This is a genomic window from Streptomyces sp. NPDC001606 (genome assembly GCF_053596835.1).
On sequence record NZ_JBSFHC010000019.1, the window covers coordinates 106,897 to 161,690 of the forward strand.

A 54,794-nucleotide genomic window follows, 5' to 3' on the forward strand; every position below is an offset into this window, starting at 1 on the left:
TGACCCACGCCCAGACCCGCATCACCTGGACGATACGACCGGTGCTCTTCCTGCCACTCACACACAGGCAGGTGGCCGAACTGCCAGCGTGCGCGTACGACTTCAAGCCCCGCCCGACAGACTGAGTTACAACTTTCTCTACTGGTTCAAGGCGGCTCGCTCCGCTCCCCGCGCGCGGCCCGGCCCCCGGCCGGGCCTGCGCTCCTGTCTCCGCCCCACTCCAGCCCGGCCGGCGCCCGTGCCGCGCGCATAGCAGCGAGCCGAAGACCACAAGGCGAGTGCCACCAGGAGCGGCTACGGTCAGAACGATGCCTCCGGCGGGGGATCGGCCGGCACCGGGATGGAGGGGGCGCCGTCGCCGACTGCGGGTCCGTTGTGGCGTGCGTGGGGAGCTCCCATCCCGTACGCCATCGACCCAGGCAGAGCCGAGCAGACGCGGCCCCTGGCGTCCAGGTCGTTCGTACAGTGGCGCGCTCCACCTGGACGCCAGGAACCACGCCTGCTCCACGGTGTGTGGGTCGACGGCGTACGGGATGGGAGCTGGGGAAGGCGGTGGGCTCCCGCCCACAGCGATCTCAATGTTCGGAGGGGGACTCCTGCGCCTCATCTGCGAACAGGGAAATCTGTCCGCGCATCACCGGAGACCGAGAAGGGCGCGCGTAGTCAGAGATGGGACCAAGCGTTCGCAGAACGGTCGCGTCATATAGCCAGCTGAGATTCCCTTCCTTTTCTAGTCGGCCGCTTACCTGCAACGCCAAGTCTTCCTCATGCGCCCTGACCGCCTCATGATATTCCTCTTCATCCGAGAGTCGGACGCGGACCTTTTTTGCTGGTCCCGATGCGAGCGCCTCGATACCAAAGACACCAGGACTTCCAGCCTGCTTCTTGGCAAGCAGGTGCACTCGTCCGATCATCGCCGTAACTCGGGAGGAGTCATCTGACGCTAGTTTCATAGCTGCTTTATTTAGTGGAAGTACATCCGAACCTTGCAGCTCAAATCGAGAATCCAGGTCAACAGGAGCGGGCATGGTGGGATCCCACTCCACGCTAATATCTGCACCGTCCGAATTCTCGGCAATTCCAAGAAGGGCATTTGTCATCTCGTACGAAATGCCATGAACGACGCCCGCTTCGAAACCAGAGAGCGACCCGCTCGAACGATAGTGGTCGAGTGCTTCAATGGTGGCCTGCACTGCGCGGACGACGGCTTGACTGACATCCCGAACACTCGCAAGTCCCAGTTCGGGTAGTGCGATCGACGGTGCTACCGCAGAGGTCGACAGCGGGACGCCAGCATTGGGGGGCGCGTAAGCAGTGATAATGTAACTGCCTGGCGCACTTTGCCCCATCAGGATCTGATCAAGGTATCGATAAGCGAAGCGGCCATGCCTGTTCACGAAATGGCGGTCAGGACCCATGTAAGACTTGGCACCAGCCAACAACGTCCTGCGAGCCGACTCAACAAGGCGTTCTCCACTCCTCCACTCGATGAAACCGCTAGGCGCAGACGACTCCTTCCGAAATTTGAATTCGTCAGACGCTTCGGCAATAAGTCTCGGATAGAGCGATCGCAACCAAAAGTCGCGATCCTGTGACAGTTGCAGCAGAGCGAGCCGCATCGTCTCCGAGAATTCTGGCGCCTCTACATCGAGTGGGAGCATGAGGCTGAATTCTGTCCAGTCGTCGCTCACCTTTGGGGGAAGATATCGCGAGTAGATTCCCCTCCTACCGCCGACGCGCTTCCAGCCAGCGTCTTCCAGTAGGGCTCCCAATTTTTCCGGGTCCACTCGCGCAGGGAGCGTTACGCTCGACATGTCAGTCATTTAGCGATTCACCCCTGTCGATCTTGTCCAGAATGGTTGCGAGGGCGTGAGCGTCTACTCGATTTCTGGTGGGGATGCGGACCGTAGGCTTCTTGATCGAAGAGTCGGCATGGACGCCCTCCAGTGATACCCAAAAACAAGATCGCCTAGTCCAGAGGCCATCATGTGTAACCTCGGTCCAGTCCGCTTGCCGTGTCGGCGCAGTCATAACGATCAGGATCGCTTTGGGGTACTTCCGGGCCTTCACCAAGTGATCGAAATACTGGCGCTTGGTGAACTGGTAGCTGAAGAACTCACGGGAGGGGTCGGGGACGATCTGCGTGGTGCACTTGAGCTGGGCGAGCACTGCGGACTCTTCGTCCATGTGGTCCCGAGGCGGCCTGATCAACCGAACATCGTAGCCGTACACATCGACGGGAACGATCTCAACGGCGAGGCCGGCCGTGGCTGCTACCGACTTGATGTAGCCCTGCTGAAGCTGCTCCATCATCTGCGTGACGTGACGGCTGTCGACGGCTTCGATGTGGCTGGCCCGCGGCTTCCGCCCGTCCGCAGGTTCGATTGCCCTCACCACCAGGCAGCGCCCCTCCCCCTACGTGGAGGGACCAGGCTAGATCATGGGAGGGCTCCGTAGGTCGGGTTGCCTGATAGTCATGTCTCGAACGGTAGCGCTAGGCACTGACATCGGTCACGTGGCTTGCGACCGCCGCAATGCGGATGGGCGGTCATCAGTCAGTGACCTCGACCGCAGGGGCGCCTCCGCGCTGCCACGGAGGCGGGGCGGTAGGGCTCCGCCGAAAGCACGGTTGAGCACCGCACTCAGCGCTCTCGGGCGGGCGCTGCCAAGGGTTCTTCAGCAGCTGTTAGGCCAAACCCACGGTTGGTGGGGATGCGGTTCCGCTAGTTTCGGGGCGTGACTCTTGAGCTGCCGCATCCGACGGCACCGGTCGTCGTCCATTGCCCTGAGTGCGATAAGCCAGTGATAGCCGGTGCCGCTGGGCGCGTGCTGGAGCCGGATACAGACATGTGGGGGCCCGGCGATCTCGTGACCCTCGCCCAGTGCAGTGAGTGTGGAAGGGCTCTAGTCGTTACTCAAGGTGACGATCTAGAAGGGCGCTGGTCCGATCCCGTACGGGTCTACCCACCTACGGGGGATCAGCTCAGTTTCAGCGTTCCGAGCAAGCTGCGAGACGAGTGTGAAGAGGCCCGCCGCTGCTTCACCGCCAAGGCCTTCACTGCTACGGCTGTCATGGTCCGACGGGTCCTCGAAGGTCTCTGCCTCGACCAAGGAGCGACTGCGAAGCCTCTGATAAACGCGCTTAAACAGCTCTCGGCCGAGGGAAAGCTCGACGGTCGCTTGCTTGAGTGGGCACAGGAGTTGCGAGGCCTCGGTAACCACGGAGCGCACCACACCGGCATGCCGGTGCAGAAGCAGGATGCGCATGATGCCCTGCTGCTCACAGAAGCGATCTTGAACTACGTATACGCCCTCCCGATGCAGTTCGACGCATTCCGGCGGCGCAGGGCGGGTGAGCCCCCGTTGCTCCTGCCACCCCTCGGGGGCATCCCGGTGCAGCAAGCTCCGCCGGCCGCAGCGACGGTCCCCGGCGATGGGCCAGCGCCCGCACCACAAGCGCACCAGATAGAGCGGGAAGCAGCGGGGAACCACGGTGAAAGCGGTCAGACCCGATGAAGCGGCTCTACGGCCATCCGCCGAGGTCAGCGTCCGAACCGGCCTCGAATGATCTCAGCTTCCCAAGCTGAGGGCGAGCCCTGCCTAGGGCATCGGTCACCCCGGTCGAGGTTCTCTCAGCTGGTCGGCGGTGGAACCGCTCGGGGTGGCTTGGGCGTTTGGGCTGTGTGAGTGGGGGGTGTGTTCCTAGGCTGGGTCACCTGTAGCCATGAAGTCTGGGGGGTCAAGTGAGCGCTGAGGTTGTGCAGTTGGTGGAGCAGGCGGGGCCGTATCTGTCGACTGCGGTGAGCGCGTACGGGGTGGCGGTGTTCTCCCGGGCGGAGAGCGCGGCGGTGGATGCCACGGCGAATCTGGGGCGGCGGATGCTGCAAGCGGTGTGGCGTCGGCGTGGCGAGCAGGGCCGGGCGGAGCTGGAGGCCGCGGTCCAGGACGCGGCCGAAGCGCCGGATGATGCAGACGCGGCAGCCGCTGTGCGCCAGCAGATCAAGCGTGCGCTGCGTGAGGATCCCAAGTTGCTGGCCGAGCTGGCCCGTATGCTGCCCGCTTCCGGCGAGACGGTGAACGTGACGGCGTCGGGGGAGCGGTCGATTGCCGCGAAGAGCATCACCACGGCCGTCACCGGGGACAACACGACGATCCGGCCATGACGGATGTGTCCGGGGGCGGCGGTCCGCAGGCGACGGGTCCGCGATCCGTGGCGGTGGGCGGTGGCGTCGGTGTGGCAATCACCGGGGACGGCGCCCAAGTGGTGATGTTGCCGGCCGAGGCGGTGCGCTGGGCCAGGGAGATTGAGGCACCGCCGGGGGCCGGGAATCTGCCCGGGTCCGCGTCCGGGGTGTTCGTCGGACGCCAGGACGAGCTGGCCGAGTTGCGCCGGCTGCTGGCCGCCGAGGGGGAGGCTGCGGTCACCCAGGTCTCCGGGACGCGAGCGATTCATGGGCTGGGCGGGATCGGCAAGAGCACGCTCGCCCTGCACTACGCCCACACCTTCCGGCGCACGTACACGCTGGTGTGGTGGATCAACGCCGCGAGCACCGAGCAGATCGTCACCAGCCTGGCCGCCCTCGCCGTGCGGCTGTGCCCACAGTGGGCCGCCACCGCAGGGGCGCAGGAGCGGGCGGCGTGGGCGATCCTGTGGCTGCAATGGCATCCCGGCTGGCTACTCGTGTTCGACAACGTCGAAGACCCCGCCGACCTGCGCCACTACCTCGGCACGCTCCCGGACGGGCATCACCTGGCCACCAGCCGAACCGCGACCGGCTGGCACACCATCGCCCCCACCATGCCCCTTGGCCTGCTCGACGCCGAGACGGCCGTGGACCTGCTGTGCACCCTCACCCTCGGGCCAGAGCACACCCCCACATCACAGCAGCGCCAGGACGCCGCCGCCCTTGCCGCTGAGCTCGGCTACCTGCCGCTGGCACTGGAACAGGCCGGCGCCTACCTCTTCGAGACCGGCACCTCGCTGGCCGACTACCGGCAGATGCTGGGGCAGGTCATGGACACGGCTGCGGGCGGGATCGATCCCGAGCGCACCATTGCTCGGATCTGGCGCCACACCCTGACCGCCATCGAACGCCGCGACCCGCAGGCCGTCATGCTCCTCGGCGCCATGGCCTGGCTGGCACCCGAGGGCATCCCCCGCGCCCTGCTCGCCCCGCTCTTCCCCGGCCCGCTCGCCCTCGGCGAGGCCCTGGGCGCTCTGCATGCGTACAACATGATCGCCTACAGCGCCGACCGCCAGGACGTCAGCGTCCACCGTCTGGTGCAGACCGTCCTGCGGCACCGACCCGCCACCGACCCCGGCGGCTACCCACCCGGTCGGCGAGACGCCGAACACCTCATCCAGCAGGCCCTGCCCGACGAGGACACCGACACCTCACGGTGGGAGCGGCTTCTTCCCCACGTCGTTGCCGTAGCCGATTCCACACCACCCGCCAGCCCGGCATCGACCGAAACGGCGGGCGCCTATCATTCCGCGGCTCAATACCTGTACCGCCAAGGGCGCGACGCCCACACTATCCTCCTGCGCACCGCCGCCGCGGCCCAGTGGGAGCAGGTCCTGGGCGACGCCCACCCTCACAGCCTGGCCAGCCGCAACAACCTCGCGGGCGCCTATGAGTCGGCGGGGGACCTGGGACGGGCCATCCCGCTGTACGAGGCCACCCTCGCCCAGTGCGAGCAGGTCCTGGGCGGCACCCACCCCGATACCCTGACCAGCCGCAACAACCTCGCCCACGCCTACGAATCAGCGGGGGACCTGGGCCGGGCCATCCCCCTGTTCGAGACTACCCTCGCCCAGTGCGAGCAGGTCCTGGGCGGCACCCACCCCGACACCCTGGCCAGCCGCAACAACCTCGCCGGCGCCTATGAGTCGGCGGGGGACCTGGAGCGGGCCATCCCGCTGTACGAGGCCACCCTCACCCAGCGCGAGCAGGTCTTAGGCGACACCCACCCCGACACCCTGACCAGCCGCAACAACCTCGCCTACGCCTACGAATCAGCGGGGGACCTGGGCCGGGCCATCCCGCTGTACGAGGCCACCCTCACCCAGCGCGAGCAGGTCCTGGGCGACACCCACCCCGACACCCTGGCCAGCCGCAACAACCTCGCCGGCGCCTATGAGTCGGCGGGGGACCTGGAGCGGGCCATCCCGCTGTACGAGGCCACCCTCACCCAGCGCGAGCAGGTCCTGGGCGACACCCACCCCGACACCTTGACCAGCCGCAACAACCTCGCCTACGCCTATGAGTCGGCGGGGGACCTGGGCCGGGCCATCCCGCTGTACGAGGCCACCCTCACCCAGCGCGAGCAGGTCCTGGGCGACACCCACCCCGACACCCTGGCCAGCCGCAACAACCTCGCCCACGCCCACCAGGCAGCCGGGGATCTGGGGCGGGCCATCCGCCTGTACGAGGCCACCCTCGCCCAGTGCGAGCAGGTCTTAGGCGACACCCACCCCCAGACCCTGGCCAGCCGCAACAACCTCGCCAGCGCCTACCAGGCAGCCGGGGATCTGGGGCGGGCCATCCCCCTGTATGAGACCACCCTCACCCAGTGCGAGCAGGTCTTAGGCGACACCCACCCCCAGACCCTGGCCAGCCGCAACAACCTCGCCAGCGCCTACAGAGCTGCCCAGGCTGTGCAGCGGAGAAGTACAGCAACCTCAGCAATTAACCGTGGCCAATGACGCCTTCTAAGGGCCGAACGGTGGCCCCTATAACCTTCGTTAACCGATCTCTGTAGAGCTACGGATCAGAACGCGCCTGACATCCACGGCTGACATCAACGACGCTGGACTGGCGTGTACACCAGCGACTCTGTCCGACCGTCCACCCAGTCGCCGACCGCTGCCGAAGCGGGCCCGAATCGAACTTGTAAAGCGAAGGTCGTCGGTTCGAATCCGACAGGGGGCTCTGGAACAGAAATGCCGTGCGCTTTCGGCATTCAGCAGAGCCGCGCGCGGCGGAGTTCGCGGGCGATCTCCAGGTGCCCGTCCTCGATCGGGTGACCCTCCTCGAGGTTCCACAGGGCGTTGCGCAGGAAGCGGGCGAGGGTCCAGGCACGGGCCCGCGCCCGGTCCAGGGCGAGGGCGTCGCTCAGCGCGTCGAAGCGCCAGCGGGTCTCGGCCGGGTCGAAGCGGTTGGCCAGGGCGGGCCACAGTTCGAAGCCGGGGTCGCCGGCGAGGGGCTTGGGGTCGATGGCGAGCCAGTCGGCGCGGTCGGCGCCGAGGACGTTGCCGTAGTGCAGGTCCCAGTGCAGCAGCCGGTCACCGGGTTCGCCGGCGACCTCGCGCACGGCCGCGGCGCAGTCGGCGATCAGGCGGCGGGTCTCGGGGTCGGGGATGCGGGGGAGGGCCGACCGGGTGCGGTCCGGCAGGGGCGCGGTCAGGTCGCCGAGTCGGCGCAGGCCGGGCGGGGCCGGGACGGAGCTGAGGCGGGCCAGGAGGCTGCCGACGACCCGGGCGGCCTCGCGGGAGTCGGGCAGCCGGGCGAGCGTGCGCGTGGGGTCCAGTCGCTCCAGGAGCAGGGTGTGGGTGTCCGGGTCGTGGTCGAGGAGCCGTACGGCCCCGGCGCCGTTCCAGGTGCGCAGCGCGGTCGGTTCGCCCGCGTTCTCGTCGTCCCGCAGGTGGAGTTTGAGGACGGCGTCGGTGCCGTCGGCGCGGGTGACGGGGAGGACCAGGGCGGAGACGCCGCTCATCGCGGGGCCGGCGAGGTGGAGGTGCCAGCGGGTCAGGAAGGTGGCCGCGAGGTCCGGCAGGGCCGCCAGGAAGGCCCGGCCCGCCGTGCCGTTGTACTTCTCCTGTGCTTCGGCCAGCTCGACCGGGATGTCGATCACGGGGCGGACGATACCGGCGTGCGTGAATCGGGGGATGGGAATCATCCGGGGCCTGAGCCGAGTGCGGGGGTATGTCCGCAGTGCTCCCGGGACCTATGTGTGGCTGGCGATCCTGTTCGTGACGACGTTCGCCCTGCACCGCATGTCGCCGGAGTTCGAGGAGCTGTTCCTGCGTCACCGGTCGACCAACATCCATGAGCTGTCCCGCAACCCCGTGCGGGTGCTGGTGGCGAGCGCGATGTGGATCGACAGCGGGCGCTGGGTGCCGTACGCCTTCCTGTACACGGTGTTCCACGCGCCTGCCGAGCGCTGGCTGGGGACGGCCCGCTGGCTCGCGGTGTGCGCGCTCGCCCATGTGCTGGCCTCACTGATCAGCGAGGGCGCGCTGCTGGTCGCGATCCAGGAGGGGCTCGCCCCGCGCTCGGCGGTGGACACCCTGGACATCGGGGTCAGTTACGCGCTGGCCGGGGTCATCGCGGTGCTCGGCTACCGGCTCGCGGTGCCCTGGCGGTACCCGTATCTGCTGGTGGTGCTGGTCGTCTTCGGGCTGCCGCTGACCGAGGGGCCGACCTTCACCGACTTCGGCCACTTCCTGGCCGCACTGATCGGTCTGGGCTGTTATCCGCTGGTCAGAGGGCGCGGAAAAACATGGAATCCGAAGGAGACACTGGCCGGTCCGAGGGGTTAGCGTCCGGCCATGAGCAGCTCGGCGAGCAGGGGCGTGGGCGGGGTCATGGGCGGTGTCGTCAACGGTGGGATCTCCTTCTGGTACGCGGACGACGGTCTGCCCGCCGTGCGGGAGCCGTTGTCCGGGGACGCGTCGGCCGACGTCGTCATCGTGGGCGGCGGATACACCGGCCTGTGGACCGCGTACTACCTGAAGCGGGCCGCGCCCTTCCTGCGGATCACCGTGCTGGAGCAGAAGTTCTGCGGGTACGGCGCCGCCGGGCGCAACGGCGGCTGGCTGTACAACGGGATCGCGGGCCGCGACCGGTACGCCGTGCTGCACGGCCACGATGCCGCCGTACGGCTGCAAAAGGCGATGAACGACACCGTCGCCGAGGTGATCACGGTCGCCGGAGCGGAGGGCATTGACGCCGACATCCACCGGGGCGGGGTACTGGAGGTGGCGACGACCCCGGCGCAGCTGGCCCGGCTGAAGGCGTTCCACGAGCACGAGCTGTCGTACGGCGAGAAGGACCGGGAGCTGTACGGCGCCCGGGAGACGGCCGAGCGGATCCGGGTCGCGGACGCGGTGGGTGCCAGCTGGACCCCGCACGGCGCCCGGCTGCACCCGGTGAAGCTGGTGAAGGGGCTCGCGGCGGCGGTGGAGCGGCTCGGCGTGGTCATCCACGAGTCGACGCCGGTGACGGAGATCCGGCCGAAGCACGCGGTCACCCCCTACGGCACGGTCCGCGCCCCGTACGTGCTGCGCTGCACCGAGGGCTTCACCGCCTCCCTGAAGGGCCAGCGGCGGACCTGGCTGCCGATGAACTCCTCGATGATCGCCACCGAGCCGCTGACCGAGGAGCAGTGGGCGTCCATCGGCTGGGCGGGCGCGGAGACGCTGGGCGACATGGCGCACGCGTACATGTACGCGCAGCGCACGGCCGACGGGCGGATCGCGCTGGGCGGGCGCGGGGTGCCGTACCGCTTCGGATCGCGCACCGACAACGACGGCCGTACCCAGGAGGCGACGATCGAGGCGCTCCAGGAGATCCTCACCCGCTTCTTCCCCTCGCTGGCCGGGGTGCGGGTGGAGCACGCCTGGTCGGGCGTGCTCGGGGTGCCGCGCGACTGGTGCGCGACCGTCACCCTGGACCGGAGCACGGGCCTGGGCTGGGCGGGCGGTTACGTCGGTTCCGGCGTCGCCACCGCCAACCTGGCCGCGCGCACGCTGCGCGACCTGGTGCTGCGGGACTCCGGGCAGGGCGGCCGGACCGAGCTGACGGATCTGCCGTGGGTCAGCCACCGGGTGCGCAAGTGGGAGCCGGAGCCGCTGCGCTGGCTCGGCGTGCAGGCGATGTACGCCACCTACCGCGCCGCCGACCAGCGCGAACGCCTGCGCCCCGGGACGGGGTCGTCCCGCCTGGCGAAGGTGGCGGACCGGGTGGCCGGGAGGTAGGCGGGAGGGCGGTAGGCGAGCGGGCGGTAGGCGGGCGGCAGGCGGGGGCCGCCGGCTGGTCCGCCGTACCGCTGGTCCGCCGTACCGCCGGATCGTGCCGCGCCGCGTCCACCCGTTAGCCTCCCCGCATGATTCGCAACGCGACCCCCGCCGATGTCCCTGTCATCCACGCGCTGATCCGTGAGCTGGCCGAGTACGAGAAGGCCGCAGAGGAGGCGCGGGCGAGCGAGGAGCAGCTGCGGGAGGCGCTGTTCGGGGAGCGGCCGGCCGCGTTCGCGCACCTGGCGGTGGACGACGCGAGCGGCGAACCGGTCGGCTTCGCGCTGTGGTTCCTGAACTTCTCCACCTGGCGCGGGGTGCACGGCATCTACCTGGAGGACCTGTACGTCCGTCCCGGCGCGCGCGGCGGCGGTCACGGGCGGGCGCTGCTGACCGAGCTGGCGCGGATCTGTGTGGAGCGCGGTTACGAGCGGCTGGAGTGGTCGGTGCTGAACTGGAACCGGCCCGCGATCGGCTTCTACGAGGCGCTCGGCGCCCGCCCGCAGGACGAGTGGACGGTGTACCGGCTCACCGACGGCGCGCTGGCCGCGCTGGGGGCCGCGCCGGTCTCAGCCCACTGACTCCGGTACCGGTGCGTCGGCCGGGGCGCCGTGTTTCGGTGCCCGGCCCGTCACCATCAGGCCCGCGACCAGGCCGGCCAGCAGCATGATGCCGGCCGCCCACCAGATGGCGACCGTGTAGCCGTGGACGATGCCGGCCGGGACGACGGTGGACTTCTGCGCGGGGGAGCGCAGATGGGCGGCGATGTACGCCGTGCTGCTGGTGGTGGCGATGGTGTTGAGCAGTGCCGTACCGATCGAGCCGCCCACCTGCTGGGAGGTGTTGACGGTCGCGGAGGTGACCCCGGAGTCGCGGGGGGCGACCCCGGCGGTGGCGGTGGCGAACACCGGCATGAAGGTCAGGCCCATGCCGAGGCCCATGAGGACGAGGGCGGGCAGGATCTCGGTGGGGTAGGAGGAGTGGACCGTGATCCGGGTGAGCAGCATCATGCCGCTCGCGCCGAGGACCATGCCGGGGGTCATGAGCATGCGCGGCGCCACGTGGGGCAGCAGCCGGGCGGAGATCTGCGTGGAACCGGTGATGATGGCGGCGGTGAGGGGCAGATAGGCGAGACCGGTCTTGACCGGTGAGTAGCCGAGGATGGTCTGCAAGTAGTAGGTCATGAACAGGAACAGCCCGAACATGCCGATCACCGCGAGCATCATGGTCAGGAAGCAGCCGGCGCGGTTGCGGTCCCTGACGATGTGCAGCGGAAGCAGCGGGCTCGGGGCGCGGGCCTGCCACCAGACGAAGACGGCGAGCAGCAGCAGTCCGCTCGCGAACAGGGCGAGGACCAGCGGGTCCGTCCAGCCGCGCGGCTCGGCCTCGCTGAAGCCGTAGACGATCGCCACCAGTCCGCCGCAGCCGAGCAGCGCGCCGGGCACGTCCAGCCGGGCCTCGCGATGGCCGGGCCGGTCGTGCAGCAGCGCGAAGGCGCCGAAGACCGCGAGGACGGCGATGGGCACGTTGACGTACAGGCACCAGCGCCAGTTCAGGTACTGGGTGAGCAGGCCGCCCACGATGAAGCCGATCGCCGAGCCGCTGCCGGCGAGCGCGCCGTAGATACCGAAGGCCTTGCCGCGTTCGAGCGGGTCGGTGAAGGTCGTGGTCAGCAGGGAGAGCGCGGAGGGCGCGAGCAGGGCGGCGAAGACGCCCTGGAGGGCGCGGGCGCCGAACAGCATGCCGGAGCTGGTGGACGCCCCGCCGAGCGCGGAGGCGGCGGCGAAGCCGATCAGCCCGATGACGAAGGTGCGTTTGCGGCCGACGAGGTCGGCGATCCGGCCGCCGAGCAGCAGGAGCCCGCCGAAGGCGAGGGTGTAGGCGGTGATCACCCACTGCCGGTTGCCGTCCGACATGTGCAGGGCGTGCTGGGCGGAGGGCAGCGCGATGTTCATGATCGTCGCATCGAGGACGATCATCAGCTGGGCGAGCGCGATCACCACCAGGCCCCACCAGCGGTGCGGGTCCACGCCCTGTGCGGCGGTGCCGCCCGCTCCGGCCGCCCCGCCTGCTCCGGCTGCTCCGCCCGCTCCGGCCTCACCCGTTCGGCCGATACTCACCCCGACAGAACATCATGAATCGGGAGGTAACGCATCCGGTCGGGCGGAGGCGATGGCCCCGGGCACGGTCAGAGGCGCCGGGCGTTGTCAGTGGCGGGGTGCAGCATGGGGGCATGGCGAGGAGAGCGGTGGATGCGACGGGCGGGGCGGGCGCGGGCAGGCCCAAGGTGAAGAGCGCGCGGCGGCCGGAGGTGCGGCTGCCGTCGCTCGTGCCGTGGGCCGGCGTCGAGTTGTCGCCCGACGGGGACTACGACGGGCTGGAGTTCCAGGACGCCGAGCTGGCCGGGCAGGACGGCGGCGGCGCCCGGTTCATGGACTGCGCGCTCACCGGCTGTGTGCTGGACGAGACCCGGCTGCGCCACGCCCGCATCCTCGACACGGTCCTCACCGGGCCGCGCGGGGTCGGCACGGACCTCGCCGAGGCGACGCTCCGCGATGTCGAGCTGACCGACCCACGCCTCGGCGGCACCCAGCTGCACGGCGCCACCCTGGAGCGGGTCGTGGTCCACGGCGGCAAGATCGACTATCTGAACCTGCGCATGGCCCGGCTCAAAGACGTCGTCTTCGACTCCTGCGTCCTGGTCGAGCCGGACTTCGGCGGTGCCCGTCTGGAGCGGGTCGAGTTCGTGAACTGCGCCCTGAAGGGCGCCGACTTCACCGCCGCGACCCTGGCGGACGTGGATCTGCGCGGCGCCGCTCCGCTGGAGATCACCCGGGGCCTGGACCGGATGTCCGGCGCCGTGATCAGCACGGCCCAGCTGCTGGACCTGGCACCGGCGCTGGCGGTGGCCCTGGGACTCCGGGTCGAGTAAGCGCCCGGCTCGGCGGGGGCTGGGCTACGGCACTCTCGGGAAGCGGGCCTGGAGGGTCCAGATCGCCGGGTTCTCCGCCAGGTCCTCGTGCAGATCGGTGAGGTCGGCGATCAGGTCGTGCAGGAAGTCCCGTGCCTCGCGGCGCAGGTCGGTGTGGGAGAAGCTCAGCGGGGACTCCTCGGCCGGCACCCAGTCCGCGCTGATGTCGACCCAGCCGAAGCGGCGCTCGAAGAGCATCCGGTCGGTGGACTCGGTGAAGTCCAGCTCCGCCCGCTGCGGCCGGGCGGCGCGGGAGCCCATCGGGTCCCGGTCCAGCCGCTCGGCGATGTCGCACAGCGCCCACGCGAAGTCCAGCACCGGCACCCATCCCCAGGCTGTGGACAGCTCCCGGTCCGACTCGGTGTCCGCGAGATAGACGTCCCCGCAGAACAGGTCGTGCCGCAGCGCGTGGACGTCCGCGCGGCGGTAGTCGGTCTGCGGCGGGTCCGGGAACCGGTTGGAGAGGGCATAGCCGATGTCGAGCACGGATGAGATGGTGTCACGCCCCCGTGGTGGACCACGCACCAGTGACCGCCGGACCACGCACCGGAGACCGCCGGGCGACGTACCCGAGATCACTGGATCACACCCCCGAGACCACTGGATCACTCTTCTAAGATCGCTGACGTGTCCAGATCCGTGCGCCGTGTCCCGGCCACCGCCGTCCTGCTCGCCCTCGCCCTCACCGGCACCGCGTGCGACGGCGGAGTGCACGGCACCCCCGGGGGCTCCGGCGTACGCGACCCGTACTTCCCGAGGGCGGGCAACGGCGGCTACGACGTCGGCCACTACGACCTCACCCTCGACTACACCCCGCACGGCCACCACCTCACCGGCACCGCCGTCATCACCGCCCGCGCCACCCAGGACCTGTCCGCCTTCGACCTGGACCTGTCCGGGCTGCACGTCGACTCGGTCACCGTCGAGGGCAGGCCGGCCCGCTTCAACCGGGCCGGACAGGAACTCACCGTCCGCCCGCACGACGACCTCACCCGGGGCGAGACCTTCAGCACCACCGTCCGCTACTCCGGCGTCCCGCACACCCTCACCGACCCCGACGGCTCCAAGGAGGGCTGGCTGCCCACCGCCGACGGCGCCCTCGGCCTCGGCGAACCCGTCGGCTCCATGGCCTGGTTCCCCGGCAATGACCACCCCTCCGACAAGGCGACCTACGACATCACCGTCACCGTGCCCCAAGGCCTCCAGGCCGTCTCCAACGGGGAGTTGGCCGACCAGCGCACCAAGGGCGGCCGCACCTCCTACCACTGGCACACCGCCCAGCCCATGGCGAGCTACGTCGCCACGGTCGCCGTCGGCCACTTCGACATCCGCCGCACCACCGGCCCGCACGGACTGCCCGTCATCACCGCGGTCGATCCCACCCAGGACGAGGACAGCGCCGACGTCCTCGCGAAGATCCCCGAGATCATCAAGTGGGAGGAGTACAACTTCGGGCCGTACCCCTTCTCCTCCGTCGGCGCGATCGTCGACCGCCCCGACGACATCGACTACGCCCTGGAGACCCAGAACCGCCCCGTCTTCCCCGGCGCCCCGGAGACCACCACCCTCGTCCACGAACTCGCCCACCAGTGGTACGGCAACTCCGTCACCCCCGAGTCCTGGCGCGACATGTGGCTCAACGAGGGCTTCGCCACCTACGCGGAGTGGCTGTGGCAGGAGGACCACGGCGGCCCCAGCACCAGGAAGACCTTCCTGGACCTCTACCACGGCGACCGCAAGGACATCTGGGCCTACCCGCCCGCGCGGCCGTCCGGCGCCGCGCACATCTCCGACAGCCCCGTCTACGAACGCGGCGCGATGGTCCTTCAGAAGATCCGGGAGAAGGTCGGCGACGACACCTTCTACGACATCATCCAGGGCTGGGCCGCGGCCCATCGCCACGGCAACGCGAGCACCGCCGACTTCACGGCCTACGTGCAGCGGAAGGCCCCCGGCAAGGACTTCGCGGAGATCTGGAAGGACTGGCTGTACGGGGACGGCAAGCCGGCCCACCCCTGAGGTCGGCCGGCGGCGGGACCGGGATGCCCGCGCCGCCGGCCACAGTGCCTGAGACCGTGGTGTCTCAGGCCACGGTGTCTCAGGTACCTCAGACGTTGACGCCGAAGTCCTGGGCGATGCCGACCAGACCCGAGGCGTAACCCTGGCCGACCGCGCGGAACTTCCACTCCGCGCCGTTGCGGTACAGCTCGCCGAAGATCATGGCCGTCTCGGTGGCGGCGTCCTCCGACAGGTCGTAGCGCGCGATCTCGGCGCCGCCGGCCTGGTTGACGATGCGGATGTAGGCGTTGCGGACCTGGCCGAAGTTCTGGCCGCGGTTCTCGGCGTCGTAGATGGAGACCGGGAAGACGACCTTGTCGATGTCGGCCGGGAGCGCGGCCAGGTTGACGTTGATCGACTCGTCGTCGCCGGAGCCCTCGCCGGTGCGGTTGTCGCCCGTGTGGACGATGGTGTTGTCCGGGGTCTGCTTGTTGTTGAAGAAGACGAAGTGGGCGTCCGAGTAGACCTTGCCCTGCGGGTTGACCGCGATGGCGGAGGCGTCGAGGTCGAAGTCCGTGCCGGTGGTGGTGCGGACGTCCCAGCCGAGGCCCACGGTGACGGCGGTCAGGCCCGGAGCCTCCTTGGAGAGCGAGACGTTGCCACCCTTGGACAGGCTTACAGCCATGTTGGGAGTCCCTTCCTTGATGTTCCCTGCACCTGTGATCTTTCGATCCGTGCGGTCGAAGCTACCGTCACCCGGAAGAACGTCGAGGGGGGTCCCCGTGGTTCCGGATCCCTTTACCTTTTTTACCGAGGCTGTTCTACCGAGGCTGTGGCATACCGGTGACGTAAATCCAGGTGACGTGGGCCCGGCCGGGCCGGGAACATGGAGGGCATGTCCGGTCCCTATCCCGTCCGCGGCTCCGTCTCCCTCCCGGAGGCCGAGCTGATGTGGCGTTTCTCCAGGTCGTCCGGGCCCGGCGGACAGCATGTCAACACCAGCGACTCCCAGGTGGAACTGCGCTTCGACCTGGCCAACACCCAGGCGCTGCCCGAGGTGTGGAAGGAGCGGGCGCTGCGGCGGCTGGCCGGCCGGCTGGTCGACGGAGTGGTCACCGTGCGCGCCTCCGAGCACCGCTCCCAGTGGCGCAACCGGGAGACCGCCGCCGTACGCCTCGCCGCGCTGCTCGCCGAGGCCACCGCGCCCCCGCCCAAGCCCCGCAAGCCGACCCGTATCCCGCGCGGGATCAACGAGCGCCGGCTGCGGGAGAAGAAGCAGCGGGCGGAGACGAAGCGGGCCCGCTCGGGCCGCGACTGGACATAGCGATGTAGCCGGCCGACGGCTCTGTCACATCCGAGGCCCCCGATCCGTCAGCGGGTTGCAGCCCGCAGAGGGTGACGACGGACGAGGACGAGAGGCCGGGCCCGCGCATGACCGAGCACCACAGTGACGACGACTTTCTCGCCGAGCGGTTCGAGGAGCACCGGGGGCATCTGCGGGCCGTGGCGCACCGGATGCTGGGCTCGGCCGCCGAGGCGGAGGACGCCGTGCAGGAGGCCTGGTTCCGGCTGAGCCGCTCCGACACCGCGGCGGTGCAGAACCTCGGGGGCTGGCTGACGACCGTGGTCGGCCGGGTCTGCCTCGACATGCTCCGCTCCCGCCGCTCCCGGGGCGAGCAGCCCCTGGACGTCTGGCATCCGGCGCCCTCCGACGCACCCGACCCGGCGCACGACGCCCTGCTCGCCGACTCGGTGGGTTCCGCCCTGCTGGTCGTCCTGGAGGCGCTGTCGCCCGCCGAGCGGCTGGCGTTCGTGCTGCACGACCTGTTCGGGGTGCCCTTCGAGGAGATCGGTGCGACCCTCGGGCGCAGCCCGGCCGCCGCGCGTCAGCTGGCCAGCCGGGGGCGGCGCCGGGTCCGGGGCGCCGGGGCGCCGGAGACGGACCGGGTACGGCAGCGGGAGGTGGTCGACGCGTTCCTCGCCGCCGCGCGGGAGGGCGACTTCGAGGGGCTGCTGGCGGTGCTCGACCCGGACGTGGTCGCCCGTACCGAGGCCGGCGTCACCGCCGGTGCGACGGCGGTCGCCTCGAACGCGAAGGGCTTCGCGCACCTCGCCCGGATCGCCCGTCCGGCCCTGGTCGACGGCGTCACCGGGCTGGTGGTCCTGGCCGACGGCCGCCCCGAGCGCACGCTCGCGTTCACCATCGTGGCGGGCCGGGTCGCGGTCATCGACGTCGTCACCGACCCGGCCCGGCTGTCCCGGCAGGTGATCGAGGAGGTCTGAGGCGGCGCGGGTGCCTCACAGCTCCAGCACCCCCACCGTCTGCCCGCCGCTCGTCTCCCCGGTCCTGCGGAAGCCCAGCCCGAGGTAGAAGCCCTCGGGGCCGTCCGGGCCGGGGTGCCAGGACACGTACAGCTCGTTGCCGCCCCGGCGGCGGATCTCCGCGGCCACCGACTCCACGGCGAACGCGCCGTAGCCGCGGCCCTGGGCGTCCGCCGAGATGTTCAGCCGCCACAGCCCGGAGCGGCGCACGCTGCCGTCGCCGTACCAGTCGATGTCGAAGAACGCCATCAGAAAGCCGACCGCGCGGTCCCCGTCCAGGATCAGGCGGGGCCAGGCGACGCCGTCCGGGTGGACGTAGGCCTCGGCGAGGGACTGCACGACCGGCGAGACGGCGTGCTCCTGCTCGGGCCGTACGCGGATGCCGACGGCGGTGTCGAAGGTCCGGGGCGTGATCTCTTCCAGGCGGAGTGTCATCCGGGCACGCTAACCACGCGCCCCGCCCGCCGACCACGCAATATCCCCGCCCTCAGTCCAGCTGGCGGTACCTGCTGCGGAAGTACAGCAGGGGGCCGCCTTCCGCGCTGGGCACGTGGGCGGTCAGCACGCGGCCGATGACCAGGGTGTGGTCGCCGGCCGGGACCCGCTGTTCGGTACGGCACTCCAGGGTGGCCAGCGCGCCGCCGACCAGGGGTGCGCCGGTGGCCTCGCCGCGGGTGTAGGGGATGTCCTCGAAGAGGAGCCGGTCGCTGATGCGGCCCTTCATGGCGAAGCGGCCCGCGATGTGCCGCTGGCTCTCGGAGAGGACCGACACCGCCCACTGCGGCTGCTCGGCGAGCAGGTCGTCCATGCGGGACCCGTCGCGCAGGCTGACCATGACCAGCGGGGGGTCGAGGGAGACCGACATGAAGGCGGTGGCGGTCATGCCGACGTCCTCGGTGCCCGGCGCGTGCGGGTCGTCCGGATCGAGCGGCGGTTCCTGCGCGGTGACCAGGACCACGCCCGCGGCCAGCCGGGACATCGCGGCCCGGAACTCGTCGTTGCTCACCCCCTCAGCATGCCCGGAAGCGGCGGAGGTGAGGGGGGAGGGAGTCTTCAGCACGCCGGAGACGCTAGTCCGCGCCGCCGGTGCCGCACATCGGGCCTCCGGCCGAGCCGGGACCTAGGACCACCGGACGACCATGGACGACCAGCGGAGGATCACCGGAGGACCACCGGAGGACCACCGCACGACGACCGGAGGACCACCGCACGACGACCGGACGAAGCGAAACGCTCAGCCTTCGGAAAACGGACGAAACGCATCGGGAAAACGAAGAAAACTCCACTCAATTGTTCATCTTCCGCTGTGACTTGAGTCACAAGAGGCAGGAATTGTTGACCCTGTGTACCGAGTGAGCAGCGCGCTGTGATTCAGTGGCTGGTAAGCCGCGAGAGACAACCCTTGATTCGCTGCGAGGTCTCGGGGGGAGGGCGAGCATGGAGACCGAGTCGGAGCCGTATGTCCGTCTTGCGTCCCTGCGACAGCTGCACCAGGTCATGGCCGACATGAACACGGCCCGCAGCCTGGCGGACACATTGCAGACGGTCGCCGACGGCGCCGTGAACGCCCTCGGGTACGAGATGGCGGCCGTGAACCTGGTGCGCCCCGACGGCGACCTCGTCGTCGCCGCGTTCTCCGGGAACTCCGCCGCCGAGGCCCTCATCACCGGCCGGGTCGGCTCCCGTGCCTCCTGGGACCGGCGGCTGGAGATGGGCGAGCGCTGGGGTGACCTCGTCTTCATACCGCACACCGAGGGCTGGGTCCTGGACGACGACGACGTCCCCCAGTGGTACACCGACGGCCCCGCCCCTCGCTTCGAGGACGAGTGGCACCCCTCCGACCGCCTCTTCGCCCCCATGTACACGCCGGGCGTGCAGGGCGGCTCCTGCGGCGAGCTGCTCGGAGTCATATCCGTCGACCGGCCGCGCAACGGCCGGCTGCCCGGCGCCTGGGGCCGCGAGGCCCTCCAGATGTACGCCTTCCAGGCCGCCATCGCGATCAGCAACGCCCGGCTGCGCTCCAACATGCAGCGCGCGCTGGTCCGCCTGGAGCGCGAGCAGCAGGCGCTGCGCGCGAGCGAGGAATCCTTCCGGCAGGCCTTCGAGTACGCCCCCTCCGGCATGGCCATCGCCGAGATGGGCGGCGACCAGCACGGCCGGATCCTGCGCACCAACGACGCCCTGTGCCGCCTCCTCGGCCGCCCCGCCTCCGCGATGCGCCGCTACTCCTTCTCCGACCTGGTCCACCCCGAGGACATCGGCACCCTGCTGCGGACCTCCGCCGAGGGCGGCCGCGCCGAGCTGCGCCTGGGCCGCCGGGACGGGACGTACGTCTGGGTCTCGCTGCGCAACTCGGTGGTCGCGGACGCCGCCGACGGCCCCCGCTTCCTGCTCACCCATGTCGAGGACATAGAGGAGCGCAAGCGCCGCGAGCTCCAGCTCGCCCACCGCGCCTCCCACGACTCGCTGACCGGCCTGCCGAACTCCGCCGAGCTGCGCTCCCGGCTGTCGGCCCGGCTCTGCCAGCGCCCGGCGCACGCCGGCGCGCTGGACTCCCTGGACGCGGCCTACGGCCATCCCGCCCTGGAGGGGCCCGCCGGGCACGGCTTCGACTTCGGGCCGGGCGCGGAGGCGTACGACGCCTACGACCACCATGTCCACACCGCCTCCCCGGAGGAGGGCCGCGACGACGGCACCAAGGGTCTCGCGGTGCTCTTCTGCGACCTCGACGGCTTCAAGTCGATCAACGACCGGTTCGGTCACAACGCGGGCGACGCCGTCCTCATCGAGGTCGCCCGGCGGCTGTCCCAGGGTGTCCGCGACGGCGACACAGTGGCCCGGCTCGGCGGCGACGAGTTCGTGATCCTCGCCGACGGCCTCGGCCGGGCCGACGCCCAGGACCTCGCCGTACGGCTGCGCAACGAGATCATCCAGCCGATCCGGGCCGAGGGCCGGGCGGTCCGGGTGGGCGCGAGCTTCGGCATCGGCTGGGCGCACTGCGGGATGACGGCGGACGAAGTGTTGAAGTCCGCCGACGAGCGGATGTACGTAGAGAAACGATCTCGTCCCAAACAGCACCGACGCGCCGGGTGAGCCCCAGGTCAAGGCGTTGAAGCGGGCCAAGTCATCCGTTTGGCTCATTCAGAGCGGGTAGGCTCGGCCTTCCAGACCTGTACCACATCCGCTCGCACCCGCTGAGGAGACCAAGGGATGACGCCCGGCGAAAACGGCCCGAGCACGCCCGAGGACGACGACCCGTTCGGCTATCTGTACGCAGACGGCCAGGCCCGGGGAGCCCAGCCGCCGTCCGGCGGTTACGGCTACCCCAACTCGGTCAGCAGGGTGCGTACGGTCGGCGAGCGCCAGTACGGCCAGCAGTCGCCGCCGACCTACGGTCAGGTGCCGCAACAGGGCGCGTACGGCCAGCCGAACGCCCACTACCAGGCGCCCGAGACGCTGCCCGGCGGCGCCCCGACGGCGCGGTCGTCCGCTCCCGCCCCCGCGCGCCGCGGCCCCAACACCAAGGGCCTGCTGATCGGTGCGATCGCGGTGGTCGCCGCGGTGGTCATCGGCATCGGCGTCGCGATGATCAACGGCAACGACGACAAGAAGACGGACAACCAGGCGGGCAGCACGCCGAGCCAGTCCCAGAGCCAGGCACCCAGCCCCTCCAACAGCAGCTCTACGGCGCCGGGGGAGCTGCCGAAGACGGACGCGAGTGCTCTGCAGCTCGGGCCCGGCGTGACGACGGCGTCGGACATCCAGGGTGCGCAGGCCAAGGGCGGAACCTATGTGACGGGTTTCAACCACGTGGGAGCGACGGTCACCTGGACGGTCACCGGCGTCGAGAAGGGGACCTACAAGCTCAACGTGCGCTACGGCATCCCGGGCGTGGACGCTAACGCGACCCTGGTCATCAACAACCAGCCCCAGTCTCGGCCGCTGATGATGAAGAACTTCGGCGGTGGTCCCGCAGGCGATTGGGAGCATGGCTGGAAGACCACCTGGTCGCTGGTGAACCTGAACGCGGGCACGAACACGATCCAGATCGCCTGCCAGGCCGGCAACCAGTGCAACGCCGTCCTGGACCAGATCTACATCACCAAGGCCTGACGCGGCCCGTCCAGCGCGACAGCCGCCGGAGGCGTTGATCCCCGGCGGCTGTCGAACACCGGGAACCTCCGGTTGAGCGCTTCTGGGTGTACCTCAGGAGGCGTATACCTCAACAGAGTTGGCGCTGCCGGGGTTGTTCGAGTAGGTGCCCGGCTTCAGAGTGACCAGCTTCGTGCCGGTGGCGCAGCCGAGGGTGACCTTCCAGAAGACCAAAGTGTAAGAAGTCTGGTTCGAGACAGACCGGGCGATGTGATCGAGAGGGTAACAGCCGGGCTTTTCGGAATAGACCGTCCTGGTCCCGGTCCTGTTCTTCCCCGACCATCCGCAGAACTTGCCCTTAGGGCAGGTGTTGGGATCGGCCGCGGCGGCCGGTGTGGCAAAGGCGACGCCCAGCAACGCGCTGGTGGCGGCGATCGTCGTCAGGCTTTTCTTGAGTGCGTTCACAGGTCCCCGATTCCGAATCGTTCGCTTTTGGTCGATGTGGCGAACAGGTGATCACAGGATCATTCGGCTGTCACGAGGGGGGGATCGTTTCTCGGTCACACTCTCAGGTGGGCATGCATCCGGCAGGGGATGCACAGCCTTCACGCCGCCGTGACCGACGCTCCCGCCAGGAGATTCTCGTACGCCGCACGGTCGAAGTCGCCCGCCGTGGTGGACCGTACGGTGGCTGCCGCGAGGGCGACTGCTCGGGAGAGGCGGGCGGGCCAGGGGAGCCGGTCCACCAGGCCCGACAGCAGGCCGGCCACCGCCGAGTCGCCCGCGCCGGTGGGGTTGCCGGGGATGTGGCAGGGCGGGGTGGCCTGCCAGCGGCCCTCGGGGGTGGCGGCGAGCAGGCCCTTCGCGCCGAGGGAGGCGACCACCGTGTGGGCGCCGCGGCGGCGGGCGTCCTGGGTGGCGCGCAAGGGCTCGTGGGAGCCGGTCAGTTCGGCCAGTTCGTCGGCGTTCGGTTTGATGATGTCCGGGCGGGCGGCCACCCCGCGCCGCAGCGGTTCGCCGCTGGTGTCCAGCAGGACCGGCACGCCGAGCGCGCGGGCCGCGCGGACCAGGTTCGCGTACGCCCCCACCGGCACCCCCGGCGGCAGGCTGCCGCACAGGGCCACCGCCGAGGCGCCGGCCAGCAGTTCCTCGTAGCGGTCCAGGAAGGTGCCCCACTCGGCGGGTGCGATGTGCGGGCCGGGTTCGTTCAACTGGGTGGTGTCGCCGGAGAGATCGTCGACCACGGCGACCGTGCGCCGGGTCGGCCCGGCCACCGGCACCAGCGCGTCCGTCACCCCGGGCGTACCGGACAGCCGCTCGCGCACCACCGCGCCGGTCGCGCCGCCCGCGAATCCGGTCGCGGTCACCTCATGGCCGAGGGCCGCCAGCACCCGGGCCACGTTCAGTCCCTTGCCGCCGGGCCGTTCGAAGACCTCCGTGACCCGGTGCGAGGTGTGCGGCCGCAGCGACCGCACCCGGTAGGTGAGGTCGAGAGCGGTGTTGAGTGTGACCGTGAGGATCACCCGGGCCGACCTCCCTCGAAGTCCCTGCGTCTGGCATCGGTTTCCGGGGTCACGATCATGCCAAAGAGACGGCGGCCGGCCCAGTCACAGGTCGGCCGCCATCAGGCAAAATCGGCGGAGGGAGGCGGGGCGGATCAGGGCAGTCGGGGAGCCACCACCCACTCGCCCCGGCGCATCACGCCCTTGAGCTCGAAGGCCGCGTCGAGCAGCACCAGGTCGGCGTCCTTGCCGGGCTCCAGGGAGCCGATCCGGTCGGACAGCCCGAGCAGCCGCGCGGGGGTGGCGGACAGGGCTTGTACGGCGTCCTCCACCGGCAGCCGGTCGACGGTCACCGCCCGCTTGAACGCCCGGTCCAGGGTCAGGGTCGACCCGGCGATCGAACCGCCGTGCACCAGCCGGGCCACGCCGTCGCGGACCTCGACCTCCAGCGGGCCCAGCAGATAGCGGCCGTCCCCGCTGCCGGCCGCGTCCATCGCGTCCGTGATGAAGGCGACGCGGGAGGCGCCGGCCCGGTGGAAGGCCAGTTCCAGGGCGGCCGGGTGCAGGTGCGTGCCGTCGTTGATCAGCTCGACGGTGACCCGCTCGTCCTCCAGCAGGGCGGCGATCGGGCCCGGCGTGCGGTGGTTCAGGGCGGGCATGGCGTTGAAGAGGTGGGTGGCGACCGTGGCGCCCGCGTCGATGGCCTCGACCGTCTGCTCGTACGTCGCGTCCGTGTGGCCGATCGCCGCGATCACTCCGTGCTCGGCCAGCAGTCGTACCGAGTCGATGCCGCCGGGCAGTTCGGCGGCGAGGGTGACCATCCTGGCCTGGCCGCGCGCGGCGTCGATCAGCTTGCGGACCTCGGCCGGCTCGGGGTCGCGCAGCAGCTCCTCGGAGTGGGCGCCCTTGCGGCAGGGCGAGATGAACGGCCCCTCGAAGTGGATACCGGCGATCTCGCCCTGCTCGGCCAGCTCGCTCAGCAGCCCGGCCTGCCGCGTCAGCAGGTCCATCTCGTCGGTGACGGTGGAGGCGACGAGGGTGGTGGTGCCGTGCGCGCGGTGGGTGCGGACGGCGGTCATGATCTCGTCCGGGCCGCCGGAGAAGGAGGCTCCGCCGCCGCCGTGGTTGTGGATGTCCACGAAGCCGGGCACCAGCCAGTGGCCGGTGACGTCGATGACCTCGGCGTTCTCGGCAGCGGCAGCCGCGATCCGCGTGCCCTGCACGCAGATGCGCCCGTCGTCCACCACCCCGCCGGGCAGCACCACCCGAGCACCTGTGAGAACCAAGCTGGGAGCCATCAGGCGGTTACCTCCGAGGGGTCGGTGGGGTCGGGGTCGGTGGCGATGAGGTCCTGCGCGAGCAGGCCGGCGCCCAGGCAGCCGGCGGCGTCGCCGAGGGCGGCGGGGAGGATGGCGGGCGGCCGCTGGAAGGTGACCCGGCGCCGGACGGCGTCCCGCAGCGGTGCGAACAACGCGTCCCCCGCCTCGGCCAGCCCGCCCCCGATGATCAGCGTGCGCGGGTCCAGCAGGGTGAGCGCGGTGACCAGCCCGTCGGCGAGGGCGTCGACCGCCTCCTGCCAGATCCGGACGGCGTTCGGGTCGCCGGACATGACGGCCTTCGCGCAGTCGGCCGCGTCCGCGTCCGGCCTGCCGCAGGCCTCGGCCCAGGCCGCGCTGACGGCGGAGGCGGAGGCGTACCGTTCCAGACAGCCGTGCTGCCCGCAGGGGCAGGCGGTGCCTCGCGGCCGTACGACGACATGGCCGATCTCGCCCGCGAAGCCGTGCGCTCCGGACTCCACCCGGCCGTCGATGCCGATCGCGCCCGCGATGCCGGTGCCGAGGGCGACGAACAGGAACCGGTCGGTGCCCCGGCCCGCGCCGATCCGGCCCTCGGCGAGTCCGCCGGTGCGCACGTCGTGGCCGAGCACGACGGGCATGCCGAGCCGCTCGGCGAGCAGCGCCCGCAGGGGTACGTCCTTCCAGCCGAGGTTGGCGGCGTAGGCGGCGACGCCCTGCTGCTCGTCCACGATGCCGGGGACCGCTATGCCGGCGGCGCGGGCGGGCTCGCCGTAGTGCTCTGCGCCGTAGGCGCGCAGCTCGGCGGCGAAGCCGAGGATCCCGTCGACCACCGCGTCCGGTCCGCGCTCGCGGCGCGTGGCGCGGCGGGCGCGGTGCAGAAGCGTGCCGTCGTCGCCGACGAGGGCGGCCTTCATCCCGGTACCGCCCACGTCCAGGGCGATGACATGTCTCACCACGGGCCTAGTGTGGCCCTCCCACCCGCGAGAGGTCTAGTCCACTCACGTGGTGTAGACCTTATGTGTCCACATTTTGAACAGTCAGACATTGGGTTGGGGCGTTGAGGTTGCGTCGGCTTACGGCAGGAACGATCGCGGTGGTGTCCGCACTGGGCATGACGGCGGTCCTCGGCGGATGCGGGGCCACCGGCTCCTCCGGCGTGACGCTGAGACTCGTCGCCGCCGACTACGGGGACTCCGCCGCGAACAGCTCCAAGAAGTACTGGGACGGGCTGGTCAAGGAGTACGAGTCCAAGCACCCGAACGTGAAGATCGACGTCAGCGTGTACTCCTGGAACGACGTCGACCGCAAGGTCAAGGAGATGGTCGACGCCGGCCACGCGCCCGACCTCGCGCAGATCGGCGCCTACGCCGACTACGCCGCCGCCGGCAAGCTCTACCCGGCCTCCGACGTGCTCTCCATCCGCACCCAGGCCGACTTCCTCTCCCAGCTCGCCGACGCCGGGCAGTGGAACCACACGCAGTACGGCATCCCCTTCGCCGCCTCCACGCGTGTCCTCTTCTACAACAAGACCCTCTTCGCCAAGGCCGGCATCACCCCGCCCACCACCTGGGACGAGCTGGCCGCCGACGCCAAGGCGCTGAAGGCCAAGGGGGTCAAGTACCCCTACGCGCTGCCCCTCGGCCCCGAGGAGGCCCAGGCCGAGACCATGCAGTGGCTGCTCAGCGGCGGCAGCGCCGGCACCGGCGGCAACGGCTACACCGACGACGTCGGCACCTACACGCTCGACTCCGCGCAGAACGTGCAGACCTTCACCTGGCTCAAGGACGAGCTGGTCGGCCAGGGCCTGACCGGCCCGGTCGCCCCCGGCAAGCTCAACCGCGCGGACGCGTTCGCCGCCTTCGCCGACGGCCAGGTCGGCATGCTCAACGGCCACCCCACGCTGATCCAGCAGGCCGAGAAGAAGGGCGTGAAGTTCGGCATGGTGCCGATGCCGGGCCGGACCGGCAAGTCCCGCGCGGCCATGGGGGTCGCCGACTGGATGATGGCCTTCAAGCAGAACGGCCACGCCACCCAGATAGGTGACTTCCTCAACTTCGTCTACTCCGAGAAGAACGTCCTGGAGTTCTCCCGCGACTACGGCCTGCTGCCGGTCACCGGCTCCGCCTCCAACGCCATGAGCGCGTCGAACTCCCCCTCCGACCAGGCCCTCCACCCCTTCCTGGAGCAGCTGCCGACCTCCGAGCTGTACCCCGTCGGCAAGACCTCCTGGGCGGCGGTCAGCGCCGCCGTGAAGAAGACCATCGGCCAGGCCGTCGCCCCCGGCGGCGACCCCTCCGGCGTCCTCACCCGCCTCCAGGCGGCGGCCACGGCGGCCGACAGCAGCAACGCGAACTGACTGTCGGTACCCGGCGCTACGGTGGCCCCATGGAACTCGGCGACCGCGAACAGGCCATCCTCGCGCTGGAGCGCCGGGGCTTTCCCGGCCCCGGCGCGAAGGAGCGCGCGATCCGGGAAGAGCTGGGCCTCTCCCCGGTCCGCTACTACCAGCTCCTCAACGCCCTCCTGGACGACGCACGCGCCCTCGCCCACGACCCGGTCACGGTGAACCGACTCCGCAGACTCCGGGAATCCCACCGCACGAACCGCTGACCCGGGCGACGGCTCCAGGAGTGACACCGGGCGGTCGTGGATAGGGTCGGGGTATGGACCCCATGCCGATCCCGGACACCCCGGCCGGCCAGGCCGCCCTCGCCGCGTTGCTCGCCAGGCCGGCCACCGCAGTCGTCGGCCTCGACTTCGACGGCACACTGGCCCCCATCGTCGCCGACCCCGAGCAGGCCCGCGCCCACCCCGACGCCGTACCCGCCCTCACCGCCCTCGCCCCCAAGGTCGCCTCGATCGCCGTGATCACCGGCCGCCCCGCCGGGGTCGCGGTCCGCTACGGCGGCTTCGCCGGCGTCCCCGCCCTGGACCACCTCACCGTCCTCGGCCACTACGGCGCCGAACGCTGGGACGCGGCCACCGGCACGGTCACCGCCCCCGCCCCGCACCCCGGCGTGGCCGCGGTCCGCGCCGAGCTGCCGGGCGTCCTGGAATCGGTGGGCGCCTGGCACGGCACCTGGATCGAGGAGAAGGGCCGGGCGGTCGCGGTGCACACCCGCCGCGCCGCCGACCCCCAGGCCGCGTTCGAGGCGCTGCGCGGGCCGCTCACCGACCTCGCCACCCGGCACGGCCTGATCGTCGAGCCCGGCCGGCTGGTCCTGGAGCTGCGCCCGCCCGGCATGGACAAGGGCGTCGCCCTCGCCGATCACCTGCGCGCCACCGGCGCCGAGTCCGTCCTCTACGCGGGCGACGACCTCGGCGACCTCCCCGCCTTCGCGGCGGTGGAGAAACTCCGCTCGGACGGCGTACCCGGCCTGCTGGTGTGCAGCGGCAGCACGGAGGTGACCGAGCTGGCCGAGCGGGCCGACCTGGTGGTCGACGGCCCCGAGGGCGTCGTACGGCTGTTGCGGACGCTGGCCGCGCGCATGCCCTGACGCGTCAGCGCTTCACGGCGTCCAGCGCGTCCAGCTGGTCCAGGAACCAGCGCGTGGGCGGCAGGGCCGTCGCCGCGGCGGCCAGCCGCTCGCTGCGCTCGGCCCGCACCTCGTCCGGCAGGATCAGCGCCTCGCGCAGCGCCCGCGCCGTGCCCAGCACGTCGTACGGGTTCACCACCAGCGCGTCGGTGCCCAGCTCCTCGTACGCCCCCGCCTCCCGGGACAGCACCAGCGCGCACCCCGCGTCGGAGACCACCGGGATCTCCTTGGCGACCAGGTTCATGCCGTCCCGGATGGGGTTGACCAGGGCCACGTCGGCCAGCCGGTACGCGGCCAGGGAGCGCGCGAAGTCGTCCTTGACGTGCAGCACGACCGGGGTCCAGCCCGGCGTGCCGTAACGGGAGTTGAGGTCGTCCGCGACCCGCCGTACCTCGGCCGTGTAGTCCCGGTAGACCGCGAGGTCCTGCCGGGACGGATACGCGAAGGCGACGTGGACGACGCGTTCGCGCCACTCGGGGTGGTCCTCCAGCAGCTGCCCGTACGCCAGCAGCCCGCGCACGATGTTCTTGGACAGCTCGGTGCGGTCGACGCGCACGATGGTGCGGCGGCCGGCGCCGATCTCTTCCCGGAGCGCCGCCATCCGCTCCTCGACGTCCGGTTCGTGCGCCCGCTTGCGCAGGAAGTCCGCGTCCGCGCCGAGCCCGTGCACCCCGATCTCCGTGCCGGCCGGCACCCCGCCCGGCAGCACCGCCCGCGCGCAGGCGGCGAACGCGTCCGCCCAGCGGTGGGTCAGGAACGCCACCCGGTCCGCGCCGAGCATGCCGCGGAGCAGCTGCTCGCGGATGTCGTCCGGCAGCAGCGCGAAGTACTCCGGCGGCGCCCACGGCGTGTGCGAGAAGTGACCGATGCGCAGGTCGGGGCGGAGCGCGCGGAGCATGCCCGGCACCAGGCACAGGTGGTAGTCCTGCACCAGCACCGCCGCGCCCTCGGCCGCCTCCTCGGCCAGCGCCTCGGCGAACGCCCGGTTGTAGGCCTCGTACGACGCCCACTGCCGCCGGAACTCCGCGTCGAAGACGGGCTCCATCGGGGTCTGGTACAGCATGTGGTGGACGAACCAGAGCACCGAGTTGGCGATGCCGTTGTACGCGTCGGCGAACACGACCGGATCGATGTCGAGCATGCGGACCAGCTGCCCGCCGGTCGCGTCCACCGGCAGCCGCCGCCCGTCGTGGGACCGCCGTACCGCCTCGCGGTCCGCGTCGCTCAGCGCGGCGCACACCCACACCGCCTGCGCGCTCGGCCCGATCGCCGACAGCCCGGAGACCAGCCCGCCGCCGCCACGTCTGGCGTCCAGCGAGCCGTCCTCGCGCACCTGATACGAAACGGGGCCGCGATTGGACGCGACCAGCACCTCAGCACCGTGCGTGGAAGACATACGCCTCAACCTAGCCCGGCCCGGAACCGCTCAAACGTACGGCCCGCCCGGTACGGCCGCCGTATACGACGGCCCCGGTCGTTCACGCCACCTTGCGCTCGGCGTACTCCGCGATCTCCACCATCGGCGGCCGCTCCTCGGTGTCCACCGAGTAGGTGCGCGGTTCGAAGCCGTCCGCGCCCCGCTCGAACTGGGTGAGCGAGGGGCGGACCAGATGGCCGCGGGCGAGGCGGAGCTGCGCGGTGCGGTAGATGGCCGCCGCCATCCGGCCGAGCGCCTGCCCGTCCTGGTGCCGGTGCTTGCGCACCCCCAGGTCCACCTGGGCCAGCGCGTCCAGCCCCACCAGGTGCAGCGAGTCCACCAGCATGCCCAGTTCCACGCCGTACCCGACGGGGAAGGGCAGCTGCTCCAGCAGCGAGCGGCGGGCCGCGTACTCGCCGCCCAGCGGCTGCACGAACCCGGCCAGCTGCGGCCAGTGCATGTTGAGCAGCGGGCGGGCCATCAGCTCGGTGACCCGGCCGCCCTGCCCGGTGGCACCGGCGAGCGGACGGTCGTACATGCCCTTGACCAGGTCCACGTCCGGCTCGGTGAGCAGCGGGCCGACCAGCCCGGTGACGAAGTCGGAGGAGAAGTCCCGCAGGTCCGCGTCGATGAAGCAGACGAGGTCCCCGTGGGTGACCAGGAGGGAGCGCCACAGCACCTCGCCCTTGCCGGGGACGGCCGGGATGCGGGGCAGGATCGCGTCGCGGTGCACGACCCGGGCGCCGGCGGCCGCCGCGACCCTGGAGGTGCCGTCGGTGGAGCCGGAGTCCACGACGACGATCTCGTCGACGAGCGGGACCTGTTCGACGAGGTCGTGCCGGATCACGGCGACGATCTCGCCGACCGTCGCCTCCTCGTTGAGCGCGGGCAGGACGACGCTGATCGTCTGGCCGGTGCGCTGCTTGGCGGCCAGTATCCGGTGGAGCGGGCGATCGGCCACGGACCAGGAGCGGGTGGCCAGCCAGCGCTCGACTTCTTCCAGCACGGTCTGCGGCTCCTCACTGTTCGTGATCACACGAGGTGCGCTGTGTGATCCATCTCGCGGTTCGGACGTCTATCTCAACTGTCCTGGCCTTCGGTTACAGTCTTGAACAACGCCGATGACCATCGCATGTCGGGGTGTCAAGCGGCGTTGACAATCGCATACAGCTCATCCAGAGGGGCAGAGGGAAACGGCCCGATGAAGCCCCGGCAACCCTCCAGTCGGTCTCGTTCTCCATATCGAGGCTCCCGGCTAGGGAAGGTGCCAAATCCGTCTCACGGCGAGATGCGCCGTGGGGAAGATGAGGAGAAAGGGCCTCGCCTCACATGGCTGCGCAGACAGTTGAAACCCCCCTCGATTCCGCCGTCGACCTCGGTCCCGCCTCGGCCCTGAGCTGTCGCGAGTGCGGTCACCGCGTTCCGCTCGGCCCGGTCTTCGCCTGCGAGGAGTGTTTCGGCCCGCTGGAGATCGCCTACGACTTCTCCGGTCACGACCCCGAGGAACTGCGCCGGACGATCGAGTCGGGTCCCGCGAACATCTGGCGGTACGCGCCGCTGCTGCCCGTCCCCGCCGACGTGGCCGACAAGCCGAACCTCAACCCGGGCTGGACCAAGCTCGTCAAGGCGGACAACCTCGCCGGTGAGCTGGGCGTGACCGGCGGTCTGTACGTGAAGGACGACTCCGGCAACCCGACGCACTCCTTCAAGGACCGGGTCGTCGCCCAGGCCCTGGAGGCGGCGCGCGCCTTCGGCTTCACCACCCTGTCCTGCTCCTCGACCGGCAACCTGGCCGGTGCCGTCGGCGCCGCCGCCGCCCGGGCCGGCTTCCGCTCGTGCGTGTTCATCCCGCACGACCTGGAGCAGGGCAAGGTCGTCATGGCCGCGGTCTACGGCGGCGAGCTGGTCGGCATCGAGGGCAACTACGACGATGTGAACCGCTTCTGCTCCGAGCTGATCGGCGACCCGGCCGGCGAGGGCTGGGGCTTCGTCAACGTCAACCTGCGCCCGTACTACGCCGAGGGCTCCAAGACGCTCGCGTACGAGATCTGCGAGCAGCTCGGCTGGCGGCTGCCCGACCAGATCGTGGTGCCGATCGCCTCCGGCTCCCAGCTCACCAAGATCGACAAGGGTCTCCAGGAGCTGATCAAGCTCGGTCTGGTCGAGGACCGGCCGTACAAGATCTTCGGCGCCCAGGCGGAGGGCTGCTCCCCGGTGTCGACCGCCTTCAAGGCCGGGCACGATGTCGTACGGCCGCAGAAGCCGAACACGATCGCCAAGTCCCTCGCCATCGGCAACCCGGCCGACGGGCCGTACGTCCTGGACATCGCCCGGCGCACCGGCGGTGCGGTGGAGGACGTCACGGACGAGGAGGTCGTGGACGCCATCAAGCTGCTGGCCCGCACGGAGGGCATCTTCGCGGAGACGGCGGGCGGGGTGACCGTCGGCGTCACCCGCAAGCTGCTCGAGGCGGGTCTGCTGGACCCGGCGAAGACCACGGTCGTGCTGAACACCGGCGACGGCCTGAAGACCCTGGACGCGGTGGCCGGCACCGGTCTGACCGCGACCATCCGCCCCACCCTGGACTCCTTCCGAGAGGCTGGCCTCGCATGAGCGTGACCGTTCGCATCCCCACCATCCTGCGCACCTACACCGGCGGTCAGGCCGAGGTGCCCGCCGAGGGGGCGACCCTCGCCGAGGTCATCGCGGACCTGGAGAAGAACCACACGGGCATCGCCGCTCGAGTCCTGGACGACCAGGGCAAGCTGCGCCGGTTCGTGAACGTGTACGTCAACGACGACGACGTCCGTTTCGAGCAGGGCCTTCAGACGGCCACCCCGGACGGCGCGGGCATCTCCATCATCCCGGCCGTCGCCGGCGGCTGAGCATTAACCCGGTAACCGACGGTAGCCGGGATTACCGAGCGTTTATCGAATGGCCCCTTCCGCGATAGAAGCGGAAGGGGCCATTCAGTGTGATTGAGCGCGATAGAGTTGGGGAACCGGGTTGCGGGCCTACAGGTCGCGAGCCCCGGAATGGCGCCGCCCGCACGACAAGAAGTAGCCAAAGTGTGCGTGTTTTATGCGGCTTTCGTTCCCTTTGTGTAGCCCGACTTGCCCTGAATTCGCCCTGATTCTTGGCACATTCCGGATCGGGTGCGTCCAGATTTCTCGTCCGATTGACCTGTTGCAGACGGCAGTTGGACAGATACATTCAGCCGCGGTCGACGCGTTCCGGCGCACGCCCCCGACCGATTTGGGGGGTGAGGTCTGACCCGGGTCCGCGAAGTGTGGATCTGTGCAAGGGCCAGTAATAGGGGAGTTAGGCATGGCTCAGGGCACCGTCAAGTGGTTCAACGCGGAGAAGGGGTACGGCTTCATCGCGGTCGACGGTGGTGCGGACGTCTTCGTCCACTACAGCGCGATTCAGATGGACGGCTACCGCACCCTGGAAGAGGGCCAGCGGGTCGAGTTCGAGATCTCGCAGGGCCAGAAGGGTCCGCAGGCCGACATGGTTCGCGTCACCGCCTGAACGTAAAGCAAGCGTTCTTCGACGAAGGGCCCGCACCTCCCGGGGTGCGGGCCCTTCGCCGTGCCTGTGCGTGTGTGTGCCTGCGCGTGCGCCTGTGCCTGCGCTTGTGCGCGTGCCCGTGCCCGCGCCCCGGGGGCCGCATGCGCCCGTTCGCCCGGGGCGGAGACTCCTCGCCGGACCGTGGGAGGCGCTTGCACTCGACCATGCCGAGTGCTAATCATTGGCGTTAGCACTCTGAAGGTGAGAGTGACAAAGAAGGACCGGGTCGGTGAGGCCGCGGACCGGGTGGGGCAAGGAACCACAGGTCGGCTGGCCGTCCGTCGCGGGCGCGGGCGCGGTCCGAAGGAATCACCCCCAGTCCTGGAGGGACCACTTCACATGGCCAAGATCATCGCGTTCGACGAGGAGGCGCGGCGCGGCCTCGAGCGCGGCATGAACCAGCTCGCGGACGCCGTCAAGGTGACGCTCGGCCCCAAGGGTCGCAACGTCGTCCTCGAGAAGAAGTGGGGCGCCCCCACGATCACCAACGATGGTGTCTCCATCGCCAAGGAGATCGAGCTCGAGGACCCGTACGAGAAGATCGGCGCCGAGCTGGTCAAGGAAGTCGCCAAGAAGACGGACGACGTCGCCGGTGACGGTACGACCACCGCGACCGTTCTCGCCCAGGCCCTGGTCAAGGAAGGCCTGCGCAACGTCGCCGCCGGCGCCAACCCGATGGCCCTGAAGCGCGGTATCGAGAAGGCCGTCGAGGCCGTCTCCGCCGCCCTCCTGGAGCAGGCGAAGGACGTCGAGACCAAGGAGCAGATCGCCTCCACCGCGTCCATCTCCGCCGCCGACACCCAGATCGGCGAGCTGATCGCCGAGGCCATGGACAAGGTCGGCAAGGAAGGCGTCATCACCGTCGAGGAGAGCAACACCTTCGGTCTGGAGCTGGAGCTCACCGAGGGCATGCGCTTCGACAAGGGCTACATCTCCGCCTACTTCGCGACCGACATGGAGCGCATGGAGGCGGTGCTCGAGGACCCGTACATCCTCATCGCCAACTCCAAGATCTCCTCGGTCAAGGACCTGCTCCCGCTCCTGGAGAAGGTCATGCAGTCGGGCAAGCCGCTGCTGATCATCGCCGAGGACGTCGAGGGCGAGGCCCTGTCGACCCTGGTCGTCAACAAGATCCGCGGCACCTTCAAGTCCGTCGCCGTCAAGGCCCCGGGCTTCGGCGACCGCCGCAAGGCCATGCTCGGCGACATCGCGATCCTCACGGGCGGCGAGGTCATCTCCGAGGAGGTCGGCCTCAAGCTGGAGAACGCCACGCTGGACCTGCTGGGCAAGGCCCGCAAGGTCGTCATCACCAAGGACGAGACCACGATCGTCGACGGTGCCGGCGCCAGCGAGCAGGTCGCGGGCCGCGTGAACCAGATCCGCGCCGAGATCGAGAACAGCGACTCGGACTACGACCGCGAGAAGCTCCAGGAGCGCCTGGCCAAGCTCGCGGGCGGCGTGGCCGTCATCAAGGCCGGTGCCGCCACCGAGGTGGAGCTCAAGGAGCGCAAGCACCGCATCGAGGACGCCGTCCGCAACGCGAAGGCCGCCGTCGAGGAGGGCATCGTCGCCGGTGGTGGCGTGGCCCTGCTCCAGGCCTCCCAGGTCTTCGAGAAGCTGGAGCTGGAGGGTGACGAGGCGACCGGCGCCAACGCCGTGCGCATCGCGCTCGAGGCCCCGCTGAAGCAGATCGCCGTCAACGCCGGCCTCGAGGGCGGTGTCGTGGTGGAGAAGGTGCGCAACCTGACCCCGGGCCACGGCCTGAACGCCGCGACCGGCGAGTACGTCGACCTGGTCGCCGAGGGCATCATCGACCCGGCGAAGGTGACCCGTTCCGCGCTGCAGAACGCCGCCTCCATCGCCGCGCTGTTCCTCACCACCGAGGCCGTCATCGCCGACAAGCCGGAGAAGGCCGCTGCGCCGGCCGGCGGCGGCATGCCGGGCGGTGACATGGACTTCTGATCCCTCGCGGATCACCTGTCCTTCGACGAGGGCGGTACCACCGGCTTCCCGGCCGGGGGTACCGCCCTCGGGCGTTCCCCCGGGCCGCCCCCGCTCAACAACCGGCCCGCGGCCCGGAAGGTACGGCGGTACGCCTGCGGCGACACCCCGATCGCGGCGTGCAGATGCTGCCGCAGCGAGGCGGGCGTCCCGAACCCGGCCTTCCCGGCGATCTGCTCGACGGGCAGGTCGCTGGACTCCAGCAGTTCCCGCGCCCGCAGCACCCGCTGCTGGATCAGCCACCGCCCCGGGCTCATCCCCACCTCGTCCTGGAACCGGCGGGCGAACGTCCGCAGGCTCATCCGGGCGTGCCCGGCGAGGTCGGCCAGCGTCAGCGGCTCGTCCAGTCGCCGCAGCGCCCACTCGCGGGTCGCCGCGGTTCCGGCCGCGGACGGCTCCGGCACCGGCTGTTCGATGTACTGCGCCTGCCCGCCGTCCCGCCACGGCGGCACCACGCACCGGCGCGCGACCCGGTTCGCCACCTCGCTGCCGTGGTCCTTGCGGACGAGGTGCAGGCACACATCCACGCCGGACGCGGCTCCGGCCGAGGTGAGGATGTCGCCGTCGTCGATGAACAGCACGTCGGCGTCCAGGTTCACCTGGGGAAACGCCGCGCGGAAGCGGTCCGCCAGCCGCCAGTGGGTGGTCGCGGTACGGCCGTCGAGCAGCCCGGCCGCGGCGAGCGTGAAGGCGCCGGTGCAGATGGACACGATCCGCGCCCCGGCCGGGACCAGAGCGAGCGCGTCCGCGACGGCGTCCGACAGCCGGACCGTGTCGGGTGCCGAGGTGTACGGCGGGACGACCACCGTGTCCGCGGTGGCCAGGGCGTCCGGCCCGTGGTCGGGAGTGATCCGGAAGTCCGCCGACGTCCGCACCGGTCGGCCGTCGGCCGTGCAGGTCACCACCTCGTAGCGGCCTTCCGCGGTGCCGAAGACACGCTGCGGGATTCCGAGTTCGAACGGATAGACCCCGTCGAGCGCGAGCACGACGACACGATGAGCAGCAGGGAGCGACTGTGCCGGCGACATGGCACGATCCTATCGATAGTTGTCATTCCTGCCACTCCTGTCGAGGTGCCCGTCCGCCGCAGACTGGGCCGCATGAACGACATCACCACCATGCGTGCGATCAGCCAGGACGTCATCGGCGGCCCCGAGGTGCTCAAGGAGGTCCGGCTGCCCCGGCCGACGCCCGGCCCCGGGGAGATCCTCGTCCGGGTGCGCGCCGCCGGGGTCAACCCCACCGACTGGAAGCACAGCAGCGTGCCCGGGCTGTTCCTCGGCGAGCCGCCGTTCGTCCTCGGCTGGGACGTCTCCGGCGAGGTCACGGCGACCGGCCCCGGCGTCACCCTCTTCAAGCCGGGCGACGAGGTCTTCGGCATGCTGCCGTACCCCTACGGGGCGGGCTCGCACGCCGAGTACGTCACGGGCCCGGCCCGCGCCTTCGCGCCCAAGCCGGCCGAGCTGGACCACGTCCAGGCCGGTGCCCTGCCGCTCGCCGCGCTCACCGCCTGGCAGGCCCTGATCGACACCGCGCACCTCGAAGCCGGGCAGCGGGTGCTGATCCACGCGGCCGCCGGGGGCGTCGGCCACCTCGCCGTCCAGATCGCCAAGGCGCACGGCGCGTACGTCATCGGTACGGCGAGCGCACCCAAGCACGACTTCGTCCGCTCGCTGGGCGCCGACGAGGTCATCGACTACCGCACCACGGACCCCGCCGAGGCCGTCCGCGACGCCGACATCGTCCTCGACGCCCAGGGCAACGACCACGCCCTCCACTCCCTGCGCAGCCTGCGCCCGGGCGGCATCCTGGTCTCCCTCCGCCTGGACGACGCCATCCCGGCGCTCCTCCAGGAGGCGACCAGGCTCGGTGTCCGCGCGGAGGTCATGCTGGTCCAGGACGACCACACCGGCATGAAGGCCATCGCCCACCTCGCCGCCGAGGGCCGCCTGCGCCCCGAGATCGCCGCCACCTTCGAACTGGCGGACGCGGCAAAGGCCCACACCCTGGGCGACACGGGCCACACGACGGGCAAGCTGGTGCTGACGGTGAACTGAGCCACCGGCTACGGCATGCGCGCCCGCACCATGAGCGTGCCCACGTCGGCGGGGTCGGGAGCTTCCAGCACCTGGGCGTCGACGTCCGTGAAGCCGTTCCGCTTGAGCAGGTCGGCCCAGGTCTGCGGACCGTAGTTCCACCGCAGGACGGTGAGTTTGCGCCCCGCCAGCCCGTTGCCGTACATCGCCTGGGGACCGTAGTGGCCCTCGATGGGCTCGGCCTGGCTGAAAGCGAGAACACCACCGGGGTTGAGCCTTTTCGCGATGAGCGGGATGAGGTCGTCCGGGTCCGTGAACCAGACGGCACCCCATACGGAGAAGATCGCGTCGTACGTCGTCCCGGTGCTCGCCAGATAGGCACACGCCTCGGCGTGCACCAGGGTCAGCCGGTCCACTCCGTGCCACCACCCGCGGGCCCGTTCGACCTGGACCGAGGAGAAGTCCAGCGCGGTCACGTCGATGCCCTTGCGGGCCAGGAAGACGGCCTCCTTCCCTTCCGCGGAGCCAAGCTCCAGTGCGGTGCGCGGTCGGCCCAGGAAGTCGTCGCCGGGACCGTGGCCGGGATACTGGGTCCACTCGAACGAGTCGGCCGGCGGAGCAGAAGGCTCGCCATCTCCCTTGTGGGGCTTGTACGCGTCCCAGTACTCGGGGAGGTTCTGCGACGAGCGGGGCATGCGACTCCTCGAAGGGTGCGGGGCGAAGCGTCAGTCAGGCTGGACACCGTACCCATCGCGGCCGCATGATCACTGCCGGATGCCTCCCATTCATCCGCCCGTGCGGCGGGGCGGCGTACGAGGGGCTCGGAAGCGCCGGACGGCGCCCCCGAGCCGGGGCAAGGGGGCCTCAGTGGCAGTCCTCGCCGGGGCGGCACGGGCCACACTTCGCGTAGTCCCGCTCCCACAGCTTCCAGTCGACCTCGAAGCCGTTGGCAGCGAGGATGTGCGCCGTGCGTTCCACCGATCCGTCGTACTTGAACTCGATCTCGGGGATGTGCTCCAGGAAGCGGCCGCCGAAGTGCCGGTGGCAGAACTCCCGGTAGTTCCTCGTGTCGAGGATGAACGCGTGAACCGCCATGTCGACGAGCCGGCCGCAGCACATCTCCAGGCCTTGGCCCCACTTCTCCATGGCCGTGATCAAGTACGCGATGGCCTGGCCGAAGAGCCGGTTGGCCATGACTTCGTCGAACGGATTGTCCCGGACGAGGAGCGCGATCTCCCGGTCCCAGACCTCCGGCGACACGAAGTCCCGGGGGTTGCGGACGCAGATCTCGAGTGCTGTCGCCATGCTGTCCTCCGTGGTTTCGGGTGCGGCCTTCTTCAGGGCTGCCGCAGGATGCGGCCCTTGCTCCCAAGACACCACGGCGATCGGTGCGTCGGCACTCAACGCTCGTGCTGTGTAAGCGATTTGCACGGGGTGAAAGCGCCGTCGACGGCCTATCGGCCAATCGCTACGGTGGGTAGGTCCGGCTCCGGCCAGTGGGAGGGACGATGCGCACCGGTGACCCGCTGTGGAGTTCCGCCAAGGTCCGTTCACTGGTCGACCATCGCGACCCAGGCGGGCTCATCCGGGTAGGACGCGTCTATCGGGGGTGGCGGCAGGTCGACCTCGGTCAGCGCATCGGGTGCTCGATCGCCACCGTCTCCAGGCTGGAGCAGCGCGGAAGGGCAGCTGACCTAGGGCTTCTCCGCAGGGCCGCACAGGAGGTCGGTGTTCCCGCATATCTCCTCGCTGCGGCGCTCGGGCTAGCGTCCCTCCAACCCACTAAAGTTGCGGCGGACGGTCCCAGTTGCGTCGAGGAGGACCCAATGCGCCGCCGGACCTTGCTCGCGGCCGCCGGACTGGCGGCCCCCGCGCAACTGCTCGTCGCAGTCGACGATGCCCTTGCCGCGGTTCCCGCGCCGACCGGCTCGGTGATCCCTCTCGATACGAGACTGGCATGGGCACGCGCCCTTTTCGACGCCGGTAAATACGTGGACCTCCTGGAAGCGATCCCGGGCCTGCTGGCTGACGCACACGACTCGACCAGGACGCGGTCCCACCTCGACCATGCGCGCCTGTCCGCCTGCTACAGCCTGACCTCCCGGGTCCTGATCAAGATCGGCCGATACGACCGCGCCCGGCTCACCGCCGACCGCGCCACGATCTACGCCACCCTTTCCGGCTCGGCCCTCGTGGCAGCGGCGGCCGCTCGCGAGCTGAGCATCGTGCTGCGCCACCAAGACCAGTCCCGCGCTGCACAGCGCCTCATCATGGACGCTGCCCACCAGGTGGAAGCAACCGGTCTGCATACCGATGCCCAGGCTTCGGCCTACGCGCAGATGCTGTGCACGACCGCGTATACCGCCGCACGGTCCGGAGAACGTGACCAGGCGCTGGCCATGATCCGTGAAGCGAGCCAGGCTGCGCGTCGCCTTCCGGCCACGCCTCCGAGCGGCCGGTTGTTCCCCCTCACCCCGGCGGCCGTCAGCCTTTACGAAGTCGGAGTGCACTGGGCGCTGGGAGATGCCGGAGCCGCCTTGCGAGCAGGCCGGGAATTGCACGAGTCGCAGTTCCCCACCGCTGAGCGCAAGGGACGCATGCATACCGATCTCGGCCGTGCGTGGTGGCAATGGGGCAAGCCCGAGCAGACCGCCGCCGAGTTGCTTGCCGCCCTTCGTGTTTCCCCGGGAGAAGTACGCGACCGCCCGGCGATCCGGAAGATCGTCCATGAGCTGAGCGCGCGGCACCCTCGGGTGCCCGGCGTACGTGAACTGGCTCTGGCCACCGGTGTGAGGAACTGACAGGGGCGGCGCGGGCAATCCAAGTTGCCGCGTCCCCGCGTGCCGTCGATGCTGGGGCGGTGCCGGGGCAGCGGAAGAGGAAGCAGCAGAGGGAGCGGCAGCGGCGGGCCGAGGCGGAGCGGGCTGCTGCGCGCTTCGCGCCCGAGGCGGGGCACTGGGAGGTGCTCTTCCAGACGGAGGACGAGACGGAATGGCGGTCCTACGTCCGCCGACTGCGTGCGTCCGACGAGCAGTTGGACTGGTCGGCGGTGCGGATGGACACCTTCTGCGGACGCCTGGTCCAGCCCACCACCTACCGGCTCAGCGTCTTCGTGCCGGGCCCGGCCGAGCCGGTCACCGGTTCGTGACGCCTGCGGGTGTGTCAGGAACAAGCCAGCCGCTGAGAGGGCGAGCGTCCGGCGGGGTCCCGTACTCGGTCAAGAGCCTTCCCTGTGTCGTACACGTACCGAACCGGAGCGATCGTCCGTAGGGGACAGTCGGTCGACACGCGGGGCCTCGGTCACCCACAAAGACGCACGTGGAAGCTCGGTTGTGACTGTCCGTGTTGGATCTACTGCGTAGTGTGTTGCACTGCTTACGGTCAAAGCGACGCCAAAACCGTATCCCTGGAGGATTCGTGGCCCGCTTCCGCATGCGTCTGACCCTGCTCTGCTCGGCCGCCGCTCTCGCCGCCGGCGCTCTCGTCCCCACCCAGTTCACCGCGGCACAGCCCGCCGCCGCGGCCGAGGACCACCAGTGGGTCGCCCTGGGCGACTCCTACACCGCCGGGGTCATCCGCGCCGCGGGCGACGTCTTCGAAGTCCCGCGTGACGGCTGCGAGCGCACCGACCGGTCCTACCCCCAGGTCATCGACCGCGACCTCGGCGGTCTCTTCGAGCTGACCAACGTCAGCTGCGGCGCCGCCACCATCGAGAACGTCACCGACACGCCCCAGTATCCGATCGGCCGCCACATGCCGCCCCTCTCCGAGGACCCGGACTACCCCTTCCCTCCGGTGCCGCCCCAGTCCGAGGCGGTGGGCCCCGACACCGACGTCATCACGGTCGGGGTGGGCGGCAACACCCTCGGCTTCGCCGACATCCTCATGAAGTGCCCGCAGCTGGGAGGCGAAAGCGACGGCAAGGGCACCCCGTGCAAGGACGCCCTGGGCGCCGGGATCCCGGCCCGGCTGAAGAAGGTGCGCGAGGAGTACGACCGGATGCTCCGCGTACTCCATGAGCGGGCCCCGCACGCGAAGATCCTCGCCGTCGGCTATCCCACCATCGTCCCCAAGGACACCTCCAAGTGCGGCTTCGGCGACCTGACCAAGTTCGGCACGATCACCCAGGGCGACCTGGAATGGCTGCGCCACGACGTCCTGGAACCCCTCAACAAGGCCATCGACGACTCGACCGGCACACAGGACGCCGCCAGCTTCGTCGACCTCTACGCCTCCTCCCGGAACCACAGCGTCTGCGACGACACCAAGTGGGTGGAAGGCTTCGTCACCCTGCCTGACCAGCTGTCCTTCGTCCACCCCAACGCCCTCGGCCACCGCAACGCCGCCGACCACGTCGAAGCGGCGATGCTGAACGCCATCAGCTGAACCGATCCCTCCGTGAACGGGCCCCCGGCACCCCGCCGGAGGTCCGTTCCGTGTCACCCGTCATGTGGGTGTCCTTTCGCTGCGGCGCAGGGACATCGCCGCGCGGATCGACGCCGCGCGGCTGCGGACATCGGGGGCGGGCGGGGGCGTACGGCGGTGTGCGGGGGCGCGTTCGTCGCGGCAGCCCGCGCAGACGCCCCCCGGCAGTGCTTCCGGGCGCCCCGGGACTCCGCACTCCGCGCACTCCAGTAGCCGGCGGGGCGCGTGGCGTGGGGCCGGTGGCGGCTCGGGCGGGACCTTGTCGACCAGGCGGCGGCGGACCAGGGCGGCCGGGCTGTGCACCGGTGTCGGCAGGCCTGCGGTCAGCGCGGTCAGCAGCGCCTCCTCGGTGGCGCCGCGCCTGAACCACTCCTCCGCCAGCGGGGCCAGCGCGGCGCAGTCGGCGGCGGAGAGGGAGAGGGCGGGGGCCGTACGGCCCAGGGCGGCCAGGAGGATGTGGGCGCGGGAGCGGGTGGGGCGAGGGCGGTCACCCGGAGGGTCCGGCTCCGGCTCCGGTACGGCGCCTCGTGCGAACGCCGCCCACCAGCCGTCGTCCCGCGCGGTACGGGACCACCACGATCGGGTGATCCAGCGGGAGCCGCCGGTGTCGGACTCCAGCCGCTCCCGGCCCCGCCTCAAGTGCCCCGCCGCCTGGATCCGGTTGAGCGCGGTACGCAGTGCGCACTGTCCGTACGGCAGCTGCTTGGCCAGTGTCTTCACCGAGATGTCGGCCCCCTCGGGAAGCCGGTCGACGTACGCGGCGATGGCCGCCTCGCGGGGCGGGAGGTGCGAGAAGTCGTGCTGGGTGCGGCCGAGTTGGTCCGGTGCGGTTCGTTTGCCGTAGCCGGGGTTGGCCATCGGGTGGGGGGTCTCGTGCGCGGGCGGGTGGGCAGGATTAAGCTTGGCGTAAGCCACGGGATCGTGTCTCCGATCTCGCTGGTCAGACCCCCGCCGGTGTTGTGAGCACTGGGCGGGGGTTGTTCGTTATGCGGGCACGCTAGAGCCTCGTGACTGTCCGTCGCAACTCGGTCGCGGCAAGTCAACCTCAGGGTGGGCGGGTGGGTTGAACCCACCACCCATTCCCTGCAAAGAGAGCTCGAAGCTCAAAGCTTGAGGTTCGCGATGAACGCGGACCAGGCCTCCGCCCGGAACACGAGCTTCGGGCCGAGGGGGGCGGTCTTCGAATCGCGGACCGGGATGAGGTGGGGCTCGCCGTCGGCTACTTCGAGGCAGTTGTTGCCGCCAGCGCTGTACGTCGACTTGCGCCAGCGGGCGACTTCCAGGCAGTTGCCGCCGCCCTGGCTGTAGCTCGACTTGTGCCAGACGGCCGTGCTCAGGTCGTCGTCAGGGATGTTCCTCATGGGTGTAATCCTGCGCCAACCCCTCGATCACGGCCAGGGACTTCTTCGGCGAGAGCGCGGCGGCAACGAGCAGATCGAAAGCAAACCGCAGTTGGGTGACTGTGGCCGGGTCGTCCTCCAGCCGGCCGAAGCGCACCCCTTCGGAGTAGACCAGTGGTGGGGCGTCCTCGAATTCCATGAGCTTGAGGGCGCCCTGCATCGCCGTGTGCGCTCCCGCGCTGAACGGCAGGACCTGTGTGATCACCCGGTTTCGGCGGGCCAGGCATGCGATGTGACTCAGCGCCTCCGCCATCACCGCCGGGCTGCCGGTCTCTCGACGCAGTGCCGCCTCGTCAAGCACCATCCACAACAAGGGCTTTGTTGGATGGTCCAGCAGGCGGGTCCGGGCCATCCGGCCTTCCGTCCACTCCTCGACGGTCTCCTCCGGTGCCGTCGGGTCGTACACGCGATTCACGGCCCGCGCGTACGCACGGGTCTGGAGCAGTCCAGGGATGAGGAGCGGTGCGTACTCTCTGATCGCAGTGGCTTGAGCTTCGGCCTCTGCTGCCTCCGCGAAGTGTTCCTCGTACTTCGACCTGGCCGCCGCCCTGCAATTCCGCTCGAAGAAGCCGTTCGTCTCCAGGACCTCATCCAGCATCCGCGCGAAATCCGGCTGCATCCTCCGCGTCCCCGCCTCCAGCTGGCCGATGTACGACCCGCTCACGAACAGCCGGCGGCCCAGTTCCTCCTGGCTCACCCCCTTGCGCTCACGGGCGTGCCGTAACTCCGCTCCCAGCAGCGCGCGCGGTGACGACGACGGGTCGAGGTCCTTCGGTCCTGCCATGGCAACTCCCCGGTCTGACAGCAGAGATTGTTGGGACGCCGTCTCTGGCCAGGTTAGAGCCGCCCTTGCCACGCTGTGTCGCGAATCACCAACACAGCGTGGAGGAATTGGAGCAATGGAAGCCAAGGAGACTGCGGCCGAGGAGAGGCCCGCCCGGAATGCCGACGAAGCGGTGGAGCGGCTGCGGTCGGCGCTGCACGAGGTCGGGATCATCCTGCCGTCGCTGAGGGTCGACCCCGTGTCCGGACTGCACGGGCATCCGTACGCCCTGGTCGACCTCGGCCGGTGCAACATCGGGGTCGCCTCGAAGCTCGCGGCCGCCCTGCGGAAGGGGGCCGGGGCGTGAGCAATGGGCCCATGTATGCCACGGACGTGCGGGACGGGCGGGTCGGGGAGGTCATGGGGCGGGTCGGTGGGCGGGTGCAGTTGCGGCCGGTCGGCGGGGGTCGGGAGTGGGACTGTCCGCCGGAGTTCGTCGGGGCCGCCGCGCCGGAGGCGGTGTTGCGGGAGCGGGTGCGGCGGCTGAACCGGGACGCCCGGCTGTGGGCGCCGAACGCCGGATGAGTGTGTTCCGGGTCACCGGTGGGCGGAGGCGGTTGCGGAATGCGGGGTGACGGGTGAATCGTTGATTCAGGTGGTGCAACAATGCGCATGCACATACCACTCGGTAGAGTCACTTCACCTGGAGCCCCCCAGTGACCGTCACGCCCTCCGCCTCCCGCGCGGCCAAGATCCTCTCGCGTCCGATCGAGCTGAACGGCCTCACCGTTCCGAACCGGATCGTGATGGCCCCGATGACCCGCATGTTCTCCCCGGGCGGTATCCCGGGTGAGGACGTCCGCTCGTACTACGCCCGCCGCGCGGCCGCCGGTGTCGGTCTGATCGTCACCGAGGGCACCTACGTGGGCCACGAGTCGGCGGGCCAGAGCAACCGCATCCCCCGCTTCCACGGCGAGGAGCAGCTGGCGGGCTGGGCGCAGGTTGCCGAGGACGTGCACAAGGCGGGCGGCACCATCGTCCCGCAGCTGTGGCACATCGGAACCGTCCGCAACCAGGGCCAGAACCCCTACCCGGACGCCCCCTCCATCGGCCCCTCCGGTCTGCGTATCGACGGCACCGCCGACGCCAAGGAGATGACCCAGGCCGACATCGACGCCGTGATCGAAGCGTTCGCCCAGGCCGCCGCCGACGCCCAGCGCATCGGCTTCGACGGCGTGGAGCTGCACGGCGCCCACGGCTACCTGCTCGACCAGTTCCTGTGGGCGGGCACCAACCGCCGTACCGACGCCTACGGCGGCGACCCGGTCGCGCGCACCAAGTTCTCGGCGGAGATCGTGGCGGCGGTCCGCGCGGCCGTCTCCCCGGACTTCCCGATCATCTTCCGCTACTCGCAGTGGAAGCAGGAGGCGTACGACGCCCGGCTCGCCGAGACCCCGCAGGAGCTGGAGGCCATCCTGGCCCCGCTGGCGGACGCCGGTGTCGACGTCTTCCACGCCTCCACCCGCCGCTACTGGCTGCCGGAGTTCGACGGCTCGGACCTGAACCTGGCCGGCTGGACCAAGAAGCTCACCGGCAAGCAGGTCATCACCGTCGGCTCGGTCGGCCTCGACGGCGACTTCATCAACGCCTTCCAGGGCGAGGGCTCCCCGGTCAAGGGCATCGACAACCTGCTCGACCGGCTGGAGGCCGAGGAGTTCGACATGGTCGCCGTCGGCCGGGCGCTGCTCCAGGACCCGGAGTGGGCGGCCAAGGTGCTCGCCGACCGCTTCGACGAGCTGAAGCCGTACGACGCGGCCGCGCTCCAGTCGCTCAGCTGACCGTCCAACCGACCTTCCGGGCCGGGCACTTGTGATCGTCGCCGTGCGTTCCCCGGAGGAGACGTGAGGAGCGAGCATGACGACGAGCGAGTCACCGGCCCCGGACATCGACGGGCCCGTGGTGCGTACCGCCGCCGGTGCGGTGCGCGGACTGCGCGAGCAGGGACTGTCGGTGTTCCGGGGCATCCCGTTCGCCGCGCCGCCGGTCGGCGCGGCACGGTTCCAGGCGCCCCGGCCCGCCCGGCCCTGGGACGGGGTGCGAGCGGCCGTCGCCTTCGGGCCGCCGCCCCCGCAGGAGCCGGGCATCATCAGCCGCGCGGACCAGTCCGCAGGCCTCGGCGACGACTGGCTGACCCTGAACGTGTGGACGCCCGACCCGGACCCGCAGGCGGCCCGCCCGGTCGTGGTCTGGATCCACGGCGGGGCCTACCGGGTGGGCCATGGCGGGCAGGCCGGTTACGACGCCCAGCACATAGCCCGCGAGGGCGACGCGGTGCTCGTCACCCTCAACTACCGCGTCGGTATGGAGGGTTTCGCGCTCTGGGAGGGCGCCCCCGCCAACCGTGGGCTGCTGGACCAGATCGCGGCCCTGGAGTGGGTCCAGGAGAACATCGCGGCCTTCGGTGGAGACCCGTCCCAGGTCACCGTGGCCGGCGAGTCGGCGGGCGCGGGCTCCATCGCCGCCCTGATGGTGATGGAGCGGGCGCGCGGCCTGTTCCGCCGGGCGGTCGCCCAGAGCGTCCCCGGCCCCTTCTTCTCGGTCGATCTCGCCCGGGACATCGCGGCCGCCCTGGCGGCGGAGGCCGGGCGCCGGCCCACGGTGGCCGATCTGGCCGCGACCGACCCCCGGCAGCTCACCGACGCCGGACCGGCGCTGAGCGCCAAAATGACCCAGTACACCGACCGCTGGGGCCAGGCGGCGCCCACGGCCACGCCCTTCGGCCCGGTCGTCGACGGTGACATCCTGCCCGCCGGGCCCTGGCAGGCGCTCGCCTCCGGCGCGGCGCGCGAGATCGACCTGCTGGTCGGCCACAACCGCGACGAGTTCCGGCTGTTCCAGTTCCTCGCCGGGCGCCTCGGCACGATCACCGAGGAGCAGGCGGCGCAGACCCTGCGGCTCTACGCGCCGGGCGGGGAAGCGACGTACCGGGAGGCCTTCCCCGGTGCCTCGGCCGGGGAACTCTTCGAACGCGTCGAGACGGACTGGCTGTTCGCGATGCCGAGCCTGCGGCTGGCCGAGGCCCACCGGGCGGGCGGCGGCCGGGCACATGTCTACGAGCTGACCTGGGCCGCCCCGGGCAACGGCGGCATCCTCGGCGCCTGCCACGGCCTGGACGTCCCGCTGCTGTTCGGCACCTTCGCAGCGGACCTCGGCGGCCTGCTGTTCCCCGACGGCGTGCCGACCCCGGAGGCGGAGCGGCTCGGCGCCTTCATGCGCCGCGCCTGGACCGGATTCGCTCGCACGGGTGACCCCGGCTGGCCGGAGTACGACTCCGAGTCCCGCCTCGTACAGATCCTGGACGCGGAGCCGAAGGTGGCGCCGTACCCGGAGGAGGCGAGCCGGCGCATCTGGGAGGGGTACGAGTTCCCGCCGCTGCCCCTGATCAATTAGCCCGGTTCAGAGGTTGCCCATCGGTTCGATGTCCACCCGGACGGGGGTGCCCCAGACCCGCAGCACCTCGTAGTCGGTGAACTCGTGCACCAGCCGGTACGCCATCGCGGGCCGGGAGGAGCGCCGCTGGGCGGCGAGATAGGCCTCGGCCTCCTGCCGGTCCCGGCGCGGGGTTCCGCACAGCTGCCACTCCTGGCCGTTCCACAGCTCCGGCAGCCAGCGCTGCTGGGGCTGCGGGCGGTCGTCCCGGACGCCGTACCGGGAGGGCGCGGTGGGGACGGGCGCGGGGCCGGGGCGTCCGCCCTGGTACTCCGCGCGCCGGGCGGCCCGGCGCCGGGTCTCGCAGAGCAGGCACAGGTCCGGGGCGCTCTCGTCCACCGGGCCCTGCGGATGCTCGGGGCACCGGGTGCTGGGCGCGCTGCCGCCGATGCCGTCGTCCAGCAGGTCGAGCGCGCGCCGCAGATCGGCGCGCAGCTCGCGCAGCCGGTCGTCCGGGGTGGTGGGGGTCAGGGCCTCCCCGTGCTCCCCGAGCACCCGCAGGGCCCGCCCGAGGGCGCTGAACTGGGCGTGGTTCATGGCCGTTCCCTCGTCAGTCGTTCTGCCGGTCGTTCTGCCGGTCGTGCTGGTCGCTGTGCCGGTCGTGCTGGTCGCTGTGCTGGTCGTGCTGGTCGCCGTGCTGGGTGGGCTGGTCGCCGTACGGGTCGGGCTCGCCGGGCTTGCGGGTGCCCTCGTGTGCCTGGGTCACCAGGTCCAGGGAGACCTCCAGGACCGCCTGGCGCCGGGTCTCGGGGTTGCCCACCAGGTCCTGCATGAGGAACATGCCGGCGTGCAGCGTGAAGATCGCGCTGACGCAGCGGACCTGCTCCACCAGGGGCGCGTCCGGGTCGGCGAAGATGTCCCGCAGGTCGCGCATCCGGTCCTTGAAGGACTCGCCGATGCGCAGTTCCCGTACCGTCGCCTGGTTCTCCTGCATGAAGCGGAAGAGCGGCTCGGCGCCGACCAGGGTCTCGCTGTAGCGACGGATGATCTCGTGCTTGGTCTCCAGCGTGCGCGGCTGGCTGCGAGCCCACGCGATGAGATCCTCGATCGGTTTCGTCAGATCCTCGAAGAGGCTGACGATGATCTCTTCCTTCGTCTTGAAGTGGTAGTACAGGGCCGCCTTCGTGACGTCGAGGCGCTCGGCGATCTCGCGCAGAGAGGTCTTCTCGTAGCCCTGCTCCGCGAAGAGTTCGAGCGCCACGTCCTGGATGCGCTGGCGGGTGTTGCCGCGGCGCTGCTGCTTGGTGCCGTCCATGGTGACGCCCATCCTCGTACTCCTCGCGCTCCCGCCGAAACTTACTTGACGCCCGGCTAGTGACAGGGCTACCTTCCCAGTGTAGTGAACTAGCCGGGCGGCAAGTAAGTAGAAGCCGCAGGGGGAGTGGGAAGAACGATGGCGGACACGGTAGAAAGCGTCCCCGAGGGCAAACAGCCCAGAAGTGTGCGCGTGGTGCTGCTCGCGCTGATGATCGCGATGATGCTCGCCATGCTCGACAACATGATCGTGGGCACGGCCATGCCCACCATCGTCGGCGAGCTGGGTGGCCTGGAGCACCTGTCCTGGGTGGTCACCGGCTACACCCTGGCCACCGCCGCCTCCACCCCGATCTGGGGCAAGGTCGGCGACATGTACGGGCGCAAGGGCGCCTTCCTCAGCTCGATCGTGATCTTCCTGATCGGGTCGGCGCTGAGCGGTATGGCCCAGGACATGGGCCAGCTGATCGGGTTCCGGGCCGTGCAGGGTCTCGGTGCCGGCGGTCTGATGGTCGGCGTCATGGCGATCATCGGCGACCTCATCCCGCCGCGTGAGCGGGGCAAGTACCAGGGCATGATGGCCGGCGTCATGGCGCTGGCGATGATCGGCGGCCCGCTGGTCGGCGGCACCATCACCGACAACTGGGGCTGGCGCTGGGCCTTCTACATCAACCTGCCGCTCGGCGCGGTCGCGCTCGCGCTGGTCACCGCCGTGCTGCACCTGCCGAAGAAGCGGGCCAAGGCGGGCATCGACTACTTCGGCGTCCTGCTGCTGACCGTCGGCATCACCTCGATCGTCCTGGTCACCACCTGGGGCGGCAGCGAGTATGCCTGGACCTCGGCCCGGATCATGGAGCTGATCGCCCTCGGCGTGGTCGCGCTGATCGGGTTCGTGATCTGGCAGATGTACGCTGCCGAGCCGGTGCTCCCGCTGCACATCTTCAAGAGCCGCAACTTCAGCCTGATGTCGTTCATCGGCTTCGTCACCGGCTTCGTGATGTTCGGCGCGACGCTCTACCTGCCGCTGTACCAGCAGTCCGTGCAGGGTGCTTCCGCGACCAACTCGGGTCTGCTGCTCCTGCCGATGCTCGGCGCGATGCTGGTGACCTCGATGGTCGCCGGGCGGGTCACCACCAACAGCGGGCGCTACAAGGCCTTCCCGATCGTCGGCGGTGCGCTGATGATCGTCGGCCTGTACCTGCTGTCGCTGATGGACACCGGTACGACCCGGCTGACCTCCGGCCTCTACATGGCCGTCCTCGGTCTCGGCATGGGCTGCCTGATGCAGATCACCATGCTGGTGGCGCAGAACAGCGTCGAGATGAAGGACATGGGCGTCGCGTCCTCGTCCACCACCCTGTTCCGTACGCTCGGCTCCTCCTTCGGTGTGGCCATCATGGGCGCGCTGTTCAACAACCGGGTCCAGCACGAGATGGCGACGCGGGCCGGTGCGGTCGGGCGGCACATGACCGAGAAGTCGGCCGCGCTGGACGCGAAGAGCCTGGCGAAGCTGCCGCCGCTGGTGCGGGAGGCGTACCAGCACGCGGTGTCCTCCGGTACGCACGCGGCGTTCCTGCTGGGTGCGGTGATCGCGGTGACGGTGCTGGTCGCGGCGCTGTTCGTGAAGGAGGTGCCGCTCAAGGGGGGCCCGCAGAAGCAGGGTCCTCCGGAGGGTGGCGAGGATGGCGAGGATGTGGCGCCGATGCAGGGGATCGAGGCGGTGTGAGGTTCGGCTGCGCCTGAGCCTGTGCCTGAGCTGCGCTGAGCTGAAGACCCCGGTGGGTGTCCGCCCCGGGGTCTTCTTCTTTTTCCCGCATATCAGACACAGCCCCGCGCCCCCGGGGGGTGCTTCAGCGGCCCGTGGCCAAGGTGGCGCCGCCCGTTGCCTCCAGCACCACCCCCGTCACGAAGCTGTTCGCGGCGAACATGTGGATCGCGCGGGCGATGTCCTCCGGGCGGCCGACCCGGCCCACCGGGGTCACCGCCGCCAGGCCGTCGAAGAGGGCCTGGCGCTGGTCGGCCGGCACCCGGTCCCACCAGGGCGTGTCGATGACGCCCGGCGAGACCGCGTTGATCCTCAGCGGGGCCAGCTCGACGGCGAGCGGCGGGACCAGCGCCTCCAGGGCGCCGTTGATCGCGGCGAGGCCGGCGGTGCCGGGCAGGGCGGCGCGGGCGGAGGCGGCGGTCACCAGGGTCACCGAGCCGTCGCGGCGCAGCACGGGCAGCGCGGCCTGGAGCACCTGGACATGCGGCCAGAACTTGCCGTTGAAACCGGCCGCCAGTTCGGCGAGGTCCAGTTCGGCGAAGGGGCCGCCACCCTTGCTGCCGCTGAGCGCGAGGACGAGATGGTCCACCGTGCCGAAGTCCGCGAAGAACGCGTCCACGGCGGCGCGGTCGGCGGCATCCAGCCGGTGGGTCGAGACCTTGCCGCCGTCAGCGCCGATGCGGGCCGCCGCGCCGTCGAGGCGGTCCTGGTCGCGGCCGGTGATGGCCACCTCGGCGCCGTCCGCCGCGAAGAAGGCCGCCGTTGCCTCGCCTACACCGGAGCTGCCGCCCATGACGACGACACGCTGTCCGGCGAGCGGGTTCGCAGAAGTGTGAGTGGTGCTCATGAGTGGCTCGTCTCCCCGTGTCCGCACCGGGCCCCGGCCTGTTGCCGAGAACGTCGGTCTCGTTAAAGTGTTACCGAGACCGGTAGTCTCGTCAAGGGGATCGCGGAGCGCCGTAAGCCGGAGAGGACACACACGTGCAGGACACTCAGGACCCGAGGGAGCCCCGCCCGCACACCGGGCGGCGGCGCAACGAGGCGGCGCGCCGGGCCATCCTCGACGCCGCGCTGGAGCTGCTCGCCGACGCCGACGGGGCGCCGGTGACGGTGGAGACGATCGCGCGGGCCGCCGGGGTGGGCAAGCAGACGCTGTACCGGTGGTGGCCGTCGAAGGGGGCGGTGCTGCTGGAGGCGCTGAACGAGCGCGCCGTACAGGACGCGCCGACACCGGACACCGGACATCTGCGAGAGGACCTGCGGGTGTTGGCGGCGGCCACCTTCGAGGCGGCGCAGCGCTCACCGTCCGGCCCGGCACTGCGCACCCTCGTCCGCGAGGCTGCCCGGGACCCGCACCTGGCCGAGCTGATGCGCACGTTCACCGAGTCGCGCCGGACCGCCGTACGCGAGGTGCTGCTGCGCGGCCGGGAGCGGGGCGAGCTGCCCGCAAGCCGGGACGTGGACCTCCTGGTCGACCAGTTCTACGGCTTCTTCTGGTACCGCTTCCTGCTGGGCCACGGGCCCCTGGAGGACGCCACGGCCCGGAAGCTGGCCGACTCGCTGGTGGGGTGAGACGGGACCGGGTGCCGGTTCAGCCCGGCAGCATCTGGTAGCTGCCTGTGTTGGTCGGGGCGTGTTCCGGGAGCCAGAGGACGGCTACCGCGCCCTCGGAGGGGATGTGGGCGGGGGCGCCGACCGGGCGGACGTTGCGGAAGGTGAGGCGGGCGCCGAGGACCCTGGCCTGGCCGGCCGCGATGGTCAGGCCCAGCCCGTGCCCCTGCCCGGAGCGGTCCATGCTGCCGGTGCGGAAGCGGCTCGGGCCCTCGGCGAGCAGTTCCTCCGGGAAGCCGGGGCCGTGGTCGCGGACCCGGATGACCCGCCCCTCGACGGTCACCTCGATCGGCGGACGGCCGTGCCGCCGGGCGTTGGCGAGCAGGTTGAACAGCACCCGCTCCAGCCGCCGGGGGTCGGTGGTGACCTCCGACTCGTGCACCACCCGCACCGTGACGTCCGGGTCCTTCGCCGCCACCCGGCGGGCCACGAACTCGCCGAGCAGGATGTCCTGCAACTCGGCCCGCTCGGAGGCGCCGTCCAGCCGGGCGACCTCCAGCACGTCCTCGACCAGCGTCCGCATCGCCTTGGCGCGGTCCAGGACCAGTTCCGTGGGACGGCCGGGGGGCAGGAGTTCGGCGGCCGTGAGCAGCCCGGTCACCGGGGTGCGCAGCTCGTGCGCGATATCGGCGGTGACCCGGCGCTCCGCCTCCAGCCGCTGCCGCAGCGCGTCCGCCATCGCATCCACCGCCAGCGCCAGATCGTCGGTCTCGTCCCGTACGACCCCGCCGATGGCCTCCTGGACCCGTACGTCGATCTCGCCCTTGGCCACCTGGTGCGCGGCGGCCGCGGCCTTGCGCAGCCGCCCGGAGAACTGGCCCCCTATCAGCACGCCCAGCGCACTGCCGCCCAGCACGACCGCGACGGAGCCGATCACCAGCGCCTGGTCGAGGTCGTTCAGCACATTGACGGAACGGTTCGGGAACTGGCTGTGCAGGGAGAGCACATGCCCGTCCTGCGCGGGCACGGCCGCCCAGATCTGCGGCGGTCCGCCGCCGTGGTCGGAGACGTCACTGACCTGGCGGCCGTCCGCGACCTTCTCGCGCAGGGCCGCCGGCAGCCGGCGGTCGTCGATCTTTATGTCGGGGAAGTTCGTCCGCCGGTACCGCTCGTAGTAGCCCAGGGCGAGCCGCACCCGCTCGTTGGCCAGGTCGCGCGCGTTGTCCAGCATCGAGACCCGGGCCGCGTTGTGCACGACCAGGCTCAGCGTGATCGCGACCAGCCCGGCCACCAGCGCGATCGCCGCGCTGAGCTTCCACTTGAGCCCGGTCCGCAGGCCCGCGCGCTCCATGCGCCGCACCGGTCGCCGAAGGAGCCCCCGCATCTTCGCCACACTCAGGCCTTCAACTTGTAGCCGAAGCCGCGGACCGTCTCGATCCGGTCCTGGCCGATCTTCTGGCGCAGCCGCTGCACATGCACGTCGACGACCCGGGTGTCCCCGCCCCACCCGTAGTCCCACACGCGCTCCAGCAGCTTGTCGCGGGAGAGGACGGTGCCCGGCGCGGAGGAGAACTCCAGCAGCAGCCGCATCTCGGTCGGGGTGAGCGCCACCGGCTGCCCGGCGCGCCGCACCTCCATGCCCTCGGTGTCGATCTCCAGGTCGCCGAAGGTCAGCGGGGAGCCGCTGACCGAGGAGGCGGAGTCGTCCTGCTGCGCGGCGCCGCCGGCGTGCCCGAAGCGGCGCAGCACCGCACGGATCCGGGCGACCAGTACGGCGCCGTCGAACGGCTTGGTCACATAGTCGTCGGCGCCGGCCTCCAGACCGAGGACGACGTCGATGGAGTCGGCACGCGCCGACAGCATGATCACCGGCACGGTCGACTCGTCCCGGATACGACGGCACAGGCTGACGCCGTCCAGTCCCGGGACCATGACGTCCAGCAGGGCGATGTCGGGGCGGTTGGCCCGGAACGCCTCCAGGCCCGACAGCCCGTCGGGCATGGCGGTGACCGCGAAGCCGTCCCGCTCCAGGGCGAGCTGGGTGGCCTCACGGATGACGTCGTCGTCCTCGACGAACAGGACGTGTGTCTGGTCTGCCATCCGGTGCTCTCAGTCCTCGTGATGTGCGCTGCGTGCCGTGGTGAACGGGGTGTCGGGTGTCCGGGGTGTCCGCCGGTTCAGCTGTCCGGTGCGGGGGTCGCGCCCTCGCCTGCCGACTTGCTGTACTCGTTGCGGGTGATCTTGCCCTGGACGAACTGCCCCGCCCTCCACTTATACGGGATCACGAACTCTCCGGACGGGCTCGAGATGGGGTCGCCCTTCTCGTAGTACTGCTTGGTCACCGACAGCACGCCCTGGTCGATCTCGGCGTAGACCGGGGACTCCTCGTTCTTGAAGACGTTCTGGAAGGTCCCGCCCGTGTCCCGGTACACATACGCCCCGACACCGACCGCGTCGGCGCAGGTCAGCACGTTGATGACGACGTCGTCCACGGTGGCGTCGGTGAGATCGCCGTACGAGACGTCGACCGGGTACTCGTCACCGCTGCACGGCTTCAGCTCCCGCTTCACCGTCGCCGAGACGGCGGGGTCGCTCTTGAGCAGCGCCACGGGGTCCACCCGCCGGTAGCGATCGGACGGGCTCGGCGCCGGGGAGGCGACCGCTCCCGCCATCGCCGACGCATGTGCCGGGCCCTCGTCCCGGGCGCCGGTGCCACCGGTGCCGCACCCGGCGACCAAAAGCCCGAGGGCGGCGAGCGCGGACCCCACCGCGATCACCGCCTGAGTATTGCCCAGGGTCTCGTCGGACCCGGCCCCGGTCAGGCCGCGCAACGCTCCCGCTCCTCACGCTCCAGCGCACGTGCGTCCAGATCGCGTGCCTCCAGCTCCTCGCGGAGCCGGGCGAGCGCCCGGTGCAGCGTGCTCTTGACCGTACCGGCCGACATACCGAGGGCAGCGGCCGTCTCCTCCGTGGACATCTGCTCCCAGTGTCGCAGCACCACGACGCTCCGCTGCTTCGGAGCGAGAACTTTCATGACATCCATCAGCAGGGCCCGGTCGGCGTGCTGCTCGGTGGCGTCGTCCACACAGGCGTCCGGCAGCTGCTCGGTCGGGACCTCTTCCAGCTTGCGCGAACGCCACCACTCGGTACGGGTGTTGATCATGACGCGACGGAGGTAGGCGTCGGCCAGCCGCTTGTCGGCGATGCCCTCCCAGCGGCCGTACGTCCGCACGAGCGCCGTCTGGAGCAGGTCCTGTGCGTCGACGGGGTCCGGAACCAGCCGGCGTGCACTGCGCAGCAGCGCGTCCTGCCGGGTACGGACGTACTCCTCGAATTCGAGCACCTCGCCCTGCGCCATGATCAACCGCCTCCGTTCCCCGTTCACT

The 54,794-nt window shown here is 70.5% G+C and carries 56 protein-coding genes, 1 tRNA gene, 1 pseudogene and 1 riboswitch (1 of these 59 running past the window's edge); of the genes and pseudogenes, 31 read left to right on the forward strand and 27 right to left on the reverse strand.

Translation table 11 applies throughout. The features are described from left to right. Positions 1 to 125: the final stretch of a hypothetical protein gene (locus ACWCV9_RS29250; protein WP_450790981.1), read on the forward strand. Its footprint begins 259 nt before the window's first position; 125 of the gene's 384 nt are visible here — the last part of the coding sequence; its start codon lies beyond the left edge, outside the window; it ends in the stop codon at positions 123 to 125. 450 nt (positions 126 to 575) lie between these two features. Here ACWCV9_RS29250 and ACWCV9_RS29255 read toward each other — a convergent pair whose 3' ends face one another. Together ACWCV9_RS29255 and ACWCV9_RS29260 are read right to left on the reverse strand one after the other, a co-directional pair. Further along, on the reverse strand, positions 576 to 1,691 hold the full coding sequence (locus tag ACWCV9_RS29255) for a hypothetical protein (protein ID WP_450790983.1): 1,116 nt from the start codon (positions 1,689 to 1,691) through the stop codon (positions 576 to 578). A 124-nt stretch (positions 1,692 to 1,815) separates the two neighbouring features. Continuing rightward, on the reverse strand, positions 1,816 to 2,397 hold the full coding sequence (locus tag ACWCV9_RS29260) for a DUF4365 domain-containing protein (RefSeq protein WP_450790985.1): 582 nt from the start codon (positions 2,395 to 2,397) through the stop codon (positions 1,816 to 1,818). A 450-nt stretch (positions 2,398 to 2,847) separates the two neighbouring features. On the opposite strand from ACWCV9_RS29260, the gene ACWCV9_RS29265 reads away from it, so the two are divergent. The 4 genes from ACWCV9_RS29265 (at position 2,848) to ACWCV9_RS29280 (ending at position 6,932) form a co-directional block, all read left to right on the forward strand. Beyond that, on the forward strand, positions 2,848 to 3,516 hold the full coding sequence (locus ACWCV9_RS29265; RefSeq protein WP_450791102.1) for a DUF4145 domain-containing protein: 669 nt from the start codon (positions 2,848 to 2,850) through the stop codon (positions 3,514 to 3,516). Positions 3,517 to 3,743: 227 nt separating this feature from the next. Further along, on the forward strand, positions 3,744 to 4,163 hold the full coding sequence (locus ACWCV9_RS29270) for a hypothetical protein (RefSeq protein WP_450790987.1): 420 nt from the start codon (positions 3,744 to 3,746) through the stop codon (positions 4,161 to 4,163). Further along, complete coding sequence (fxsT, locus tag ACWCV9_RS29275; protein ID WP_450790989.1) at positions 4,160 to 6,706, forward strand: FxSxx-COOH system tetratricopeptide repeat protein; 2,547 nt, start codon at positions 4,160 to 4,162, stop codon at positions 6,704 to 6,706. Before ACWCV9_RS29270 ends, fxsT begins: the two co-directional genes overlap by 4 nt. 162 nt (positions 6,707 to 6,868) lie before the next feature. Continuing rightward, a tRNA-Ser gene (locus ACWCV9_RS29280) sits at positions 6,869 to 6,932 on the forward strand. Positions 6,933 to 6,963: 31 nt separating this feature from the next. Here the strand turns inward: ACWCV9_RS29280 and ACWCV9_RS29285 are convergent. Beyond that, positions 6,964 to 7,899 carry an aminoglycoside phosphotransferase family protein gene (locus ACWCV9_RS29285; protein ID WP_450790991.1) on the reverse strand — a complete coding sequence of 312 codons (936 nt, stop codon included), beginning with the start codon at positions 7,897 to 7,899 and terminating at the stop codon, positions 6,964 to 6,966. Here ACWCV9_RS29285 and ACWCV9_RS29290 point away from each other — a divergent pair. From ACWCV9_RS29290 to ACWCV9_RS29300, 3 genes are all read left to right on the forward strand, one after another. Continuing rightward, positions 7,889 to 8,542 carry a rhomboid-like protein gene (locus ACWCV9_RS29290; RefSeq protein ID WP_450790993.1) on the forward strand — a complete coding sequence of 218 codons (654 nt, stop codon included), beginning with the start codon at positions 7,889 to 7,891 and terminating at the stop codon, positions 8,540 to 8,542. The genes ACWCV9_RS29285 and ACWCV9_RS29290 overlap by 11 nt on opposite strands. Positions 8,543 to 8,551: 9 nt before the next feature. After that, positions 8,552 to 9,979 carry an NAD(P)/FAD-dependent oxidoreductase gene (locus ACWCV9_RS29295; protein WP_450790995.1) on the forward strand — a complete coding sequence of 476 codons (1,428 nt, stop codon included), beginning with the start codon at positions 8,552 to 8,554 and terminating at the stop codon, positions 9,977 to 9,979. A gap of 128 nt (positions 9,980 to 10,107) precedes the next feature. Next, positions 10,108 to 10,599, forward strand: coding sequence for an N-acetyltransferase family protein (locus tag ACWCV9_RS29300; RefSeq protein WP_450790996.1), 492 nt, complete (start codon positions 10,108 to 10,110; stop codon positions 10,597 to 10,599). Here the strand turns inward: ACWCV9_RS29300 and ACWCV9_RS29305 are convergent. Then, entirely contained in the window at positions 10,588 to 12,138 is a 1,551-nt protein-coding gene (locus ACWCV9_RS29305; protein ID WP_450790998.1) for an MFS transporter, read from the reverse strand. The genes ACWCV9_RS29300 and ACWCV9_RS29305 overlap by 12 nt on opposite strands. A 113-nt stretch (positions 12,139 to 12,251) precedes the next feature. On the opposite strand from ACWCV9_RS29305, the gene ACWCV9_RS29310 reads away from it, so the two are divergent. Then, on the forward strand, positions 12,252 to 12,950 hold the full coding sequence (locus ACWCV9_RS29310; protein WP_450791000.1) for a pentapeptide repeat-containing protein: 699 nt from the start codon (positions 12,252 to 12,254) through the stop codon (positions 12,948 to 12,950). Between the two features lie 24 nt (positions 12,951 to 12,974). Here the strand turns inward: ACWCV9_RS29310 and ACWCV9_RS29315 are convergent, their stop codons facing one another. After that, entirely contained in the window at positions 12,975 to 13,475 is a 501-nt protein-coding gene (locus ACWCV9_RS29315) for a hypothetical protein (protein WP_450791001.1), read from the reverse strand. A gap of 141 nt (positions 13,476 to 13,616) precedes the next feature. Between ACWCV9_RS29315 and ACWCV9_RS29320 the strand changes: the two genes are divergently transcribed. After that, on the forward strand, positions 13,617 to 15,008 hold the full coding sequence (locus ACWCV9_RS29320; RefSeq protein ID WP_385845633.1) for a M1 family metallopeptidase: 1,392 nt from the start codon (positions 13,617 to 13,619) through the stop codon (positions 15,006 to 15,008). 88 nt (positions 15,009 to 15,096) lie between these two features. On the opposite strand, the gene ACWCV9_RS29325 is transcribed toward ACWCV9_RS29320, so the two are convergent. Further along, positions 15,097 to 15,672 (reverse strand): TerD family protein, encoded by a 576-nt coding sequence (locus ACWCV9_RS29325; protein ID WP_450791003.1) that lies wholly within the window; start codon positions 15,670 to 15,672, stop codon positions 15,097 to 15,099. A 201-nt stretch (positions 15,673 to 15,873) separates the two neighbouring features. Between ACWCV9_RS29325 and arfB the strand changes: the two genes are divergently transcribed. Both arfB and ACWCV9_RS29335 read left to right on the forward strand, forming a co-directional pair. After that, positions 15,874 to 16,311 (forward strand): alternative ribosome rescue aminoacyl-tRNA hydrolase ArfB, encoded by a 438-nt coding sequence (gene arfB / locus ACWCV9_RS29330; RefSeq protein WP_450791004.1) that lies wholly within the window; start codon positions 15,874 to 15,876, stop codon positions 16,309 to 16,311. Between the two features lie 107 nt (positions 16,312 to 16,418). Continuing rightward, positions 16,419 to 17,270 carry a sigma-70 family RNA polymerase sigma factor gene (locus tag ACWCV9_RS29335; protein WP_450791006.1) on the forward strand — a complete coding sequence of 284 codons (852 nt, stop codon included), beginning with the start codon at positions 16,419 to 16,421 and terminating at the stop codon, positions 17,268 to 17,270. A gap of 15 nt (positions 17,271 to 17,285) precedes the next feature. Here the strand turns inward: ACWCV9_RS29335 and ACWCV9_RS29340 are convergent, their stop codons facing one another. Both ACWCV9_RS29340 and ACWCV9_RS29345 read right to left on the reverse strand, forming a co-directional pair. Continuing rightward, positions 17,286 to 17,744, reverse strand: a complete 459-nt coding sequence (locus tag ACWCV9_RS29340; protein WP_450791008.1) for a GNAT family N-acetyltransferase — start codon at positions 17,742 to 17,744, stop codon at positions 17,286 to 17,288. A 52-nt stretch (positions 17,745 to 17,796) separates the two neighbouring features. Next, positions 17,797 to 18,369 (reverse strand): flavin reductase family protein, encoded by a 573-nt coding sequence (locus ACWCV9_RS29345; RefSeq protein ID WP_450791010.1) that lies wholly within the window; start codon positions 18,367 to 18,369, stop codon positions 17,797 to 17,799. 377 nt (positions 18,370 to 18,746) lie between these two features. On the opposite strand from ACWCV9_RS29345, the gene cdgB reads away from it, so the two are divergent. Beyond that, positions 18,747 to 20,402: a diguanylate cyclase CdgB gene (cdgB, locus tag ACWCV9_RS29350; RefSeq protein WP_385845639.1), complete on the forward strand. Its 1,656-nt coding sequence runs from the start codon at positions 18,747 to 18,749 to the stop codon at positions 20,400 to 20,402. Positions 20,403 to 20,519: 117 nt separating this feature from the next. Beyond that, complete coding sequence (locus ACWCV9_RS29355) at positions 20,520 to 21,422, forward strand: carbohydrate-binding protein (RefSeq protein ID WP_450791012.1); 903 nt, start codon at positions 20,520 to 20,522, stop codon at positions 21,420 to 21,422. Between the two features lie 93 nt (positions 21,423 to 21,515). On the opposite strand, the gene ACWCV9_RS29360 is transcribed toward ACWCV9_RS29355, so the two are convergent. The 4 genes from ACWCV9_RS29360 to ACWCV9_RS29375 all read right to left on the reverse strand — a co-directional run bounded on the left by ACWCV9_RS29360 (position 21,516) and on the right by ACWCV9_RS29375 (position 25,154). Then, on the reverse strand, positions 21,516 to 21,866 hold the full coding sequence (locus ACWCV9_RS29360; protein ID WP_450791014.1) for a peptidase inhibitor family I36 protein: 351 nt from the start codon (positions 21,864 to 21,866) through the stop codon (positions 21,516 to 21,518). Between the two features lie 140 nt (positions 21,867 to 22,006). After that, complete coding sequence (locus ACWCV9_RS29365; protein WP_450791016.1) at positions 22,007 to 22,924, reverse strand: 1-phosphofructokinase family hexose kinase; 918 nt, start codon at positions 22,922 to 22,924, stop codon at positions 22,007 to 22,009. A 134-nt stretch (positions 22,925 to 23,058) separates the two neighbouring features. Further along, positions 23,059 to 24,201 (reverse strand): N-acetylglucosamine-6-phosphate deacetylase, encoded by a 1,143-nt coding sequence (gene nagA / locus ACWCV9_RS29370; RefSeq protein WP_450791018.1) that lies wholly within the window; start codon positions 24,199 to 24,201, stop codon positions 23,059 to 23,061. Beyond that, positions 24,201 to 25,154 (reverse strand): ROK family protein, encoded by a 954-nt coding sequence (locus tag ACWCV9_RS29375; RefSeq protein ID WP_450791104.1) that lies wholly within the window; start codon positions 25,152 to 25,154, stop codon positions 24,201 to 24,203. Before ACWCV9_RS29375 ends, nagA begins: the two co-directional genes overlap by 1 nt. Before the next feature lie 158 nt (positions 25,155 to 25,312). Between ACWCV9_RS29375 and ACWCV9_RS29380 the strand changes: the two genes are divergently transcribed. Genes ACWCV9_RS29380 through otsB form a run of 3 tightly spaced genes read left to right on the forward strand, consistent with a single transcriptional unit; the run spans position 25,313 to position 27,698 of the window. Next, positions 25,313 to 26,557, forward strand: a complete 1,245-nt coding sequence (locus tag ACWCV9_RS29380) for an extracellular solute-binding protein (RefSeq protein WP_450791106.1) — start codon at positions 25,313 to 25,315, stop codon at positions 26,555 to 26,557. A gap of 29 nt (positions 26,558 to 26,586) precedes the next feature. Beyond that, positions 26,587 to 26,811 (forward strand): DUF3263 domain-containing protein, encoded by a 225-nt coding sequence (locus tag ACWCV9_RS29385; RefSeq protein WP_450791020.1) that lies wholly within the window; start codon positions 26,587 to 26,589, stop codon positions 26,809 to 26,811. A gap of 53 nt (positions 26,812 to 26,864) precedes the next feature. Then, positions 26,865 to 27,698, forward strand: a complete 834-nt coding sequence (otsB, locus tag ACWCV9_RS29390) for a trehalose-phosphatase (RefSeq protein WP_450791022.1) — start codon at positions 26,865 to 26,867, stop codon at positions 27,696 to 27,698. A 4-nt stretch (positions 27,699 to 27,702) separates the two neighbouring features. Here the strand turns inward: otsB and ACWCV9_RS29395 are convergent, their stop codons facing one another. Further along, entirely contained in the window at positions 27,703 to 29,133 is a 1,431-nt protein-coding gene (locus ACWCV9_RS29395) for an alpha,alpha-trehalose-phosphate synthase (UDP-forming) (protein WP_450791024.1), read from the reverse strand. 82 nt (positions 29,134 to 29,215) lie between these two features. Continuing rightward, positions 29,216 to 30,160, reverse strand: coding sequence for a glucosyl-3-phosphoglycerate synthase (locus ACWCV9_RS29400; protein WP_385845700.1), 945 nt, complete (start codon positions 30,158 to 30,160; stop codon positions 29,216 to 29,218). Between the two features lie 162 nt (positions 30,161 to 30,322). Continuing rightward, positions 30,323 to 30,465, forward strand: a riboswitch (SAM riboswitch). A gap of 18 nt (positions 30,466 to 30,483) precedes the next feature. Here ACWCV9_RS29400 and thrC point away from each other — a divergent pair. From thrC to groL, 4 genes are all read left to right on the forward strand, one after another. Further along, positions 30,484 to 31,767 (forward strand): threonine synthase, encoded by a 1,284-nt coding sequence (gene thrC, locus ACWCV9_RS29405; RefSeq protein WP_450791026.1) that lies wholly within the window; start codon positions 30,484 to 30,486, stop codon positions 31,765 to 31,767. Next, complete coding sequence (locus tag ACWCV9_RS29410; RefSeq protein WP_450791027.1) at positions 31,764 to 32,039, forward strand: MoaD/ThiS family protein; 276 nt, start codon at positions 31,764 to 31,766, stop codon at positions 32,037 to 32,039. Before thrC ends, ACWCV9_RS29410 begins: the two co-directional genes overlap by 4 nt. A 442-nt stretch (positions 32,040 to 32,481) precedes the next feature. Then, complete coding sequence (locus ACWCV9_RS29415) at positions 32,482 to 32,685, forward strand: cold-shock protein (RefSeq protein WP_004986573.1); 204 nt, start codon at positions 32,482 to 32,484, stop codon at positions 32,683 to 32,685. A gap of 378 nt (positions 32,686 to 33,063) precedes the next feature. Beyond that, on the forward strand, positions 33,064 to 34,686 hold the full coding sequence (gene groL / locus ACWCV9_RS29420; RefSeq protein ID WP_385845652.1) for a chaperonin GroEL: 1,623 nt from the start codon (positions 33,064 to 33,066) through the stop codon (positions 34,684 to 34,686). An 11-nt stretch (positions 34,687 to 34,697) separates the two neighbouring features. On the opposite strand, the gene ACWCV9_RS29425 is transcribed toward groL, so the two are convergent. Next, complete coding sequence (locus tag ACWCV9_RS29425; protein ID WP_450791030.1) at positions 34,698 to 35,753, reverse strand: GlxA family transcriptional regulator; 1,056 nt, start codon at positions 35,751 to 35,753, stop codon at positions 34,698 to 34,700. A 72-nt stretch (positions 35,754 to 35,825) separates the two neighbouring features. Between ACWCV9_RS29425 and ACWCV9_RS29430 the strand changes: the two genes are divergently transcribed. Beyond that, a complete protein-coding gene (locus ACWCV9_RS29430) occupies positions 35,826 to 36,782 on the forward strand; it encodes an NADP-dependent oxidoreductase (RefSeq protein ID WP_450791032.1) in 957 nt (318 codons plus the stop codon). A gap of 8 nt (positions 36,783 to 36,790) precedes the next feature. Here the strand turns inward: ACWCV9_RS29430 and ACWCV9_RS29435 are convergent, their stop codons facing one another. Next, the gene (locus ACWCV9_RS29435; RefSeq protein WP_450791034.1) at positions 36,791 to 37,456 is read right to left on the reverse strand and encodes a class I SAM-dependent methyltransferase; all 666 of its coding nucleotides are present in this window, start codon (positions 37,454 to 37,456) and stop codon (positions 36,791 to 36,793) included. Positions 37,457 to 37,625: 169 nt separating this feature from the next. Then, entirely contained in the window at positions 37,626 to 38,066 is a 441-nt protein-coding gene (locus ACWCV9_RS29440; protein WP_450791035.1) for a glycine-rich domain-containing protein, read from the reverse strand. Positions 38,067 to 38,269: 203 nt separating this feature from the next. Between ACWCV9_RS29440 and ACWCV9_RS29445 the strand changes: the two genes are divergently transcribed. From ACWCV9_RS29445 to ACWCV9_RS29455, 3 genes are all read left to right on the forward strand, one after another. After that, positions 38,270 to 39,562, forward strand: a complete 1,293-nt coding sequence (locus ACWCV9_RS29445) for a helix-turn-helix transcriptional regulator (protein ID WP_450791037.1) — start codon at positions 38,270 to 38,272, stop codon at positions 39,560 to 39,562. A 59-nt stretch (positions 39,563 to 39,621) separates the two neighbouring features. After that, a complete protein-coding gene (locus tag ACWCV9_RS29450; protein WP_450791039.1) occupies positions 39,622 to 39,909 on the forward strand; it encodes a hypothetical protein in 288 nt (95 codons plus the stop codon). 269 nt (positions 39,910 to 40,178) lie between these two features. Continuing rightward, positions 40,179 to 41,147, forward strand: coding sequence for an SGNH/GDSL hydrolase family protein (locus tag ACWCV9_RS29455; protein ID WP_450791041.1), 969 nt, complete (start codon positions 40,179 to 40,181; stop codon positions 41,145 to 41,147). A 60-nt stretch (positions 41,148 to 41,207) separates the two neighbouring features. Here the strand turns inward: ACWCV9_RS29455 and ACWCV9_RS29460 are convergent, their stop codons facing one another. The 3 genes from ACWCV9_RS29460 to ACWCV9_RS29470 form a co-directional block, all read right to left on the reverse strand. After that, on the reverse strand, positions 41,208 to 42,044 hold the full coding sequence (locus ACWCV9_RS29460) for a hypothetical protein (protein ID WP_450791108.1): 837 nt from the start codon (positions 42,042 to 42,044) through the stop codon (positions 41,208 to 41,210). Positions 42,045 to 42,289: 245 nt separating this feature from the next. After that, complete coding sequence (locus tag ACWCV9_RS29465; protein ID WP_450791043.1) at positions 42,290 to 42,547, reverse strand: DUF397 domain-containing protein; 258 nt, start codon at positions 42,545 to 42,547, stop codon at positions 42,290 to 42,292. After that, a complete protein-coding gene (locus tag ACWCV9_RS29470) occupies positions 42,531 to 43,370 on the reverse strand; it encodes a helix-turn-helix domain-containing protein (RefSeq protein ID WP_450791045.1) in 840 nt (279 codons plus the stop codon). The genes ACWCV9_RS29465 and ACWCV9_RS29470 overlap by 17 nt, the downstream gene beginning before the upstream one ends. Before the next feature lie 115 nt (positions 43,371 to 43,485). Between ACWCV9_RS29470 and ACWCV9_RS29475 the strand changes: the two genes are divergently transcribed. The 4 genes from ACWCV9_RS29475 to ACWCV9_RS29490 all read left to right on the forward strand — a co-directional run bounded on the left by ACWCV9_RS29475 (position 43,486) and on the right by ACWCV9_RS29490 (position 46,799). Continuing rightward, a complete protein-coding gene (locus ACWCV9_RS29475) occupies positions 43,486 to 43,716 on the forward strand; it encodes a hypothetical protein (protein WP_450791047.1) in 231 nt (76 codons plus the stop codon). Beyond that, complete coding sequence (locus ACWCV9_RS29480; protein WP_450791049.1) at positions 43,713 to 43,934, forward strand: hypothetical protein; 222 nt, start codon at positions 43,713 to 43,715, stop codon at positions 43,932 to 43,934. Before ACWCV9_RS29475 ends, ACWCV9_RS29480 begins: the two co-directional genes overlap by 4 nt. Positions 43,935 to 44,065: 131 nt before the next feature. Beyond that, the gene (locus ACWCV9_RS29485) at positions 44,066 to 45,187 is read left to right on the forward strand and encodes an NADH:flavin oxidoreductase (protein ID WP_450791051.1); all 1,122 of its coding nucleotides are present in this window, start codon (positions 44,066 to 44,068) and stop codon (positions 45,185 to 45,187) included. Between the two features lie 76 nt (positions 45,188 to 45,263). Beyond that, entirely contained in the window at positions 45,264 to 46,799 is a 1,536-nt protein-coding gene (locus tag ACWCV9_RS29490) for a carboxylesterase/lipase family protein (protein WP_450791053.1), read from the forward strand. Positions 46,800 to 46,805: 6 nt separating this feature from the next. On the opposite strand, the gene ACWCV9_RS29495 is transcribed toward ACWCV9_RS29490, so the two are convergent. Next, positions 46,806 to 47,375 (reverse strand): hypothetical protein, encoded by a 570-nt coding sequence (locus tag ACWCV9_RS29495; RefSeq protein WP_385845672.1) that lies wholly within the window; start codon positions 47,373 to 47,375, stop codon positions 46,806 to 46,808. A gap of 142 nt (positions 47,376 to 47,517) precedes the next feature. Beyond that, positions 47,518 to 48,105, reverse strand: a pseudogene (locus tag ACWCV9_RS29500) (TetR/AcrR family transcriptional regulator); the annotation flags it as partial. A 126-nt stretch (positions 48,106 to 48,231) separates the two neighbouring features. Here ACWCV9_RS29500 and ACWCV9_RS29505 point away from each other — a divergent pair. Continuing rightward, positions 48,232 to 49,818, forward strand: a complete 1,587-nt coding sequence (locus tag ACWCV9_RS29505; protein WP_450791055.1) for an MDR family MFS transporter — start codon at positions 48,232 to 48,234, stop codon at positions 49,816 to 49,818. Positions 49,819 to 49,942: 124 nt separating this feature from the next. Here the strand turns inward: ACWCV9_RS29505 and ACWCV9_RS29510 are convergent, their stop codons facing one another. Continuing rightward, positions 49,943 to 50,704, reverse strand: a complete 762-nt coding sequence (locus tag ACWCV9_RS29510; protein ID WP_450791057.1) for an SDR family oxidoreductase — start codon at positions 50,702 to 50,704, stop codon at positions 49,943 to 49,945. Between the two features lie 134 nt (positions 50,705 to 50,838). On the opposite strand from ACWCV9_RS29510, the gene ACWCV9_RS29515 reads away from it, so the two are divergent. Beyond that, entirely contained in the window at positions 50,839 to 51,429 is a 591-nt protein-coding gene (locus ACWCV9_RS29515) for a TetR/AcrR family transcriptional regulator (RefSeq protein WP_450791059.1), read from the forward strand. A 19-nt stretch (positions 51,430 to 51,448) separates the two neighbouring features. On the opposite strand, the gene cseC is transcribed toward ACWCV9_RS29515, so the two are convergent. From cseC to ACWCV9_RS29535, 4 genes are all read right to left on the reverse strand, one after another. Then, on the reverse strand, positions 51,449 to 52,792 hold the full coding sequence (cseC, locus tag ACWCV9_RS29520; protein ID WP_450791061.1) for a two-component system sensor histidine kinase CseC: 1,344 nt from the start codon (positions 52,790 to 52,792) through the stop codon (positions 51,449 to 51,451). Between the two features lie 11 nt (positions 52,793 to 52,803). Further along, positions 52,804 to 53,508, reverse strand: coding sequence for a two-component system response regulator CseB (gene cseB / locus ACWCV9_RS29525; RefSeq protein ID WP_385845682.1), 705 nt, complete (start codon positions 53,506 to 53,508; stop codon positions 52,804 to 52,806). 77 nt (positions 53,509 to 53,585) lie between these two features. Next, positions 53,586 to 54,239, reverse strand: a complete 654-nt coding sequence (locus ACWCV9_RS29530) for a hypothetical protein (protein WP_450791063.1) — start codon at positions 54,237 to 54,239, stop codon at positions 53,586 to 53,588. Then, a complete protein-coding gene (locus ACWCV9_RS29535) occupies positions 54,227 to 54,766 on the reverse strand; it encodes a SigE family RNA polymerase sigma factor (protein ID WP_385845684.1) in 540 nt (179 codons plus the stop codon). Before ACWCV9_RS29535 ends, ACWCV9_RS29530 begins: the two co-directional genes overlap by 13 nt. Positions 54,767 to 54,794: the final 28 nt, after the last annotated feature.

Bases quoted from the DNA above. Each gene is read 5' to 3' on its own strand.
- ACWCV9_RS29265 (WP_450791102.1), top strand. From the start codon at position 2,848: ATGTGGGGGCCCGGCGATCTCGTGACCCTCGCCCAGTGCAGTGAGTGT.
- fxsT (WP_450790989.1), top strand. From the start codon at position 4,160: ATGACGGATGTGTCCGGGGGCGGCGGTCCGCAGGCGACGGGTCCGCGA.
- ACWCV9_RS29290 (WP_450790993.1), top strand. From the start codon at position 7,889: ATGGGAATCATCCGGGGCCTGAGCCGAGTGCGGGGGTATGTCCGCAGT.
- ACWCV9_RS29285 (WP_450790991.1), bottom strand. From the start codon at position 7,899: ATGATTCCCATCCCCCGATTCACGCACGCCGGTATCGTCCGCCCCGTG.
- ACWCV9_RS29295 (WP_450790995.1), top strand. From the start codon at position 8,552: ATGAGCAGCTCGGCGAGCAGGGGCGTGGGCGGGGTCATGGGCGGTGTC.
- ACWCV9_RS29300 (WP_450790996.1), top strand. From the start codon at position 10,108: ATGATTCGCAACGCGACCCCCGCCGATGTCCCTGTCATCCACGCGCTG.
- ACWCV9_RS29310 (WP_450791000.1), top strand. From the start codon at position 12,252: ATGGCGAGGAGAGCGGTGGATGCGACGGGCGGGGCGGGCGCGGGCAGG.
- ACWCV9_RS29325 (WP_450791003.1), bottom strand. From the start codon at position 15,672: ATGGCTGTAAGCCTGTCCAAGGGTGGCAACGTCTCGCTCTCCAAGGAG.
- arfB (WP_450791004.1), top strand. From the start codon at position 15,874: ATGGAGGGCATGTCCGGTCCCTATCCCGTCCGCGGCTCCGTCTCCCTC.
- ACWCV9_RS29335 (WP_450791006.1), top strand. From the start codon at position 16,419: ATGACCGAGCACCACAGTGACGACGACTTTCTCGCCGAGCGGTTCGAG.
- ACWCV9_RS29340 (WP_450791008.1), bottom strand. From the start codon at position 17,744: ATGACACTCCGCCTGGAAGAGATCACGCCCCGGACCTTCGACACCGCC.
- cdgB (WP_385845639.1), top strand. From the start codon at position 18,747: ATGGAGACCGAGTCGGAGCCGTATGTCCGTCTTGCGTCCCTGCGACAG.
- ACWCV9_RS29355 (WP_450791012.1), top strand. From the start codon at position 20,520: ATGACGCCCGGCGAAAACGGCCCGAGCACGCCCGAGGACGACGACCCG.
- nagA (WP_450791018.1), bottom strand. From the start codon at position 24,201: ATGGCTCCCAGCTTGGTTCTCACAGGTGCTCGGGTGGTGCTGCCCGGC.
- ACWCV9_RS29380 (WP_450791106.1), top strand. From the start codon at position 25,313: ATGACGGCGGTCCTCGGCGGATGCGGGGCCACCGGCTCCTCCGGCGTG.
- ACWCV9_RS29385 (WP_450791020.1), top strand. From the start codon at position 26,587: ATGGAACTCGGCGACCGCGAACAGGCCATCCTCGCGCTGGAGCGCCGG.
- otsB (WP_450791022.1), top strand. From the start codon at position 26,865: ATGGACCCCATGCCGATCCCGGACACCCCGGCCGGCCAGGCCGCCCTC.
- ACWCV9_RS29395 (WP_450791024.1), bottom strand. From the start codon at position 29,133: ATGTCTTCCACGCACGGTGCTGAGGTGCTGGTCGCGTCCAATCGCGGC.
- thrC (WP_450791026.1), top strand. From the start codon at position 30,484: ATGGCTGCGCAGACAGTTGAAACCCCCCTCGATTCCGCCGTCGACCTC.
- ACWCV9_RS29410 (WP_450791027.1), top strand. From the start codon at position 31,764: ATGAGCGTGACCGTTCGCATCCCCACCATCCTGCGCACCTACACCGGC.
- ACWCV9_RS29415 (WP_004986573.1), top strand. From the start codon at position 32,482: ATGGCTCAGGGCACCGTCAAGTGGTTCAACGCGGAGAAGGGGTACGGC.
- groL (WP_385845652.1), top strand. From the start codon at position 33,064: ATGGCCAAGATCATCGCGTTCGACGAGGAGGCGCGGCGCGGCCTCGAG.
- ACWCV9_RS29425 (WP_450791030.1), bottom strand. From the start codon at position 35,753: ATGTCGCCGGCACAGTCGCTCCCTGCTGCTCATCGTGTCGTCGTGCTC.
- ACWCV9_RS29430 (WP_450791032.1), top strand. From the start codon at position 35,826: ATGAACGACATCACCACCATGCGTGCGATCAGCCAGGACGTCATCGGC.
- ACWCV9_RS29435 (WP_450791034.1), bottom strand. From the start codon at position 37,456: ATGCCCCGCTCGTCGCAGAACCTCCCCGAGTACTGGGACGCGTACAAG.
- ACWCV9_RS29440 (WP_450791035.1), bottom strand. From the start codon at position 38,066: ATGGCGACAGCACTCGAGATCTGCGTCCGCAACCCCCGGGACTTCGTG.
- ACWCV9_RS29445 (WP_450791037.1), top strand. From the start codon at position 38,270: ATGCGCACCGGTGACCCGCTGTGGAGTTCCGCCAAGGTCCGTTCACTG.
- ACWCV9_RS29460 (WP_450791108.1), bottom strand. From the start codon at position 42,044: ATGGCCAACCCCGGCTACGGCAAACGAACCGCACCGGACCAACTCGGC.
- ACWCV9_RS29465 (WP_450791043.1), bottom strand. From the start codon at position 42,547: ATGAGGAACATCCCTGACGACGACCTGAGCACGGCCGTCTGGCACAAG.
- ACWCV9_RS29470 (WP_450791045.1), bottom strand. From the start codon at position 43,370: ATGGCAGGACCGAAGGACCTCGACCCGTCGTCGTCACCGCGCGCGCTG.
- ACWCV9_RS29475 (WP_450791047.1), top strand. From the start codon at position 43,486: ATGGAAGCCAAGGAGACTGCGGCCGAGGAGAGGCCCGCCCGGAATGCC.
- ACWCV9_RS29490 (WP_450791053.1), top strand. From the start codon at position 45,264: ATGACGACGAGCGAGTCACCGGCCCCGGACATCGACGGGCCCGTGGTG.
- ACWCV9_RS29495 (WP_385845672.1), bottom strand. From the start codon at position 47,375: ATGAACCACGCCCAGTTCAGCGCCCTCGGGCGGGCCCTGCGGGTGCTC.
- ACWCV9_RS29505 (WP_450791055.1), top strand. From the start codon at position 48,232: ATGGCGGACACGGTAGAAAGCGTCCCCGAGGGCAAACAGCCCAGAAGT.
- ACWCV9_RS29510 (WP_450791057.1), bottom strand. From the start codon at position 50,704: ATGAGCACCACTCACACTTCTGCGAACCCGCTCGCCGGACAGCGTGTC.
- cseC (WP_450791061.1), bottom strand. From the start codon at position 52,792: ATGCGGGGGCTCCTTCGGCGACCGGTGCGGCGCATGGAGCGCGCGGGC.
- cseB (WP_385845682.1), bottom strand. From the start codon at position 53,508: ATGGCAGACCAGACACACGTCCTGTTCGTCGAGGACGACGACGTCATC.
- ACWCV9_RS29535 (WP_385845684.1), bottom strand. From the start codon at position 54,766: ATGGCGCAGGGCGAGGTGCTCGAATTCGAGGAGTACGTCCGTACCCGG.